This window comes from Paenibacillus allorhizosphaerae (assembly GCF_042659105.1).
In the GTDB taxonomy this organism is placed as follows: Bacteria; Bacillota; Bacilli; order Paenibacillales; family NBRC-103111; genus Paenibacillus_G; species Paenibacillus_G allorhizosphaerae.
Window position 1 is genome coordinate 57672 of the sequence record NZ_JBHSRV010000013.1, and the last position, 57671, is coordinate 115342.

The 57671-nt window shown below is 49.4% G+C and carries 49 protein-coding genes and 2 pseudogenes (2 of these 51 cut by a window edge); 18 read left to right on the top strand and 33 right to left on the bottom strand.

Annotated features, from left to right (window positions below):
* Positions 1-195 carry the 5' portion of a sensor histidine kinase gene (locus ACFQI7_RS30210; protein WP_218098945.1) on the bottom strand. Its footprint begins 906 nt before the window's first position, so the window shows 195 of its 1101 coding nt (coding positions 1-195); its start codon is at positions 193-195; the stop codon falls past the left edge of the window.
* Positions 188-883 carry a response regulator transcription factor gene (locus ACFQI7_RS30215; protein WP_218098946.1) on the bottom strand — a complete coding sequence of 232 codons (696 nt, stop codon included), beginning with the start codon at positions 881-883 and terminating at the stop codon, positions 188-190. Before ACFQI7_RS30215 ends, ACFQI7_RS30210 begins: the two co-directional genes overlap by 8 nt.
* Before the next feature lie 292 nt (positions 884-1175).
* Between ACFQI7_RS30215 and ACFQI7_RS30220 the strand changes: the two genes are divergently transcribed.
* Positions 1176-3308, top strand: coding sequence for a GMC family oxidoreductase (locus ACFQI7_RS30220; protein WP_218098948.1), 2133 nt, complete (start codon positions 1176-1178; stop codon positions 3306-3308).
* 156 nt (positions 3309-3464) lie between these two features.
* On the opposite strand, the gene ACFQI7_RS30225 is transcribed toward ACFQI7_RS30220, so the two are convergent.
* The gene (locus tag ACFQI7_RS30225; RefSeq protein ID WP_218098949.1) at positions 3465-4793 is read right to left on the bottom strand and encodes an ABC transporter substrate-binding protein; all 1329 of its coding nucleotides are present in this window, start codon (positions 4791-4793) and stop codon (positions 3465-3467) included.
* A 240-nt stretch (positions 4794-5033) separates the two neighbouring features.
* Here ACFQI7_RS30225 and ACFQI7_RS30230 point away from each other — a divergent pair, with 240 nt between their 5' ends.
* On the top strand, positions 5034-5924 hold the full coding sequence (locus ACFQI7_RS30230) for an AraC family transcriptional regulator (RefSeq protein WP_218098950.1): 891 nt from the start codon (positions 5034-5036) through the stop codon (positions 5922-5924).
* Positions 5925-6063: 139 nt separating this feature from the next.
* Here ACFQI7_RS30230 and ACFQI7_RS30235 read toward each other — a convergent pair whose 3' ends face one another.
* Complete coding sequence (locus ACFQI7_RS30235; protein WP_218098951.1) at positions 6064-6363, bottom strand: GNAT family N-acetyltransferase; 300 nt, start codon at positions 6361-6363, stop codon at positions 6064-6066.
* 194 nt (positions 6364-6557) lie between these two features.
* Between ACFQI7_RS30235 and ACFQI7_RS30240 the strand changes: the two genes are divergently transcribed.
* Positions 6558-7211: a peroxiredoxin-like family protein gene (locus ACFQI7_RS30240; RefSeq protein ID WP_218098952.1), complete on the top strand. Its 654-nt coding sequence runs from the start codon at positions 6558-6560 to the stop codon at positions 7209-7211.
* A 288-nt stretch (positions 7212-7499) separates the two neighbouring features.
* Here ACFQI7_RS30240 and ACFQI7_RS30245 read toward each other — a convergent pair whose 3' ends face one another.
* The 5 genes and pseudogenes from ACFQI7_RS30245 to ACFQI7_RS30265 all read right to left on the bottom strand — a co-directional run bounded on the left by ACFQI7_RS30245 (position 7500) and on the right by ACFQI7_RS30265 (position 13458).
* Positions 7500-8249 carry a metallophosphoesterase family protein gene (locus ACFQI7_RS30245; RefSeq protein WP_218098953.1) on the bottom strand — a complete coding sequence of 250 codons (750 nt, stop codon included), beginning with the start codon at positions 8247-8249 and terminating at the stop codon, positions 7500-7502.
* Positions 8250-8508: 259 nt separating this feature from the next.
* Entirely contained in the window at positions 8509-11475 is a 2967-nt protein-coding gene (locus tag ACFQI7_RS30250) for an OmpL47-type beta-barrel domain-containing protein (protein ID WP_230414920.1), read from the bottom strand.
* A gap of 422 nt (positions 11476-11897) precedes the next feature.
* Entirely contained in the window at positions 11898-12722 is an 825-nt protein-coding gene (locus ACFQI7_RS30255; RefSeq protein WP_218098955.1) for a sugar phosphate isomerase/epimerase family protein, read from the bottom strand.
* Positions 12723-12813: 91 nt separating this feature from the next.
* A pseudogene (locus ACFQI7_RS30260) lies at positions 12814-12963 on the bottom strand (EamA family transporter); the annotation flags it as partial.
* Between the two features lie 36 nt (positions 12964-12999).
* Positions 13000-13458 carry a hypothetical protein gene (locus tag ACFQI7_RS30265; protein ID WP_218098956.1) on the bottom strand — a complete coding sequence of 153 codons (459 nt, stop codon included), beginning with the start codon at positions 13456-13458 and terminating at the stop codon, positions 13000-13002.
* A gap of 235 nt (positions 13459-13693) precedes the next feature.
* Here ACFQI7_RS30265 and ACFQI7_RS30270 point away from each other — a divergent pair, with 235 nt between their 5' ends.
* Entirely contained in the window at positions 13694-14776 is a 1083-nt protein-coding gene (locus ACFQI7_RS30270) for a Gfo/Idh/MocA family protein (RefSeq protein ID WP_218098957.1), read from the top strand.
* Between the two features lie 344 nt (positions 14777-15120).
* Here the strand turns inward: ACFQI7_RS30270 and ACFQI7_RS30275 are convergent, their stop codons facing one another.
* From ACFQI7_RS30275 to ACFQI7_RS30285, 3 genes are all read right to left on the bottom strand, one after another.
* A complete protein-coding gene (locus tag ACFQI7_RS30275) occupies positions 15121-15636 on the bottom strand; it encodes a class I SAM-dependent methyltransferase (RefSeq protein WP_218098958.1) in 516 nt (171 codons plus the stop codon).
* A gap of 79 nt (positions 15637-15715) precedes the next feature.
* A complete protein-coding gene (gene accD / locus ACFQI7_RS30280; RefSeq protein ID WP_218098959.1) occupies positions 15716-16639 on the bottom strand; it encodes an acetyl-CoA carboxylase, carboxyltransferase subunit beta in 924 nt (307 codons plus the stop codon).
* Positions 16640-16653: 14 nt separating this feature from the next.
* Complete coding sequence (locus tag ACFQI7_RS30285) at positions 16654-17781, bottom strand: low temperature requirement protein A (RefSeq protein ID WP_218098960.1); 1128 nt, start codon at positions 17779-17781, stop codon at positions 16654-16656.
* Positions 17782-18160: 379 nt separating this feature from the next.
* Between ACFQI7_RS30285 and ACFQI7_RS30290 the strand changes: the two genes are divergently transcribed.
* A complete protein-coding gene (locus ACFQI7_RS30290; protein WP_218098961.1) occupies positions 18161-18676 on the top strand; it encodes a hypothetical protein in 516 nt (171 codons plus the stop codon).
* A 216-nt stretch (positions 18677-18892) separates the two neighbouring features.
* Here the strand turns inward: ACFQI7_RS30290 and ACFQI7_RS30295 are convergent, their stop codons facing one another.
* On the bottom strand, positions 18893-19306 hold the full coding sequence (locus ACFQI7_RS30295) for a hypothetical protein (RefSeq protein ID WP_218098963.1): 414 nt from the start codon (positions 19304-19306) through the stop codon (positions 18893-18895).
* Positions 19307-19411: 105 nt separating this feature from the next.
* Entirely contained in the window at positions 19412-19885 is a 474-nt protein-coding gene (locus ACFQI7_RS30300) for a low molecular weight protein-tyrosine-phosphatase (RefSeq protein ID WP_218098965.1), read from the bottom strand.
* 294 nt (positions 19886-20179) lie between these two features.
* On the opposite strand from ACFQI7_RS30300, the gene ACFQI7_RS30305 reads away from it, so the two are divergent.
* A complete protein-coding gene (locus ACFQI7_RS30305) occupies positions 20180-21346 on the top strand; it encodes an iron-containing alcohol dehydrogenase (RefSeq protein ID WP_218098966.1) in 1167 nt (388 codons plus the stop codon).
* A gap of 144 nt (positions 21347-21490) precedes the next feature.
* On the opposite strand, the gene ACFQI7_RS30310 is transcribed toward ACFQI7_RS30305, so the two are convergent.
* The 9 genes from ACFQI7_RS30310 to ACFQI7_RS30350 form a co-directional block, all read right to left on the bottom strand.
* Complete coding sequence (locus ACFQI7_RS30310) at positions 21491-21931, bottom strand: glutathione peroxidase (protein WP_218099038.1); 441 nt, start codon at positions 21929-21931, stop codon at positions 21491-21493.
* 21 nt (positions 21932-21952) lie between these two features.
* Positions 21953-22675: a DsbA family oxidoreductase gene (locus ACFQI7_RS30315; RefSeq protein WP_218098968.1), complete on the bottom strand. Its 723-nt coding sequence runs from the start codon at positions 22673-22675 to the stop codon at positions 21953-21955.
* Between the two features lie 435 nt (positions 22676-23110).
* On the bottom strand, positions 23111-23923 hold the full coding sequence (locus tag ACFQI7_RS30320) for a hypothetical protein (RefSeq protein ID WP_218098969.1): 813 nt from the start codon (positions 23921-23923) through the stop codon (positions 23111-23113).
* On the bottom strand, positions 23916-26402 hold the full coding sequence (locus ACFQI7_RS30325) for an FtsX-like permease family protein (protein ID WP_218098971.1): 2487 nt from the start codon (positions 26400-26402) through the stop codon (positions 23916-23918). Before ACFQI7_RS30325 ends, ACFQI7_RS30320 begins: the two co-directional genes overlap by 8 nt.
* Positions 26399-27091, bottom strand: a complete 693-nt coding sequence (locus ACFQI7_RS30330) for an ABC transporter ATP-binding protein (RefSeq protein WP_218098972.1) — start codon at positions 27089-27091, stop codon at positions 26399-26401. The genes ACFQI7_RS30325 and ACFQI7_RS30330 overlap by 4 nt, the downstream gene beginning before the upstream one ends.
* Positions 27092-27372: 281 nt before the next feature.
* Entirely contained in the window at positions 27373-28020 is a 648-nt protein-coding gene (locus ACFQI7_RS30335) for a response regulator transcription factor (protein WP_218098973.1), read from the bottom strand.
* 16 nt (positions 28021-28036) lie between these two features.
* On the bottom strand, positions 28037-30415 hold the full coding sequence (locus tag ACFQI7_RS30340) for a sensor histidine kinase (RefSeq protein WP_230414922.1): 2379 nt from the start codon (positions 30413-30415) through the stop codon (positions 28037-28039).
* A gap of 110 nt (positions 30416-30525) precedes the next feature.
* Positions 30526-31332, bottom strand: coding sequence for a LysM peptidoglycan-binding domain-containing protein (locus ACFQI7_RS30345; RefSeq protein WP_218098975.1), 807 nt, complete (start codon positions 31330-31332; stop codon positions 30526-30528).
* A 132-nt stretch (positions 31333-31464) separates the two neighbouring features.
* Positions 31465-32391 (bottom strand): helix-turn-helix domain-containing protein, encoded by a 927-nt coding sequence (locus ACFQI7_RS30350; protein ID WP_218098976.1) that lies wholly within the window; start codon positions 32389-32391, stop codon positions 31465-31467.
* 180 nt (positions 32392-32571) lie between these two features.
* On the opposite strand from ACFQI7_RS30350, the gene ACFQI7_RS30355 reads away from it, so the two are divergent.
* The 4 genes from ACFQI7_RS30355 to ACFQI7_RS30370 all read left to right on the top strand — a co-directional run bounded on the left by ACFQI7_RS30355 (position 32572) and on the right by ACFQI7_RS30370 (position 38518).
* Entirely contained in the window at positions 32572-33849 is a 1278-nt protein-coding gene (locus ACFQI7_RS30355) for an ABC transporter substrate-binding protein (protein WP_218098977.1), read from the top strand.
* Between the two features lie 188 nt (positions 33850-34037).
* Positions 34038-34988, top strand: a complete 951-nt coding sequence (locus ACFQI7_RS30360) for an AraC family transcriptional regulator (RefSeq protein WP_218098979.1) — start codon at positions 34038-34040, stop codon at positions 34986-34988.
* 419 nt (positions 34989-35407) lie between these two features.
* The gene (locus ACFQI7_RS30365) at positions 35408-37198 is read left to right on the top strand and encodes a hypothetical protein (RefSeq protein ID WP_218098980.1); all 1791 of its coding nucleotides are present in this window, start codon (positions 35408-35410) and stop codon (positions 37196-37198) included.
* A gap of 24 nt (positions 37199-37222) precedes the next feature.
* Entirely contained in the window at positions 37223-38518 is a 1296-nt protein-coding gene (locus ACFQI7_RS30370) for an ABC transporter substrate-binding protein (protein ID WP_218098981.1), read from the top strand.
* A 125-nt stretch (positions 38519-38643) separates the two neighbouring features.
* Here the strand turns inward: ACFQI7_RS30370 and ACFQI7_RS30375 are convergent.
* The 3 genes and pseudogenes from ACFQI7_RS30375 to ACFQI7_RS30385 form a co-directional block, all read right to left on the bottom strand.
* Positions 38644-38796, bottom strand: a pseudogene (locus tag ACFQI7_RS30375) (DJ-1/PfpI family protein); the annotation flags it as partial.
* Positions 38780-39451 carry a DUF2306 domain-containing protein gene (locus ACFQI7_RS30380; RefSeq protein WP_218098983.1) on the bottom strand — a complete coding sequence of 224 codons (672 nt, stop codon included), beginning with the start codon at positions 39449-39451 and terminating at the stop codon, positions 38780-38782. The pseudogene ACFQI7_RS30375 and the gene ACFQI7_RS30380, both read right to left, overlap by 17 nt.
* 52 nt (positions 39452-39503) lie before the next feature.
* Positions 39504-40538, bottom strand: a complete 1035-nt coding sequence (locus ACFQI7_RS30385) for a DJ-1/PfpI family protein (protein ID WP_218098984.1) — start codon at positions 40536-40538, stop codon at positions 39504-39506.
* Between the two features lie 207 nt (positions 40539-40745).
* Here ACFQI7_RS30385 and ACFQI7_RS30390 point away from each other — a divergent pair, with 207 nt between their 5' ends.
* From ACFQI7_RS30390 to ACFQI7_RS30410, 5 genes are all read left to right on the top strand, one after another.
* Positions 40746-41432, top strand: a complete 687-nt coding sequence (locus ACFQI7_RS30390; RefSeq protein ID WP_218098985.1) for a response regulator transcription factor — start codon at positions 40746-40748, stop codon at positions 41430-41432.
* Position 41433: 1 nt separating this feature from the next.
* The gene (locus ACFQI7_RS30395) at positions 41434-42513 is read left to right on the top strand and encodes a sensor histidine kinase (RefSeq protein ID WP_218098986.1); all 1080 of its coding nucleotides are present in this window, start codon (positions 41434-41436) and stop codon (positions 42511-42513) included.
* Positions 42514-42715: 202 nt separating this feature from the next.
* Positions 42716-42958: a spore germination protein gene (locus ACFQI7_RS30400; RefSeq protein ID WP_218098987.1), complete on the top strand. Its 243-nt coding sequence runs from the start codon at positions 42716-42718 to the stop codon at positions 42956-42958.
* 12 nt (positions 42959-42970) lie between these two features.
* Positions 42971-43213, top strand: coding sequence for a spore germination protein (locus ACFQI7_RS30405; protein ID WP_218098988.1), 243 nt, complete (start codon positions 42971-42973; stop codon positions 43211-43213).
* Positions 43214-43237: 24 nt separating this feature from the next.
* A complete protein-coding gene (locus ACFQI7_RS30410; protein ID WP_218098989.1) occupies positions 43238-43672 on the top strand; it encodes an Hsp20/alpha crystallin family protein in 435 nt (144 codons plus the stop codon).
* A 119-nt stretch (positions 43673-43791) separates the two neighbouring features.
* Here the strand turns inward: ACFQI7_RS30410 and ACFQI7_RS30415 are convergent, their stop codons facing one another.
* Both ACFQI7_RS30415 and ACFQI7_RS30420 read right to left on the bottom strand, forming a co-directional pair.
* Positions 43792-45078 carry a hypothetical protein gene (locus ACFQI7_RS30415; protein ID WP_218098990.1) on the bottom strand — a complete coding sequence of 429 codons (1287 nt, stop codon included), beginning with the start codon at positions 45076-45078 and terminating at the stop codon, positions 43792-43794.
* On the bottom strand, positions 45075-45557 hold the full coding sequence (locus ACFQI7_RS30420) for a hypothetical protein (protein WP_218098991.1): 483 nt from the start codon (positions 45555-45557) through the stop codon (positions 45075-45077). The genes ACFQI7_RS30415 and ACFQI7_RS30420 overlap by 4 nt, the downstream gene beginning before the upstream one ends.
* Between ACFQI7_RS30420 and ACFQI7_RS30425 the strand changes: the two genes are divergently transcribed.
* The gene (locus tag ACFQI7_RS30425; RefSeq protein WP_218098992.1) at positions 45528-47207 is read left to right on the top strand and encodes a helix-turn-helix domain-containing protein; all 1680 of its coding nucleotides are present in this window, start codon (positions 45528-45530) and stop codon (positions 47205-47207) included. The genes ACFQI7_RS30420 and ACFQI7_RS30425 overlap by 30 nt on opposite strands.
* Before the next feature lie 251 nt (positions 47208-47458).
* On the opposite strand, the gene ACFQI7_RS30430 is transcribed toward ACFQI7_RS30425, so the two are convergent.
* From ACFQI7_RS30430 to ACFQI7_RS30440, 3 genes are all read right to left on the bottom strand, one after another.
* Entirely contained in the window at positions 47459-48592 is a 1134-nt protein-coding gene (locus tag ACFQI7_RS30430; protein WP_230414924.1) for a Gfo/Idh/MocA family protein, read from the bottom strand.
* A 178-nt stretch (positions 48593-48770) separates the two neighbouring features.
* Complete coding sequence (locus ACFQI7_RS30435; RefSeq protein ID WP_218098993.1) at positions 48771-49880, bottom strand: alpha/beta hydrolase family protein; 1110 nt, start codon at positions 49878-49880, stop codon at positions 48771-48773.
* A gap of 16 nt (positions 49881-49896) precedes the next feature.
* Positions 49897-51171, bottom strand: coding sequence for an ABC transporter substrate-binding protein (locus tag ACFQI7_RS30440; RefSeq protein WP_218098994.1), 1275 nt, complete (start codon positions 51169-51171; stop codon positions 49897-49899).
* Positions 51172-51444: 273 nt separating this feature from the next.
* On the opposite strand from ACFQI7_RS30440, the gene ACFQI7_RS30445 reads away from it, so the two are divergent.
* The gene (locus tag ACFQI7_RS30445) at positions 51445-52302 is read left to right on the top strand and encodes an AraC family transcriptional regulator (protein ID WP_218098995.1); all 858 of its coding nucleotides are present in this window, start codon (positions 51445-51447) and stop codon (positions 52300-52302) included.
* Positions 52303-52468: 166 nt separating this feature from the next.
* On the opposite strand, the gene ACFQI7_RS30450 is transcribed toward ACFQI7_RS30445, so the two are convergent.
* On the bottom strand, positions 52469-53260 hold the full coding sequence (locus ACFQI7_RS30450; RefSeq protein WP_218098996.1) for a class I SAM-dependent methyltransferase: 792 nt from the start codon (positions 53258-53260) through the stop codon (positions 52469-52471).
* A gap of 75 nt (positions 53261-53335) precedes the next feature.
* On the bottom strand, positions 53336-55150 hold the full coding sequence (locus tag ACFQI7_RS30455; RefSeq protein WP_218098997.1) for an eCIS core domain-containing protein: 1815 nt from the start codon (positions 55148-55150) through the stop codon (positions 53336-53338).
* 49 nt (positions 55151-55199) lie between these two features.
* Between ACFQI7_RS30455 and ACFQI7_RS30460 the strand changes: the two genes are divergently transcribed.
* Positions 55200-57671, top strand: partial view of an eCIS core domain-containing protein gene (locus ACFQI7_RS30460; RefSeq protein WP_218098998.1) — the 5' portion only. Its footprint extends 915 nt past the window's final position; only the first 2472 of its 3387 coding nucleotides appear in the window; its start codon is at positions 55200-55202; its stop codon lies off the right edge, out of view.

The window sequence follows — 57671 nt, forward strand, 5'->3', positions numbered from 1 at the left end:
TAACAAAAAAAAATTAATATCCCCAACGTCTCTTATGAAATAACGGACTTTCGTCAAAGGATTTTCGAGCTTCGTCGTATGATAAAAGAGCTGAAGAATCTTATAGAGCAAGTAAGTAATGACGCCGGAACAAAGCATGCTTAGACCGAAGAGCAGAATCATTTTGAATCGGAAGCTGCGGATTAGGTTAGCCATTGAATGTGTATCCCACTCCCCAAACCGTTTTGATCAGCTTATTTTTGTTCATGTCTTCTCCAAGCTTTTTCCGCAGGGTGCGAATATGGACCATGACCGTATTGCTGCCTTCATAGTAGGCTTCGCCCCATACCTGCTGGAATATATTCTCAGAGCTGTAGACTTTGCTCGGATAGCTGGCTAGCAGATACAAAATATCAAACTCCTTCGGTGTCAGCTCGATAGGCTTGCCGTAAAGGAATACGGTCCGGTGTTCTGGATGGATGATGAGTCCGCCCGCCTCCAGAACAGGCGCGTTCGCCGGTGCCGATGCATTGAACTGCATCGAACGCCGCAACTGCGCATTCACCCGAGCAACCAGTTCCATCGGGTTGAACGGCTTGGTTACATAATCGTCCGCTCCTCTTACCAGCCCCGTAATCTTGTCGAGATCGGTCGTTTTGGCGCTTAAAAAGATGATCGGCATGTGATGCTGCTCGCGAATTTGCCTTGTTGCTTCGTAACCGTCCAGTTTGGGCATCATAATATCCAAGATCGCGAGATCTATGGAATGCATCTGAACAGCATGTACGGCTTCTTGCCCGTCGGATACTTTAATGCAGCGGTAACCCTCTTTTTCTAAATGCAGCTCGATCAGGTCAGCAATCTCCGACTCATCATCAGCTATCAGAATTGTGATCGACTTCATTCTTTCCACTCCCTGCATAACGTTGGCGTTACTATTATTTTAACAGATTTATTTCTGCTGTGCTGATTGGTACTTTTCTCCACCAATTGTCTGGCAGGAAGCCCCTGGCACGTGATAAACTAAACGTTAGAACGGTGTACGTCACGGCAATTGCAGAGTAGCAGCAGAACATGTAAGCGCTTTAAAATTCTTCGTGGAATTGAATGGAACGATCGAGACAAGTAAAGGAGAGAAGGTTTATGAGGATGCGTAATAATGATATAAGCCATATGACATTGGTTGGTGAACGTTTATGAAGCGCAGTGATCAAAAGAATTGTTCGAGTGAGGTGCATCCTATCCTGGAGGCTGTCGTCGATCGGATGATTCCGGTAGATGCATGGCCATCGGCAATTGATCTGGGAGTCTTGGAATACCTTGAACGTCGCGCCGGCGAGGATATCGCTACCTGGATGAATTTAATTGAACCCGGACTTCGGTCACTGGATGCAAAAGCAATAGCTCTCCATCACAGACCATTTTCGAAACTGTCAGCTAATGAGCAAGACAGACTGTTACGCGACATTGAACAGGGGCGTCTTCGGGACTTTCCCGTTTCGCAGCAACTTTTCTTTTCCACCCTATTGAGCCTGGTTATCGAAGGTTATTATGGAAGCCCAGGTGCTGGCGGGAATCGCGAGGGTAAGTCGTGGGACATGATTGGTTTTCGTCCGGGTCCCGTCTCCAAACTCCAAAAACCGGTCCTGGAGACCGATCTCCCTCAACGAACTTATGATCAGCTCCGGGACTTGTATGATGTTATCGTCGTCGGAGCTGGAGCAGGGGGATCGGTAGCGGCGGCGGTGTTGGCCGAATCGGGACTTCATGTTCTCGTAGTCGAACGTGGAAGCTGGCTTCGATACAGTGAGATAGGCAGCGATCATGTGCGCAATCATCGGTTTAGCAAATACGGTCATAATACTGGACCAGGATTGGAAGGCCACCCTCGCACGTTTCTCTTAGCCAATCGAGAAGAGCGGATTACAGCGCCCTTTGAGGGTAACTACCATAATAATGCGATGACAGTGGGCGGCGGAACACGCGTCTACGGAGCACAAGCATGGCGATTTCATACCGATGACTTTCGTATGGCGACTCGCTATGGGATTCCGGACGGGAGTTCACTCAGCGATTGGCCGATTAGCTACGATGAACTCGAACCATATTACGAACGGGCGGAGTGGGAAGTCGGCGTTTCTGGTGACGGTGATGCCCACCTTGGACGCGGGAGCCGACGACTCCCTTATCCAATGCCGCCGCTGCCAAGGACGCTCGAAGCCGAACGATTGGCTCAGGCGGCATCAAAATTGGGATGGGACGCGGGGCCGGTTCCTCTTCTCATCAACTCGGTCGAACGTGACGGTCGACCAGCCTGCGGACGATGCGGCCAGTGTGTCGGATTTGCTTGTCCGACCAACAGCAAGAATGGCGGCCACAATACGATGCTATTGAGGGCCATCAATACCGGCAATTGCGACCTGATTTGCGATACCATGGTTGAGCGCATAGACACCGAGGCGGGAAGGCACGCCACCGGAGTTCGCCTTGTGCAGGAGGTGGCCGGCTCGCTTCAACGTCGGCAAGTGCGAGCAGGACACGTGATGGTCGCTGCCGGAGCCATCGAAAGTGCACGCTTGCTCCTCAATTCAGCAAGCGATGCAGAACCGTACGGAATAGGTAATCGGAACGGACAAGTAGGAAGAAACCTTCAGGGGCATGTCTATACGGGTGCCTACGCCCTCTTTGATGATCCGGTTCAAGACGGTCTTGGGCCTGGGGTAAGTATTGGCACCTGTCGCTTTGCCCATGGTAACGGGGGAGAGATTATCGGGGGCGGGATGCTTGCCAACGAGTTCACGCGGTTGCCGCTTATTCATTGGAATCGGGCGCTTGCGCCGGATGCCGCACGATGGGGGATCACTGGCAAGATCATGATGCGCGAGAGTTACTTGCGCACAAGCCATGTTCAGGGACCGATCCAGGAGATCCCTACGCCCGAGTCAAGAGTGCGGCTCTCGCCTACGGTCAAAGATCGATTCGGATTGCCGGTGGCTCAACTCTCGGGAAGTGTTCATCCCGAGTCACTTCGAACCGCGGTCATGCTGGCAGAGCAAGCCGAGACTTGGCTCTGGGCTGCCGGAGCTCGTCGAGTTTGGCGAACCCGGCCAGGCGGAGGGCTCAGTGCTGGGCAGCATCAGGCAGGGACACTGCGCATGGGCGACGATCCTTCGGTATCAGTCACCGACCGCTACGGTCGCGTACACGGATATGACAATCTCTGGGTGAGTGACGGCTCCGTACACGTGACCAACGGCGGCGTTAATCCGGTGTTGACGATTCTTGCCTTGGCTTTCCGCACAGCAGAAATCTTGGTTAAACAAGGATGAAATGCTGGAACGGATACGTGAAAGTCATATTTACCCGGCTTTAGAGAGGGAGAGGAATGGTCGGTTACTCCGAAAGAATAAGAGCCCCCCATGATGGCATCGGGTTTTAAGCCCGTCTGAACCAAACGTCAGAGGCGCTCTTTTTTTGAATGTTGCCTATTTTTTTCCTGCTTTTACCGTATCGATCGACTTATCGGCAAGCTCCGTAATCGTCCGAATCGCGGTATTCACGTCACCCTGGCCTTTTCCCAGCTGATACATTATTTTTTCCAGCTCCACTGCAGCCGTACGGCTGTAAGGTGAACCTTCAAACGTAGGTGCCGGTTTGCTTTTGGCTACCGCACGCATATTCTTCCCTTTCAAAAAGTCCGCGTCTTGGCCGAACGCGTCCTTGACGGCCTGCGTTTTCGTAACCGGGAAGGAAAGCGCCTTTTTCGCCTGGTTCATTTGAAATTCGTCGCTGGTCATGTAGGCAATGGCGTCGAAAGCAGCATCTTTATGCTTGCTCATGCTTGTAATATAAGCTAAAGTTAAATTCGCTTGAGGGCCGATGCCGCGGCGGTCGCCGTATTCCGGGTAGGTCACTACGTCCCAATTGACCTCTTGCGAAATCGTCGGCATAAAGTAGGCATACATGGCAGCCAGTTTATCTTTATAAAATACATTGCTGACAGCCGAGAAGCTGTTTTCTTTGAGCGCGTTGCCCGGAATTTCATAAAACCGGGATAAGTTTCTGACGATCCTCGTCCAACGTTCATCGCTATTGTACAGCGCCTTGTCAGATTTCGGATCGACGAATCCTGCCGACAACTGGTTCATCCAGGCATAGTTGTACGTTTGCGTGACGAAGCCCCTGTATTGCTTATCGCCGTCCATTCGGGTCATCTGTTTGGCCAACTCGTAAACATCGTCCCAAGTCATTCCATCCTTCGGGTAAGGAACGCCAAACTTATCAAAAACATCTTTGTTATACAAAAGGGCCTGGACGTTCATCCTGTAAGGCAATGCGTAGAGGCCTCCCTTGGAAAGCGCCCGTACCGCCTGTACACTGCTGTCGTCAAGCCGGGACAAATCAAAATTGCTCTTTTTGATCATATCGCTTATATCATATTCGAACTTATACGGCGTGATCAGCCGGTAATGATTCAAATCGGCGTTGAGGAAAATATCGATCGACTCTCCGGCTGCCATCATCGCGTCGAGCTGCCCTTCCGGGTTCGTGTCCGGCGGATGAACGAACTTCACAGTTATATAGGGAAACTTTTTTTGAATCGGGTTTCCTATTTGTTCCATGAAAGCTTCATCGGTCTCGCTCGGACCGTTCGGGCTGTAAAACACAAGAGTAACCGGCTCCTTCGATTTTTCCGGTGCGGTCGGCGGCGATGTCACGGGTTGTGTGCCGTCCCCGCTCTTGCTCCCGTCAGCCGAACATGCGGCTAGGCAGCCGACATTCAGGACAAGCGCAATAAAGTACAGCTTCTTCAAATTAAGCATGCTCCCACCCTTTCATGAAACCCGTATTGTAAGCGCTACCTATTAAAATACATCACATATACAGTAGGGATGCGACACCATTTAATCGGACCGGTCAATTTTTAAACTATAAGAAAACCTCAAGGTTTCAAAGGACGCACAACTTTTGAGTTCTCGCTTCTCAATCTTCAGCTTGCAAAGTATGATAATAGTAGCTACTCGGATGAAATTAATCTTGTGGGGAGAGCATCTATGGACGTGAAAAGATTTCCTCTATACGAGGATTCCATCGGGGATCATCCGTATTTTCTCACTGGCAGCCAGCGCTTCTACATCGACGTTCGGAACTCTATTTATTCTTATCTGCATCATCATAACTTCGCCGAGATTTCCTACTTCTTCGAGGGGAGCGGCGTCGAATCGATTGATGGCGTCAGTCACCGGTTGCAGCCGGGAACCGTGTCCGTTGTTCTCCCGCATCAAATGCATATTATTAAATGCGATTCCGGGCGGAAGCTGCGCAAATACTGCTGCATGTTCGATACGGAGCTATTGTTCGGCAAGTGCGAAGACAAATGGTTTTCGGATATGTTGTTCGGCATCGGTACGCATACGCCTTCGTTTGTCGATTTCTTAGGCACGGAGGCCGCGCAAATGAAACTGATTTTCGAACAGCTGCTTCACGAATACGGGGAGACGAACCGTCCGGGAAGGCTTTATATGATCCGTACGAAGCTTACGGAAGCGTTATTGTTGTTCATACGTCACGGGTTGGCCTGCCGATCTTCGGACACATGGGATACGCGTTCTACAAAGGAAGCGCCGCGGCTGCTCTGGCCGCTTGTCAAATATGTGCACAGCCATTATAAAGAGAATCTCAGTCTGAAGGAGCTGTCCCATCGTTTTGATGTGAGCGTTCCTTATATCAGCCGCGTTTTCAAAACCTACGTCGGCATGGGCTTTGTTCAGTATATGCACAGGCTGCGGATCGAGCGCGCTACCAACATGCTTCTCACCACCGATATGACCATTACGGATATCGCCTTTGACGTAGGTTTCGATAATTCCCGCACGTTTGCCCGCGTCTTCCGGGAGCTGAAAGGAAAGTCCGCGAGAGAGTATCGAATGCTCGCCCAACAATAGAAAACATCGCGAACAGAACATCTAAAGTCCTTCATGACTCGATCCACTGCCAAGTGCCGCGCTTTATTCAGCGCGTTTTATCTTAATGATACAGACAAAGGTGACGTAAGCGTATCATCTCGGACTATACGACAACGATTTAAAGTCTTTTCTTCTCAAGATAGACCAGACTAAAATCAGAGGTAATCAAGCTTTCTTTGAAGGTTTTATATCCTAACTTTTCGTATAAGGCAATGTTCTTTTCGCTTTTACTTCCAGTGAACAACTCATAACGGGATTTCGGAAAAAGACCTTCTATAGCACTCATTAACATTTTGCCTATTCCTTTATTTTGATGGTCCGGATGAACCATCAGCTTTCCTATGTAGCAAGTTCCGTCTTGGTCATTTGCTCGTACGGAACCAATGATTTTTTCATCAACCAGCTCATCTGAATTCATTTTAAAAAATCAGGTGCCAATTTTACCATATACCCTTCATTCACTAAGTTCTTCCTCTAATCACTCTTTGAAATCGTTTATTGTTTGTGATGATGCGTATAATCCCGCTAACCAGCGCCGTTCTCCGCGCACAGGTAGAGGCAAGGTTAGGAGAATGTTACGATTGACATATATCAGGGAAGGAGAGATGGACAGTGGCAAAATATATAAAATTGCAAGATGAGCTGGATGCACAGGCGAAGCATGGTCTGGAGGTTCTTCCTAGGGAAGTCGTAGAGGCTTTCGTGCATTCGACCCAGGAGCTCCGGGAATCGGGCACTGCTAAAGGTTTGGCTGTTGGCGCAATGGCGCCTGACTTCACCTTGGGTAATCAAATAGGGAATAATATTACCTTGTCGGAAAAAACCGCGAAGGGTCATGTTATCCTTACCTTTTACCGCGGGGGCTGGTGCCCGTTCTGCAATTTAGAATTAAGAGCTTATCAGCGAATCATTGACAGCATTCATGAAGCCGGTGCTGAACTGTTGGCCATCAGCCCTCAAACACCGGACCATTCGTTAAGCGTCCATGAAAAGAACAAATTGAGCTTTCATGTCTTGAGTGATTTGCACAATCGGGTGGCGGAGAAGTATCAGCTCAAATTCAAGCTCCGGGACGATCTGCATGATTATCATCGATCACTCGGCGCTGCATTAAATGAACATAATGGCGACGATTCATGGGAGCTTCCTGTACCTGCCACTTTTATCATTGATAAGCAGGGGGTTATCCGTTTTGCGAGTGTGGACCCAGATTACACAAAACGGACGGAGCCTAATGAAATTTTGAACCTTCTTCATTCCTTATAACAGCCCCTGCTCTACTGTCCGTTAACAAAGCTGCCGTTCAACGCGGCAGCTTTGTCCTGGTGTTAATTATTGAGCTATCATATCCATCCCTCAAAGCGTCGGCTGCTGATTGATCTTATAGGCAGCCGGTGTAATCGCGTAATTCAGCTCTTCGAGAAACACCTTTATTATAGGATCCGCAGCCTGACCGAGCTTCTGAACAGCAGACTTAGAGGTTAACATTTCCTGACGTGACCAATCCTTATGAAACTCGCTGTCAGAATTCAGGAGAATGAAATAATTCATCGTCTAGATGCCTTTACTTCCCCGATACACAGCCGTTCTCAGTTCATTTGCATATTGCTCTGTTAGTGGCATATTCTCTTCTTGTGCTTGCCGGATCGCTAACTCAATATCATAAGGGACCCTCACCAATTGAATTGAAAAAGCACTCATTGATCGACGGCTATACCAACCTTCGAGAATAGCATAGCACGCTTGTGTAATCTCCAATGGGTTCCCTACGCTTCCAACATTAAATAAAACTTTCCCTTTAAAGTTTTGTATATATGCATTATGGATATCACCATAACCGACCACATCTGGCATCAGCTCTTCGGGTGGTATTCCAGTTTTCTCAGTATTATTAAACATAGCCAATCTATCCTCTATCGGGGCATGAGGCTGCACTCTCTTGTATACACTTTCGGCAGAGGCATGGAATAACCGGATATATCGCCCGCTCATAAAAAATTCAGTTGAAAATGGTAACGATTTTAAGTAGTTGATTTCCGACTTATCTAACTTCTGATATTGCCATAATGCATGCTCTTGTTCTACATCTGGTCTATTCGTCAACCAGTCATCCCAATTCCCTAATACTACAGATTCGCAACTATTTTTAATTTTATCTATAGCTTGCTTCGGATGTGGTCCTTTTCCAACCAAATCCCCCAAGCAGAAAATTCTTTTTATACTTCGTTCGCTGATATCTGACAATACTGCTTCCAAAGCCGGGATATTCCCATGAATATCTGAAATAATCGCGATTCTATCCATATATTCACCTCACCCTTTCACTTAATGAATAGCTCTACATTAAGTCTAAACTATCATCCATAAAATGGGAACAGGGTTGAACTAACGAAAAAAACTGAGTAAACCAGTGACAGATTCTAATAACAGAGGTATTACAAAAATAAGAACTAAACCAGTAAACATTAGTGGTTATACTCCTATATAATAAAAAACGGCAACCGGGAACAGAAACGCTGTTCCGGATGCCGCCGCCTAATAGCAGGCTTAAACTAGGAATGGATTAACGGGAAATGATTTGAAGCAAATAAGCAAGATGCTGCGTCAGCTGCACGCTGGCGGAAGCCGTCATTTTGCCCTTTGCTGCATCGTTCTCCACCGTGTCTTGAAGATCATTCAAATGCTTGATGGCTTGATCCTTATGGCCTTTCTCATACTGTTTTTCCGCATTGGACAGCTTTGCATCCAGGGAATTGGCTTCCCCGTTATTTTTGAACTGGCCGTTCTTGTCCAGTTGTGCGATTAAGGCATGCACAGCGGAGAAGCTGGTGCCGAACGTAATCTCGAAACTAAAGCTTTGCTCAGCCGTATTTCCGGCAGCATCCTCAACCAGGTATTGCACACTGTGAGTACCGAGTCCCACTTGCTTTGCCTGCAGCGATTGACCGGAGACAATCTCTTTCCCGTCCAAAAGAAGCTTCTGGGAAGCGATGCCGGACAATGCGTCAGCAGCAGCCAGCTCGAATGTAACGGCTTCATCATAGGTGATGTTGTGAACGCTTTGACCCGATTGCGTCAGACGAACGGTCGGCGCCGTTTTATCGAGACGGATGACGAGCGATTGCGTTCCTTCTTTGTTACTGGCGTGATCAACGGAATAATATTGCAGACGGCTGTCGCCTTCGGAGGAAATCGTCAGCGGAGCCGTATAGCTCGCCCATTCTCCGCCGTTCGTATTGTACAAGGTCGATGCTACGCCCGTTCCGGTATCCGTCGCGGACAATGTAACCGTCACATCCTCACGGTACCAACCGTTGCCGTTTGCCGTTCCAGACAGGGCTGCTGTTGTGACAGGGGCCGACGAATCAACAGCCGTAAAATCACCTAGACCACGAGGCTTCAACTGGTACGTTTCTTTGAAAATGGCTGCAACCCCGCGGACGTTAACGACTTGTCCCTCCTGATACGGGAACTTGTCCAACGTGAGTCCTGTACGGCCGTCAACGCGCACATGATCGGTTGCGGAGCCGGACGTCGCGTCGAATTCAAAGGAACCGGCCGGAGTGGCCGCGACTACATTATGAATAGTAACATTCGATAGCTCAATAAGCTGACCCTGATTATTTTCGTTTACGGATGCGGCGGCCTTCACTGCCGGAAGCTCGGCTGTACCGGTCTTCGCGATAGCTACAGGCGAAGCCAGCTCAAGCTCCGAGTTATAGCGGGTAAGTGAAGCGGTCACCTTCACCTTGTCTCCTTGATGGAAGCCGCTTTGGCTTTGGAATACGTAGACCCCTGCGGTTTCATCCTGAAGATAGAACGCTTGTCCGCCGAAGGCTCCGGGCTCCGTGGTTACGACGCCTTCCACAGTAACAAGGGTATTGTCTGCCTTGCTCCGCGCTTCAGCTATCGAAATCTGGTCAGGCACAGGCGGCTTGTCCTCCGGAAGCGGCTCGGCCGGTACATTCGCCAAGGTAACCGTTTCGGTTTTGAGGTTATTGCCGTTCTGTCTTAGACGCAGACTTGCCGCACCGGTGGTGTTGGGCTTTATGCGGACCATAAGATCCTTATAGGCATGGCCCAAGCCGTCGGCTGTCAGGCTGAAAGCGGAGCTGTAGCCATACGCGGTGGGCCAAGTGCCATCGGCATTTTGAATCTGGGCAACCTGGGTACCGCCGGTTAAATAAATGCCTGCGCTGAATCCGGACACCGTTCCGTAAGCAGGCAGGTTATCCGCGACGACACGGATTTGAAATTGCTGTGCGTTCGGAAGCTGAGCCTGATGCACGAAGTTGTACGCTGCAGTTGGAGCGGCTGTAGCACCGCCGTAGGAACCCGGCTTGTAAGTGGAAGAATCCCACCATTTATAGCCGGCTTCAGGCACAGCCCATGGCTCCTTCTGAGGTTCGGTGGACGCTTCCGGGGCTTCAAACGGCAGCAATGTCGTCGGCTGGTCAAGCTGAAGCCCGCTGACATCGCTCAGCTTCGTATAACTCTCCTTCTTGCTCAGCCAATGGATAAGATTAACGAGCAATGTGCCGTCATTTTGTTCTTTAAAACCGTCATACGTCGTCTTTATTTGACCGTTTTCTTCCCGCACATATTTGGGCGTTGCATCCTCAACAGGAGAAGAATCGCCGATGAATGCGGCTTTACCTAGGCCTGACTTGGAAATGGCGATATACGGACCTTCGGCGACGCCGCCTCCGGCATATACGCCCTGATCCACCGCATTAGGCCATGCTTCCTTGGTCTGCGGCAGATAAACGATTCCTTTGGCCCGTGTCGGGTCAATAATTTCGATGGTAGAGCCGGCATGCATCGCAACCGTAGAGACACCCCTCGTAATGCCGAGCGCTTGATCGGGCGCTACGACCTTGTCGGTGATGATATCGCCGAGCGCGTTATAGCGGAATCGCACGCCGAAATTTTCGTTCAGCCAATCGGAGCTTGCTACGCCTTGCATCGCGGCTGAATTTCGCTCCTCTGTGCTCATTCCTTTGGCAGGGTCATCCCAAGCACCGCGGCGATAGCCGTTCATGACCTCGGAGGCGTCCCACCGGTTTTTGTTCCGATCCGCATTATAGTGGTCGGCGATGAAGAAAATGCTGCCGCCGTTTTGAACATACTGCTTCATGGCCGCTTGTTCCGTCTGCTTGTACGGAATATTGGCTTCCCCTATAACAAATACATCGTAACCTTGCAGGTCCTCGAGGGTAATAGCGCCGGACTTCCGAAGCTCCTTCACATCGTAGCCGTTATCAGCCAAGGCATTGCCAAAATCGGAAAAGCCGCCGTCAATAACCCAATCCGCCGCTCCGGCTGTTTGTCCATGGGTATTATCGAACAAAATCTTTTTACCCGAGTTTTCGTTCACTACTCTAGCGTTGATGAAAGGAGCCGGATCGTTAGGTCCTTCGGCAAAAGCCTGCTGTCCCCCGTCCAAGAAGAAAGATTGCAGCGGAAATGCGAGGCTAAGAGCGAGTGTCGTCTTTAACAGCGTGGCCTTCCAATGCATGAATTTGCTCATCATATTCCTCCATTATTTTAATAGTAGAACTGCAATTGCATTCTATCACGAAACGATGGAAGAGTTTGATAATATTTCATGAAGTCAGGAGAATAGGACTAGACCGGGAGAAAAAACAGACACAAAGATTCAGACCGCCAAATCATGATCGACAGATTTCGCAGCTTCCATCCTATGTCATATGAAAATAAAGTAGTAGACTCGATTCGTTGATCTATGCTGGTCAGACCTCAAAAAGCGTCAAGTCCTCTGAAATAACTGTTTGACCGACTTGAATATAAAACCAGCGGCAGCCTTGGACCGGAAAAATAAAGCCCCAGACAACCGCTGGATTATTGAGCTAACGTTCCCCGTTGGCGCGGTAACTCGATCTTTCCATGGGATACGAAAATGACTAAGCACTGGATAAAATATTTTTTGGACTATAGCACGCTTATCAGCGATTTAATCGCATTGATCCGATCCCACCGAGTCTCTCCTTTGTCGGCGATGATCGAGAGCGGTACATTGCAGCCGCGATCCTTCAGAATACGCAGCATAATCCCGAGTTCCTCTGCGTCCACTCTTCCGTCAGGAAGATAGTTCGGCTTGGCATGAATCGAATGAGCCATCGAAGCACCGTGGGAAATCCCGTTTGCCTTCTCGCTAGTCTGGAAATTGCCGAAGTCAATGATGGTCGGTACGATGCTGCCGACATTACTCATGATCGAGCTCCAGCTGCTTAACGTCGCAGTCAGCGGACGGAAGTTTTCCGTTACCACCCGCACTCCCCGCTCTGTCCCGTACTGCGCCAACTGCTTGAGTGCGCTGCAGCTTCTCGCGATTGCAGCAGCATCGCCTGCCGGCTGCTCGCCGGCAACAACGCGCACCGCCGCTGCACCCGCCTTCGCAGCCACCTCAATCCAGCTGCGCAAGTAGGCGATGTCCGATTCGCGACGTATGTTATCGGGTGATGAAATATCCCCATAGTCGACTAAGAGTGTCAGGAAGCCGATGCCCGCCGACTCAAAAGAAGCTCGCAGCTCGGCCAAGTAGGAAGCGTCTGTCGAGGGGATCTGAAAATGGCACACCTCCAAGTAACTCAACCCGTTCTGCTTTGCTTCCACCGGAAGATCAGTCAGTTCCAACTCCTGCGGCTTCCATTCTTCACGAACTTCCTGACTTTTCGTCTCCTCATTCCAGATGGTCCACCGTAGCGGTCCCAGAGACTGTCTCATGCTCCACGTGCTGATTGAGAAAGAAAACATATGCACACCATCCTTTTTAAATTAATTTACTTCCAATGACTCCGTTTATGTAAACAAAACCCTTTCAGCATATAGTTGAAGGGGTTTTGGTAGTCGGGTGAGTCAGTTGAGAGACGCTAATTGCGTGCAATCGTGGTAAAACAAAAGGGGTCAACAGAATTAGGGCTACCAAGATGGAATAAGTCGTTACCACAATTTGTGAATAATCACTCGGCACACGCTTTACAAGCACAGACATTACCACCTCAATAAAGAATTTCGCGTGAACTCAGAACCCTTATATCTTCCTCTTCATTTCAAAGTAGTTTCCATCCCATAAGATAATCATTGTTTGTTCATCTTTAATAATTAAAAAGCTGCCAGGATTCGTCCAATCATTTATTTTTACAGTTGTAACCGACTTTGAGTTAATTCCAATGTCGCTTAATTGAGTTCTGTATTCTTTTAAAAAATCATCGTTCGTTATTTCAATTTCCTCATATTCAGAGTTCAAAATTGTCTCCTTGTCAAAGGATGCTTTTTCCTTCATATAAGTCGCCTTCATGCCGATAATGCGCTCATCAACAGCAGTCGATACGGGCGTAGAACCAATCCACTTCTGAACGGTCCAATCGCCATAATATGAAGGCGTTGGAGCTGTAGAAGGCGTTGCGGGCATATTGTAGTTGATCTTGCCAAAAGAGCAAATGACTAGCACTATTAAAAGTAGTGTAGAGCTATAGAATGAATTTTTCATGTATTGACCTCCATCTAATATCGGCTATATATCATAGACGATGGTAAAACTTATATGGTTTCGTAAAATCTGTCCGGGCTATTGTACCCGTTTAGCAGAAGCAACTTGTTGGAACATCTTCATCGTACAGCCACATTGCTTCCAATACACAACTCGGAAGCAAGTTGTATTGACAATTACCGTCGATCTATTATTCTTAGTTCAAATGTAAATATGAGGAGAGGGACTAGCGGCGATGGCACATACAGCTACATTTATCATTATCGGGGGTGCTGGCTTTCGGGCGCAGTATTTTTTGCGGATTGCACACGCACTGCCGGAGAGCTTCCGGATCAGCGGTTTGGTCATAAGAGACGAAGAAAAGGCGAAAGCCATGGAGCGGCAGTGGAAGGTTCCTGCCTTCAGAACGCTTGAGGATGCTCTTGCCGGGGAGAAGCCGGATTTCGCAGTGATCTCCGTCAGCCGTGGAGCCGCATCCGGTTATTTGCTGGATCTGGCGGACAAGGGAATACCGGCATTGGTCGAAACGCCGCCTGCTCCGGATATGGAAGCCATGCTCGAGCTGCATGATCAGCTTTCGAAACGAGAAGCTAGAGTACAGGTCGCGGAGCAGTATCATTTCCACCCGCTGCATACGGCAAGGCAGGCGGTGATCGAAGCTGGGCTGCTTGGCAGGGTGACGCAGGCAACCGTATCCATATCGCAAACGTATCATGCCGTAAGCCTCATGCGAAAAATGCTTGGCATCCGGTTTGAAGACGCTATTATTCGCGGAATGCGGTTCAAGTCGCCGGTTGTCGCCGGACCGGGGCGCGGAGGCCCGCCGCAAGAGGAGAAAATCATAACCGAGCCCCGTGATATGGCTTGGCTTGAGTTTGGCGAAAAGCTCGCAATATACGATTTCGCCAAGGATCAGCATCGTTCGTGGATCCGTTCCAACCATCTCGCCGTTCGCGGCGACAGGGGGGAAATATTCGATCGCCGTTTGAGTGTTCTGGCCGATTACAAGACGCCGCTTCATCTGGAGTTCAAACGGATCAACAGTGGAGAGGAAGAGAATCAAGAGGGGCATTATTTGCAAGGCTATATAGCCGGAGAACGCTGGATTTATAAAAATCCATTCGTTCCTGCAAGGCTGTACGACGACGAAATCGCGATCGCAACCTGCTTGCAGAAGATGGCCGAATATGCGGCGGGCGGACCGAGCTTTTACAGTCTGGCGGAGGCGTCACAGGATCATTATCTCGGCCTTCTTATCGAGCAGGCGATTCGGACCGGAGAAACGATCAAATCGGCGCGGCAGCCTTGGGCTGAATAAAGCAAACAGGCATATCTCCATTCAGGGGCGTATGCCTGTTTTTGCTATAATATCTGAATTGATTAGCTACCTACCCGCCCGAGTCGGGGCTATTCCAAGGCGGAGGCGAGCTCGCTGCAAGTCTTCCTTTGCGTCATGGATTGGATCTTTTGATACGTCTAAACCAACAACTTTTGTGTAATCCTTCATGGTAGCGGCTCCTTTCGAATGTAGCTCTGCATTTGGTTTTAGTAGAATTCACTACACATTGTTACCAAATGCAATCTACGTTAAGCAAATGGGACCGCCTAGTTCATTATGACTAACGTACGCTGAATGCTGATAATGACGACTCCAAAACTTATTTAATCCGCAATTACACATACAACCGGCACCGGCTTCTGATTCCCGACTATGACTTGTTTAATACCAAAACCGGCGTTCATCAGATTTTGACTCGTCCGTTCGGCAATAAACCGGAGCTTATCCGCAGCCGGTGGCTGATTAAACAAATAAACAGTGCCTTCTGGCGACATTCGTCTTCTGATAATTTCCAACTCACGGTCAGCTTTCTTCCAGAACAAATTGATGTTCACGGCAAATATCTTATTAAACTGACTTTGACCCAACTCCGCTTCGTGGAATTTGGCGGCAAGAAATTTTGCCTTCCCCGCTAATTCATGTTCAGCATTCTTTTTCCTTGCCTTGTGTATCATTTTATCTGATTGATCAATAGCGGTTATCATCCCATCGACTAACTTTCTGCTGATCAAGGAAACCGCCGATCCAGGTCCGCAACCGATTTCAAGCATGCGGTCGTATGGAGCCACCTCTAGCACATCTACTGCCCATTGGATCCGATCAGCAATGATTCCCTCCATAAGAATATCCCACCTGATTCGTCGTGAAATATGTTTGAACATGCAGACTGCCGCTATGCTTGTTGAACTATCGTATCCGTCAGCGGATTGCCGAAGCATTACCTCTTGCTACTTCTTCTATCATATTGTTGATAAATGAAGTATCTATTTTATGTATCTGTAGTATTTTTATTAAGGTTGATTTCATGTCCTTTCTATGAACCACTTTATCTATTTGACCATGCTGTAAGTTAAATTCTGCTGTTTGGAACTGTTGTGGTAATTTTTGACGCATCGTTTGTTCAATAACGATTCGACCTGCGAAACCAATAATGGTTTCGGGTTCCGCTAATATAATATCCCCAAGGCTGGCGAAGCTCGCTGTTACCCCACCTAAAGTTGGATTGGTCAATACGGAGATATAGAAGCCACCTTGCTCGCTGAATCTGGCTATGGCAGCGCTTGTTTTTGCCATTTGCATTAAACTCAAGATACTTTCCTGCATTCTGGCGCCGGATGCAGTAGAAAATACAATGAGCGGGTACTTTTTCTGAGTTGTTTTTTCAATTGCTCTAGTTATTTTTTCACCCACTACGGAACCCATGCTACCCGTAAAAAAATCAAAACTCATGATAGCGATGACGACCGGTACTCCACCAATCGTACCTTCACCTGTTATGACAGCCTCGGATAGACCCGACTTTTTTGTTTCTCGTTGTAACTTCTCCGTATACCCGTCAAATTCTAGTGGGTCTTCAGAAATCATATCACTATCATATTCGAAAAGTCGCCCTTCGTCCAAAGTAAACTGAACTCTTTCTCTCGCATTCATTGCAAAATGATACCCGCAAGTAACACAAACTTTCAGATTTTTTTCCAACTCTTTATTAAACAGAATAGCATTACATTTTTTACATTTACCCGTTAATCCTTCAGGTATCTCGCGTTTCGATTTTTCTCTGACATCACTTGGGGGTAAGGTGGCATACTTTTTAGGTTTTTTTTGAAAAATTTCTCTAAACATGGTTTCTCGTAAGTTCAAGTCGTTAATTTAGCATATACAACAAAGAACACCATCACTTCTCCAACAATGATGTAATTTGGTATAAAGAAAAACAAATCCACTGCAAAAAAAGCTCCAAGTAATCCTAATAATAACGCTAAATGAGAGATCCCCAATCTTTGATGAACATGTCTATATTTATGGAAGACCAACGAGGTTGAAAAAAAGTAAAGCAATACCGATCCAAAAATAAAGCTTAACATAAATGAATAGTTTAATTGTTCCAAAAATAGCAACTGAATCGAAGCTGCGATCATACACATGGACAAATAAATGAATAAATGACCATAAATTATCGTTTGCCCTGCAGTCTCTATTGTTTTGTTCACTTTCTTTTCGACATTGTCAAAATATTGCCACCACATAGCAATAATTAATAAAAAAGTTATTGACGCAAATAAAATAGATTGCCACGTCCAGTAGCTAGACTGCAATACCGTTAGTATACTGATTACTGCTTCGCCAAGAAGAATAAGTGTAAACAGGGAGAAGCGTTCTAATAAATGGTGAGTATTTATGGGGCTTTTCACCAAGTATTGCCGACCTATTAATGGGAGCAATATGTCTACAGCAATTCCTGCATATAAAACTACATAACGAATCCACGAGTCAAAGAATAGTGATAAAGAAGATATCACCAAACCAATCCAAAAGCGACTCCCCAAATAACGGGCAGTGATTTTTCTATGAGCTTCTTCTTTCTTTTGTACCGAAAGATATTGAATGGCAGTCATCGCTCTTAAACCAACATAGCCTACTAAGAATGGAATATAGTATTGATCAAAATTAACCGATAGGCTTGCCGTCATGATTAATACAAAAAATAATTGTAAAATCAGAAATATCCGGTGAGATACGGTATCTTGTCCAAACCGATTTACAAAGAGTGATTGCCCTACCCAAGCCCACCAGATCGGAACAAAGATTAGGACGAATTTCGTTAAGTACTCTACTGGTATTGAGCCATTGTCGACATGTAACAAGACATGGCTCGCTCTTGAAACAGCCGCTACAAAAAGTAGATCGTAAAATAGTTCCAGCCAGGTAACTTTCTTCTCAGCAAATGCTGCGCTATGTTGAAATCCCGGTGCGTGTTTATTCATCATTGTGCTCCTTTGCTTGGATGTGTTCCGTTACTTCAACGATCCGGAGCGTGTCGCGAGGCACCGCTCTATATTCCTCATATTATCATAAATGGAATTATCCCGCCCGTTGCTTCAACGCACATCAAAGAGGAGCAATACGCTTTTCTGTGATTTTATTTGAGTAATTTTGTGTCACTGCACAGCTGCTGCAACTTCTTCTTGGGCTAGCGGCAACATTTTGACTATTTTATACGTCTAGCATTAGCGGACATAGGTCTCTGGTTGGTTTTTTTTGGGAGTTACAATTTATTACACAATTTTGGTTACTTCGACAATCCCAATGTGCTACATTATCTCTGGCTTTATATAAAAAGAAACAATTGGGAGGATGATGGATGTGAACCATCGGAACAAATCGAAGGCCAAATGGTTGCGCACGATGCTGGCTGCCCTGACGCTTGCAGTGGCAGTTCCCGTATCCACGGCGTTCGCCGACGGACCCGCAGTGGAATCCAGAGCAGTGGGTAACACGGCTGGAGCCGCGCCCAACGTCACGATTATTCGCGCTAACGGGGGGAGCATAACCCCGATGGGAGCCGGCGAGTGGGATTACCTCGGTCAGCGCTCGACGGTTTCCACGCAAAACCCGACCAACTACGTTCACTCCGGCGGCGGCGATTTTAAGTTCCAGGTTATGAGCGGTCCGAGCGGCGGCGCCTGGTATCAGCTGCGGGAATACGATCCGGGCAGCAATGCGGACGAAGTCGTGACCGGCTATGAGTACTTTCTGTATCCTGGTGACACGCTGATCTATCGGGGGATCAGCAACTATGTCGACGGCGACAACAAGAAGGCAGAATTTTACGTATACGAAAGCTTCAGCGGATCCGGTTCCGTGAAGTATTGGGATTAATCCTGTTTCATCCCAGTTCCGATAGGGTAGGGGGTACCGGTAGCGGTACCCCCTTCTTGCATTTACACACTCCAGCGGCCACTGCCACCACCCGCTAATACACGGATAAAAATGTAAGAACCCTCCGCATCCGGAGAGTTCTCTAGTTTGTTAAGCCTACTTGATTGATATGATAAAAAACCGTTTTGCCTTTAAGCAAAGATTTACAAAGTTCAATCAGACTTGGTATATGTTCACGTATCCACATATGCTTTCATGGATGAATCCCCAACTCTCGAAACTTTTACTCAACCCTTTCATACGAGCGGTTACCAGCGAAAATGCATTTTCAAGAATTTGAAATTCCTCGGTGGCGATAAAATTCCGCGAAAACTGATGTAAATATGCAATACGCATCCCCAAGGCACTAACCATTTCCCGACTGGCGAAATCTATCTTGGACATGGTATCCCCCAAAATCCATTTCAAGACGGAACAATGCACTTCTTCGCATTCAATGACAACGCTTGTTACTAGTTCACCATTTAGATTCGGAACAGGGATTGAACAGGTAATTCGGAATGAGACGACCAAGCGATGGATCGCTTCCGCCTCTACTCTCACGTTACTCGTTTTAGGCAATTTGTCCAACCACATTCACTCCATTTTATGATAACAATCCGATTGTTTTACAATAACAACAAAATTACGGCATTTTGGGGGCGGCTCGAGACGCGATCATGCAGCCCTGGACCCTCAAATTAAGTTTTCTTTTTCGCCAATATAGGCAAGCAATCGTTCACAACCTTCGTTCACCAATTCGTACACCTCGGCAAAGTTGCCCGTATAATACGGATCGGGAACATCGCTTCCCTTATGCTTCGGAACGAAATCCAACAACATCTTTATTTCGCAATGAGTATCATTCGTAAAGAACTTAGATACGTTTTTCATGTTGCTGGAATCCATCGCGATGATGTATTGAAACTCGTTAAAATCTTCCTTACGAATTTGCCGTGCCCGAATTCCCGAATCATCAATACGGTATTGCTTCAAGATTTGACGCGTTCCTTTATGAGGAGGTTGGCCGACATGCCAGTCCCCGGTTCCAGCGGAGTCTACTTGGATGTTATCTGCAAGTCCCGCTTCATTAATTTTGTGACGTAAAATAGCTTCCGCCATAGGAGATCTGCATATGTTGCCCAAGCAGACGAAGAGTACCTTAATCAAGAAAATCCCCCATCCGTATAATCCCTCAAGTTCTCGGCGAATTTGTACGGGACTTGTTATGTATCGATATGTTCGCCTTCATCATATCTCATTCGCAGCCGAACTTCCACGATGCCTAAACTCAATTCGCATTTTGGACCCGCCCTCGGGTATACAAGAGACTTAAGATCGCTGAAGCGATACCCCGCGTGCTCGTTCATTGTCAATCGTTCTGTTTTACCGTAAAATAGGCTCAGCAAACGCTGCGGCTTCATCTTTTCACCGGACTTTTAAAAAAGAGGGGCAACGAGAACATTGGAAAACTACAGTTACTATTGCAATACCCGTATTGAAATGGGAATGGGCAAATCCGAGCAGCTGCCCGAGTTGTTGAAATCGCTGCAAATCGGTCGGTCGATTCTTCTGGTAAGCGATCCTGGTGTGGTCAAGGCCGGCATCGTCCAACCGATCCAGGAGCGGCTCATGGCGGCAGGGTATCGCGTGGTGTTATTCGATGCCCTCTCTCAAAATCCGCGGGACACCGAATGCCTTGCTGGAGCGAAGCTCTTTGAGGAGCAGCGCCTGGATGCGGTCGTTGCGATCGGAGGCGGGAGCGCCATGGATACAGGCAAGGCGATCGCCCTGCTCGGCCCAAACGGCGGAACTCCGATGGATTACATCGAGGGGACAAGGACCTACGCCAACATGGCTTCTATCGTTTGCGTACCGACCACAGCCGGAACGGGCTCCGAGGTTACCCGTTCTTCGGTCATCACGGAGTCCGCTACGCACCGTAAGCTTACGCTTAAGCATGCGGCTTTGCGTCCCCTCCTTGCCGTGCTCGACCCCCAGCTGACGTTTACCTTGCCAAAAGCGGTTACGGCCGCAACGGGTGTGGACGCTTTGGTTCACGCCATAGAAGGATATTCTTGCAAGGTGACCAATCCTATCTCACAGGCGCTAGGAGCAAGGGCAATGAGGACGATCGTAACCGCTCTGCCTGCGGCTTTCCGCGATGGAAATCATGAGAAGGCGCGGTACGCCATGCTGGAAGGCAGCATGCTGGCCGGCCTTTGCTTCGGCTCCAGCGATGTTGCCGCCGTCCACTGCTTGGCCGAGGCGCTTGGGGGATTGTACGATACTCCTCATGGGGTAGCGAACTCGGTATTTCTCCCCTATGTGCTGCAATTTAATGCAAAGGCGGAGAGGTCGATCCATGCGCAATTGGCCCGGCATATGAACTTTGCCCAAGATGCGGATTCGGACGACCGGGCCGTTCAGAAGTTAATTGCGGGTGTGCGCGAATTTACGCAGCAGCTGGAAATTCCTAAACTGAGGGAATTGCCCGGCATCCGCCGCGAGGATTTTTCGCGAATCGCCGAGATGGCTTTTCTCAACAACTCCACTCCCAGCAATGTACGGCCAATCGGTCGCGACGAATACTTGCGGATTATTGAACAAGCTTATAATGATGAGTTTTGAGGAAAACGTTACCGCCTCTTGATGTGCCAAAAAGGAGAAAATCTGCCCATTATGCAGGTCTTCTCCTTTTTCCGTTCCCCCGCTCCGCACTCCTTGCCGCATGTTCACAAATCTGCGACAGCGTAACGATATTGCTTCGCCGGGCTATTGAATTAATGAATCGATGCTGGATCGGATGTTTTCCAAAGCATCGGTAGGCTCGAAGCGACGAATCACTCTGCCCTGCTGGTCAATAAGAAACTTCGTGAAATTCCATTTGACCGCATCGCCGCACAGCCATTCCGGCGCTTTTTCGGTTACCATCAATTTGAGCAAAGTAGCACTCATATTGTTCTCCTCGAATCCTTGGAACGGAGCTGCTTTCTTCAAATAATCGAATAAGGGATGCGCATGGTCGCCGTTAACTTCGATCTTGGCGAACATAGGAAATTTCACGCCATAGTTGATTTGACAAAATTCGGCCGCTTCTTGATGGCTCCCGGGCTCTTGTTCGCCGAATTGATTGCATGGAAAACCGAGAATCTCCACTCCCTGCGACCGATATTGCTCATATAGCTTCTGCAAATCGTCAAACTGCGGGAGCAGCCAAGCGGGTCTTCCATCTGGTTATTGCTTGTGTGTAGGCGGGTTGCATACCCCATCCTCACATGCATTCGCCGACTCCCCAGTTTGTTCATTCAGCAAGGTGAGGGGACGCGATGCCTCCCAAGCTTTGTGCAGCCCTTGAAGAAACACTTCATTCGGCTGAGCACCCGAGACGCCGAATTTTCGATCAATCACAAAGAAAGGAACGCCGCGAATGCCGAGCTCTGCCGCCTCCTGCTCATCGGCGCGAACGTCATTCACAAACTCGTCGCCCGCCAGCATCCGAAGAACATCGCCCCGATCGAGGCCGACCTCCGCTGCGAGTCCGGCGAGCGTTTCGCGATCGCCAAGATTAAGCGAGTCGGTAAAATAAGCTTTCAGCAGCCGTTCCGTCATTGGGATGAGCATGCCTTGCGCGGCGGCATATTGCGCCAGACGATGAGCGTCGAACGTATTCGTCACCACGAGTGTATCCATATTGTACGTTAGTCCGAGCGCAGCGGCTTGTTCCGTCATATTGCGGTTCATCTCGACGGCCCGTTCACGAGGCATGCCGTATTTGTCAGCCAGCATCTGATGGACGTCAAAATCAACGCTAACCGGCGCGTTCGGATCCAGCTCAAAGCTCCGATAAACAACCTCCACCTCCGCGCGCTGAGGAAACTGCTCAAGTGCAGCCTCAAAGCGTCGTTTGCCAATATAACAGAACGGACAGGCGAAATCCGACCATATTTCCACTTTCACAATGATAGCCTCCTTTTATTAAATCGGGAATTCTCATGAATCGGTTTTCACCGTCTTCCATTCCATTCCATGTAGATTTGCTCCAGATACGTCTCCGTGAGTCGATGACGCTCTTTTGCCATTGTACGCCTATAGCGTTTATTGATCAAATTCATCAATCGACTTGGGAAAAAAGACGGGAACTCGAGAAGTATTGGAACGTCGAAACAAAGAAATATATCAAAAATTTATTGATGGAATAAGAATCCCGGACCTAAATGAGATGTATTATTGAGCGAGGACCGGATAAGCACTATTGTGTACGAAAGTTACGGAGAGTGAGTTCTTGTCGCCTGACATATGTGTCTCCCGATTTATTGAGAATCCTGTCCACGGAATCGCTAATGTTATAAAAAACCGAAATGCTCTCTTGCAGCATTTCGGTTTCCATAACAGTTACGGTACCTTCACAACATACGCTGCGGTAAATACCCGTTCATTTCTCTGGAATTGCCCCCAGATCTTATATACCCCGCTGCGCGGGAAGGTCGCCTCGAAGACCGCATCCGGCCCCGTGCTTTGCCCTTCCTCCGCATGAACATGCACGTAACGCTCCCCGTCCTCCGATAAGATCACCACATGTCCGATCGCTCCCAAATACGGCTGCAGGTCCGTCAATGGCTTATTTGTGTGTTCATCCGTTACAGTAAAGGTCAGCTTTATCGGTTTCTTGGCCTCAAGCCCCTCCGTAGTGAGGGCTACCCGTTTCCCATCCACGACCTTCACTAGCTTCTCATCCGGTACGACCGGGGCAGCCTCCATCTTCTTCCCTTCCACTTGAACCCACTCCATCTTGGTCATGGAGTCGCCGTTTTCGGGCTTGAAGTCGGCTATAACCCGGTACTCTCCGCCCGCAGGAAACGCGTTATCGATCTCGAATACGCCGCCCCCCTTATGCTCCGGGTGGATGTGGTTGAAGTAGGACAAGTCCTTGCCGATCACGATCAGATGCAGCAGCTTTTCATGATTGATCTGGAAGCGATCGACGGGGGTGCCGTCCGTTTTCTTCACCTCGAGCCTAATCCGCTTACCGATACCTGCATCCGAGTCTGCTGTGTCCGATAGGCTCCACGCTGCCTTCACGTGGTCTGCCATGAGCCGCTGATTCTGGCTCGCTGCAGGTACTTGTTCTTTATCCCATGCCGGTTTGGAACCGCAGGCGGACAACACCAAGGTAAACAACGCTATACAAAAGATCCGTTTATTCATATCGCAATGCCTCGCTTAAATGGATTTTGGCGGCTCTGGAAGCAGGTGTGAAACTGGAAATCAGGCTTATGAGAAGTCCGAACAAAACGACGAGGGAAAGAATAAGCCCCGAAACTCCGAATTGGTAGGTTAAGGAGCCCACCTCCAAAAACGTCGATGTCAGATAGATCAGCAGAATGCCGAGCCCGCAGCCGATGGCCGTTGCCGCCAGCCCCATGCCGAAGCCTTCAAGCAAGATCATGCCGATCAATTGCCCCCGTGTCACGCCTACCGCACGCATCATGGCGAGCTCCCGAATCCGCTCCATGATATTCATCATCAGTGTATTCGTAATGCCTATTCCCGAGATCAGGATGGCTAGGACTACCAGGAAATTGATGACGCTGAAGGAACCGGTGAGCGTGGCGCCAACCACCGATGCAAAGTCCTCCGGTCCGAACATTTTCTCGATCCGTACTCCGAATTGATTAAATATCGTTTCTCGCAATTGCAGCGGCGAGGTATCGGCATCCTTTCGTACTAGCGCGTTTCTTTCATACTTGAACCCAAAATGCTGACGGAAATCGTCCATCTTCATGAAGGCTCCATACCCGCTGTTTTTCATCGTCTCGACAACGGCGACGACCTTGAAGGATTTCATCCCCTGCACCGTCTCAAGCGAGAGACGCTCTCCGATGGTTCCGCCCCATATTTCATAAGAAATCTTATCCATGATGAATTCGTCGGAAGCCAGCTTCTTCACCAGCTCGCTCTGCGAAGCTCCCGAGGCGGTAAACAGCGGGAAACGATTGATCCACTCCGCACCGACGCCATATACCGGGAGCTTGCGCTTCTCCCCGCCCAAATTCCAGATTGCCGCTTGCAGCGCATACGTCTGGGCGTCGGCTACACCTGCCAGCTTCCTCAGTTCCTCCAGATCCTCCTTCTCTGCATGGTGGAACGTCACGTCCAGTTGTCCTCCGTAAGTGGCAAAGATGGCTTTTTCATAAGATTGTATCAACGCGGAGTTTAAAGAGCTCATCAGGAGAATCATGGCGATACCCATACAAAGGATAACGGAGGTCATAGACGTACGGCTGAGGTTCCTTGTAAGGTTGCGTCCCGCTACCTCGCCGATGAATCCGAATAATAGACGGTATCCCGGCTGCAGGATCTTAATAAACAGTCGAAGCAAATATGGAAAAAGGAGCGCAACACCGATCAGCAGCGGAACAATCAACAACAGATGCTTGATGAAGAATCCGGAAAGGATGAGAACGACTCCCATGATCCCCCGCCACGGCGAAAGAGAAGCTTTCTCCGCCCGCATCTCCTTCAGAACGGCGATCACGCTAACCCGACCTGCCTGACGAACCGGGTAAAGGGAAGCCAGAAGTGGCACCAGGATGCCTGTCAGTGCTGACACTCCAATCCCCTTCCAGAGCACCATGCTTCCTTTCTCATGAACACTGAACAGCATGAAAATAGCCATTTTCAGCAAATTCGCAAGCCCGTATCCGATGAGCAAGCCTACGGCCGTGCCAACCAAAGCTAGCAAAAGCACCTCCATCAAAACGAAGGCACGTACCTGCTCCGGCGTATACCCGATCGTCTTCATCGCAGCGAATTCTTTTTTACGCTCATTGATGCTTACGTATAGCGAATTAAAGATGACAAAAGCGCTCAGGGCGATACCCAGAAAGCCGGCGATATACAATGCAAGAAAAAACGTGTCCGCATCCTTGAACTGTGAATCAAAGTCCATGATGACCGGCTGCATATAAATATTGTCATAGCGTTTCGCCAATACATCGATCTGCTGCTTGACTGCGGCAGCATCCGTTCCAGGGAGTGCTTTCAACTGTACCGTCTCGATTTTTCCCGTTAAATCAAACCAGTCCTGCAAGACCGGGAGCGGTACGGCTACGGTCCACGGATGATATTTGGCCATCGACCAACTGGAGGGGCCCATTAATTCTACGGTATACTTGATGACCGCGGTAATGGGGATTTCCCTGACGCCTGTATCCGTTTCAACGGAAATCTTGTCACCTACACCCGCTTTCCATACTTTCGCCGTCCGATCCGTAATGACCGCTCCGCTCCCCTCCAGATTTCCCTGTACGACGGCAAAATTCGTAAGCGGCGTGTCAAATCGGCTGTAGCCCTTCAAATCGACTCGTTTTTGAATCGCCGTAATGCCTTCTTTCTCTATGTGGAGTTTCGCGCTTTGCGCTAAAGTCGCAATCGCGGATGCACGGTTCAATTTCTGCGCTTCATGGAACACGGTCTCCGAGAAGTAACTGTCCGTTCCGTTGATCGAATAATCCGCCTTGCCGAAGGCCGCCTTCAAATAAAGCGGGAACGCTGTCTTGGCGGTATCCACGGAGGCGATGACCCCGAACGTAGAAGCGACGCCGATGATGATGGACAGCAGCGTCAGCAGCGTTCGAAGCTTTCGGCGCATGAGGTTGCGCCATGCGATTTGCCAGAGGTTCACTTAAGCCCAGCTCCTTCCAACACCGTTTGGACGACCTCGCCGTCTCGAAGCGTGATGACGCGATCCGCCGCTTCCGCCGCATGCCGGTCATGAGTCACCATAACGATGGTGATGTGCTCCTCTCGATTCAGCCGAGATAGCAGTTGCAGCACATCCTCGCCATTCTTACGATCCAGATTGCCCGTCGGTTCGTCCGCCAGGATTAGCAGCGGCTTCATAGCGAGCGCTCTGGCGATCGCTACGCGCTGCTGCTGGCCGCCACTGAGCTGTGCGGGAAAATTCGTTGCTTTTCCCTCCAGATTCACCTCGCGCAGCAGTCTTGCCACGATCGCATCCGTCTCGGCCTTCGGCGTTTTATTCGCTGCGAGGGAGAGTGCGATATTTTCCGCCACCGTCATCATAGGAAGCAGCTGATAGTTCTGGAACACAAAACCGACTTTCTCCCGACGGAACAGCGTCCGCTCCTTCTCGTTCAGCCGGTCAAGCTGCACTCCATCCACGGCAATCGTACCCGCTGTCGGAAGATCGAGCCCTCCGAGGAGCTGCAGCAGCGTACTCTTGCCCGAGCCGCTGGGGCCCATGATGGCGATAAACTCTCCCTTCTTGATGTCAATGTTGCTGGGCTTCAAGGCAGTGAAGCCGCCTGCTTCCAAAGTGAACACTTTGGACACGTTCTTGAGCTTGATCATCGATTGATTTCCTCCTGTAAGGCAGTTTCCGCTGCCTGTTGTTTGGTATGAGACCATCATATACCCGATCCGAACCTCCGAACGCGCAAACGATGTACCTTCCCAGCGCAAATATTTGCGTTCTTCACGCAAAAACATTCCATATGCCCGCAGTCCGTGCGCTCGGTCTTTATCCCGATCGCACAGCATCGTCATTCCTGAGCCAAAGGAGACAAGGTCCACACGCTGCTCAAAGCAAAAAAAAAATGACGCCGCAAGCGACGCCATTTCTATCCCACCATTTAATATAAATCCTCCGTCGGTAAAATCCCCAGACTTTTGGCTTTTTTAATCACCTCAACACGCGAGCTGGCCTGCAGCTTCTGGAAAAGCTCCGTCAGGTTGTATTCGAGAGAACGCTGGCTGATCATCAGCGCTTGGGAGATCTCTTTGTTGCTCTTCCCCTTCGCGAGCTCCCGCAGCAGCTTATCTTCCTCCTGTGTAATGGTCGTTTCCTCCCGTCCCTTCTCCCCTTGGACGACAATCTCCTGCCGCCTGAGCTGCTTCAGCAGAAACATCGGAACGATGGCTTCCTTCCTGGCGGCGCAGCGGATCGCTTGGATGAGCTGCTCGCGAGTGGAGGTTTTGGCAATGAACCCGGACACGCCCGATTCCATCAGCAAGTTAAAATGCGGTGCGATTTCGAACCCGGAATAAATAAGGATCACCGCATCGGGAACGTAATCAAGGATTTTTCTCGTAAGATCGGCGCCATTGATATTCGGCATATAGAGGTCGAAGAGCATGACATCGAACTTCTTAAGGCGCACAAGATCGGGGACGCAATACACATCCGTTTCGATCGTTACCTTCATGCCCGGCTCGGATTCGATCAGCATCTTCGTCCCTTCCACTACCGAACGATGATCATCAACCAGTAATATTTCCATATCCCTCACCTATAAGCTAATTTTTTGGAAAAGAAACCGTTACCTGCACACCCTGCCGCGGAGCTGACCGAAACTCTATCGTCCCTTCCAGACTAAGAACCCGCTTCTCCATTCCCGCGAGCCCCATGTGCTGGAAGGAACCATCAAATGCAGATAAGTCCATACCCACGCCATCGTCGGAATAAGTAAAATGCATAAGATCCGCGCGCTCCGTCAGCGACATCGTAACCTTCTCCGCCTTCGAGTGTTTGGACGCATTGTTCAGCAGTTCTTGAACAATACGGTACATGCCCAGTATTTGTTCTTCGCTCAGGGCGTCCAGCTGCTGCCCGGCATGGAATTCAATCTCGTAATTCGCAAACATTCTTGTATATTCGAAAAGGCTTTTGAGCGATTCGACGAGCCCCATCTTAAGAAGAAAAGGAGGGCGCAGCTCGTTGCACGTAATGCGGATTTGATGGATCGCATCGAGTAGCCCCTCCTCGATTTGCCTCAGCTCCCTCTGCACCTCCGTTTCAAACCCACCGTCCGATCGCAGCGACTCCAGCCTGCGGTACCAGATGATCAGGTCCTGCAGTACGGAATCGTGCAAATCGCTCGACAAGGCGAACCGCTCCTTCTCCGACAGCTTGAACAAGAGCCGCAGCATCCACTTCGGGGTCTGGCTCGTCGTGACCAGATCCTCCAGCCGCTTCATGAGGTCTTCAATGAGGCGAAGATTATCGTAAAGCATCGTCACATAATGAACGGCGGTCTCAAGCCACTGCTCCTCAATCGGAAGGAACGCATGCTTCGCAACGAGACGCAAGTAGACGGGGTGTTTCTTCTCACCTATCGGAATCCAGGTATCCTGCGTGCTCATCGCTGCTGCCTCCTGGCCCCGGGGCACTTCCTCAATCGAAACGTCGCTTACGTGCAAAACCGCTCTGATCTCCTCCAGTAGGCGATGTTCGAGATCGGATACTTTCATGACATTCGCCAGATCATTCGATAGTCCATTCAAGCTTTGCTGCAAAAATTTATATCTTTCCTCACTCTGGATCAGCTCCCGTTCGTCGAGCTTTCGCTGGGTTATATCCTTGACGATCCCATGAATCCCGTTCAAACGGCTGGATAGGAAAATCGGCACAAACGTTATACTGGCGATCCGCTCCCTATAACGGCTTATGAGACGGCATTCAATATCCCGCGGCTTGCCTTGTTGAAGCACCTCGAGGAGAATTTCGTATACTTGCGGATGATCCTCATCGTAGATCGTTCCCAAAAAGCAGCGCCCAGTCAGCTGGGACAGCTCGACACCTGTCATATTTTCAAACGCCCGGTTCGCATTAACAAAATAAAAGCCGTTCAGTTCAATGGAGAAAACGCCATCCAAATTATTCTCGAACAAAGACTTATAGCGCTGTTCGCTCTCCTCCAGGGCGAGCTCCGAACGCTTCTTCTCCGTAATATCCAGCATGATCCCGTCCAGGCGTTCGACAACGCCTAGATGATTTTTCCATGGATGGACGATGAGCTCTCCCCACCTGGTTTCCCCCTCCACATGGATGTATCGGATCGGCTGACGGATGGAAATGCCTTCGTCCAGCTTTCTTTTAACCTCTCCCATGAGAATAGCATTATCATCGGGATGAATATGGTCGTGTAGCCGGATCGGGTTGTTCATGATTTCTTTCCGGGGGATGCCGGAAATGGTCTCGATACTATCGGAGCAAAACGAATATCGGTTAAAATCTTTATCCGTCGACCACACGGCTGCGTTGACATTATTCAAAATGTTCTCCAAGAGCTGCTCCGCCTCTTTGCGCTCGGATACGTCTCTTGCTACAGCAACCACGTATTTTACCTCTCCGTTATCGTCCAACACCGTCCTAACCCGAGCCTCGATATGAATCAAATGGCCGTCTTTGCGGATCAGCCGATATTCCAGTTGTGTCGATTGCTTGGATTCAATGACTTGCTTATAAACAAGCCTCACACGCTCTCTTTCCTCCGGGTGGATGATATCGAATGCATCCAGCCCCTCATACTCGTGCACATGAAATCCGGTTAGCGAAAAAATAGAGGGAGACACGTATTGAACAACGGCTTGATGATCCACCAGCACGATCGTATCCGAAGTGTTCTCGGCGATAATGCGATACCGTTCCTCTCGCTCAGCGTCCTCGGCATCTTCCTTAACTACCGCAGTATAGGCAATAGCCTCGCCGTTTTCATCGACAACCGGTATCCTCTGGATAGCCGCCGCAGGAGGGACGTCTCCTTGCCCGTACTTGAGCTCGAAGGCTTTGTTGCCCCATAGGAATCGCTCGTCCCGATCGGCAATATACATGGGATCCGGCAAGTTCAACAGCCATTGCTGAGCCCCCTTGATCACATCCTTACATACTCCCATGATGCTCTCCTTCTAGTAATAAATTGGAATACCCTTATTATAGCGGATCCCCCCCTATCCTACCGCGCAAAAAAATAGGGAATGCCCGCAAAAAGTGCAGGCATCCCACATTACGAAAATGCCACGGCAACCTCCACCAAATCTTGAATGCTGCCGTCGCGGGCACTGCGCGTGTACACCATCAATATGCCGGTTTGTGTAACGGGAGTTTGATCGAATTGGAGCTGTACATCGAAAATTCCGAATGCTGGAGCGCCTTGTGCAGCCGTTGCGGCCCGTTCTTGCGTAACGACATGTCCGTTCGCGTCACGAATTTGGTAATTTATCGTCGCTTCGAACGCGCGGGCGCTGCCCGTCAAATGCTGTTCGGGGACAATCCTCGTTCCGGGCAACGGTTGGAACACGACGATATTCGTAGAGGACGGAAGCGGCACGATCAAACGGAAACCGGGATAAATGACATCGGGCGATAAACCCGGGCGGCTTCGATTGGCACGAATCAATTCGCTCATCGGCACTCCAAAACGGCGGGAGATCCGGTACAGTGAGTCTCCCTGCTCTACTTCGTACACGAAGGCGGCAACGTACAACGGTTGGGCGACTGGGAGAATGTCCGACGGTTGCATCCGGTTGAGTCCGGCCAACATGTCGACGCCTACGGAGAAGCGTTCGGCGATCCGATACAGCGTATCTCCCGGCTGAACCTGATATAAAACAGAGCTTTGCTCCGCCATACCTGGCAATCTCGCCAGCAGTGCTTGGCCGGGAAAGATGCGGTTGGGATCCGTGACAGGTGGATACAATGCATTGATCTGCACCAGCGATGGTACGTTGGTGCCCAATTGTTCGGCAATCGTATACAGGGTGTCACCTGGACGAACCGTATACAGCAAGTGGGTGCCTGGTGAAATCGGCATGGAAACGCAACTCCTCTTCAAGTAGGTTTATACCCATCATATGCCGTATTCGCCCGCCAACATGATTATCTGAACTCTGGCAGCACTGATAGTAAAGTCACCAACATGTAAGGCCCCCCATCTCCAGACTTATTACACGATGGAACTCTCACAGGAATCGTCGTATCGCTTCCTGCCGTTTTTTTCAGCAAGGGATGCCGTTTCCGGTTCGGCATGGCGATCTCGGTATTCTTTCGGGGAGCATTGATTGTATTTGCGGAACGTTTTATAAAAATGCCCCATATGAGCAATTCCGACAATCTCCCCTATCCGTTCGACGCTTACATCCTCAGTCAGCAATATTCGTTCAGCCAGCTTGATTTTATTATAGTTGACGTAGTCTATGAAGGACATGCCCATCACCTTTTTGAAATAACGCGCGAAGTGATAGTAGCTGATCTTGGCAAGCCGGCTCGCCTCTTTCAAATCGACCTTGCCGGTAAGATGGCTGTCCACGTAATCCAGCGCAGGCTTCAGCCGGATGAGATCCGTATGAAAACGGGTCAACAACACCTGTTTCGTATCGCTTCGGAGCAGCGTCACCAAAATGTTCCGAATCAGCATACTGATCACCAGCTCGAAGCCGGAAGCTTTCTCCTTGTGCTCTTTGTACATTTTTTCAATGGATTCCTTGACGATCTCCTTCGCTTCCCTGTTTTCCGCGAATATGTAATTTAGCCGGCTTAAAAAAACTTGGGGCCCGGTAAACCAGAAAAGATAGGATTGCACGGACGGGTCGAAGAAAGGATGGCAGTCGAACTGCAGCACATAATACCGGACACCGTGAGAAATGAAACGATGAGGCTGCATGGATCCTACCAGAACCACGTCACCCGGCCCGAGCGCAAACATGCTCTGCTCCACATACATATCCATCTGTCCTGACAGGATGTACAGTAGCTCGGCCTGATGGTGAAAATGCCAAGGATTCTTATATTGGTCCGGCCTTTGATTGATAAATATTCTAAGCGGAAACAAAGGCTTCTCGTATACAATATGCTCTTCCTGAAGCGCTTCCATCGTTACCCCTCCGATTGCGGAAAATTTGGTGTTGGCGGCCAGCGGTTCAAACCATTCACATTAGCAAAATTGCGTAAAAATCAAGCAAAATTCCGGATTACCTATTTCCGGTAACTATCGTACCATATTATTCAAATCATGGTTAATCAAAGTATATACGGAACAGGAAAGGTGACAGCAATGAAAAAAATCTGGTTCCCTGCGCTTCTGCTGGCGGCTGCTCTATCAGGCTGCGGCGAAACGAAAACCGCAGATCGCGGAGCTACTACCGAGGCCATCCCTAAACCTTTAGAGCCCGTCACGCTGAAGCTTTACCAGCAAGGACAGTATTTTACCGATCAGGATTTTGCTACATTGATCGCGGAGCCTGTGAAGAAAAAATATCCGCATATTACCATGGAAAAGGTTACAAGCAAGGTGGATCTTCCGCAAATTGTGGCTTCCGGAGAACAGTTCGATTTTTTCGCCACCTGGAACGGTAGGATGCCTTTTTACAAGGACTTGGGAATCTACGGCGATCTTACTCCGCTGGCAAAGAAAATGGGCTTCGACCTGTCCAAATTCGATCAAGGGGCTCTCAATGCCGTCAAGGTTGTATCGGATAAAGGCGAGCTGTATGCGATGCCGTACACGAACGATTTGTACGCGCTATACTACAACAAAGATATATTCGACAAATTCGGCGTCCCGTATCCGACCGATGGTATGACATGGGAAGATGTGATCGAATTGTCGCGCAAATTGACGCGAGTGGACGCAGGCGTGCAGTACAGCGGTTTTGCACCGCAATCGCTGATCCGTCTGATGTTCCCCTTATCGTTGAATGTCGTCGACGCCAAAACGAATGCAGCGGGTGTCAACAATGATGCCTACAAGCGGGTATTCGAGCTCGGCAAGCAAATTTACTCCGTTCCCGGAAATCAATACAACAAAAACCCCGACAGCCATTTCATGAAAGAAAAAACGCTCGCGATGGAAGCCAATATCGGCGTGTTCCAGCTGCTTAAAACCGCGGAAGGACTGAACTGGGACATCGTCCAATATCCGAGCTACAAAGACAAGCCGAACCTCTACGGTTTTTATAACACGGGAGTCATCATTCCCAATAAAAACAGCAAAAATCAAGAAGATATTATGCGGGTGTATGAGGTATTTTTCTCCGACGAGGTGCAATCGGCGCTTGTAAGGAAGGTCGGTCAGCTATCCGTCCTGAAAGACCCGAAATACAACCTGATGTTCGGAGCGGATATCCCCCAGCTGCAGGGGAAACGAATCCAGAGCATCTTCAAAAGCAAGCCTGCGCCCGCGCCCGCCTATTCCATCTATTACAACCAGTCTTATGCGATCCTGAACAATAAATTCATAGAAGTGGTGACCGACAAGAAGGATGTTAACTCGGCTTTAAGAGAAGCGGAGGAAGAGATCAAGCAATCGATTGAAAGTGCAGCGAAGAAATAATAACGCCGCTTGGACTTTACCGCCATGCAAGTCGCATCGTGTTCGAAAGACCGCCCGGAATATGTATCCGAGCGGTCTTTCCTTGTATTTTTCGTTTATTTTCGGTCAAGTGCATTCGGCCCATTTTCGGATGCATATGGTATCATCACTATATCATTCCTTTTTCCAGTGGAGAGGAGCCATCGCATATGTCGGCAAACAGCGTGACGAAGATCACAAGTATACCCGGTACCCGGCGGTTTCAATTCGACTGTCTGCACTCGCCGGAGCTTCTGCCCTTCCGGTCGGTTTCCTTGTATCAGCTTGGCGATTTAAGCTGCGATGCGCGATTTGCCCTATCCGAACATGAGCAGGTGTGCTACGAAATATCTTACGTCGTCTCGGGGCGAGGCTGGTTCGCCACCAACGGCTGCCGATTCGATCTTCAGCCGGGCGACATCTATATATGCAGGCCCGGAGAGCTGCATAAAGGCGGTGCCGACCCCGCCGACCCGTTTCGCTATTTTTACTTCGGTTTCCATTTCAATGCAACGCCCCCCCAAGACAATCCTTTTCTGCACCTTCGCGAAATGATGGACACTACGCAAAGACCCGTCTGCAGGGACCGGCTTGACATCCGGACTCCGTTCATAGGCGTTCTCAAAGAGCTAAGCGGCACAAGCCATTTCTCGCAAACGATGATCGAAGCTTATGTCGAACAAATTTTGGTGCTGACGTACCGCAATTTTTTTTCCGACTGGGAGGACAACTACCCGGGGGAAGGCTTGGATAATGCGGCAAAAAGAGTCGTTTATTCCGCCATCCATTATATTGACGACCGGCTTATGCGCATCAAAGATTTGAAAGAGATATCCGATGCGTTCGGCTACAGTCTCTCGCATTTGTCCCACCTGTTTACAAAGGAAACAGGCGACAGCCTTCGCAGCTACTACGCGAAAAGAAAATGGCAGAAAGCGATCGAACTGCTGGCTGAAGGACACTACAGCATTACGGAGATCGCCGCCATCATGCAATACGACTCCATTCATACGTTCAGCCGCGCTTTTAAAAAAGCGTTCGGGCTCTCCCCCTCGCAGTATATCCGTGAATGCAAGGTGCCGGGCACGATTGAGATAAACGAAAGTCAACGAACCAAGTGATGTGACCCTCAACTTCTACTACGCATTGATCTTATGTTATCGCCGGAGTTTCTCCTTATGCAGACCTATCGACCGTCGATCGACACGTCCTTTTGTATGCTTAACCGCATCTGCACAATTTTACGGCGGAATCGGGTAAATACATAGAAACCGTCCTTTCCTATACTTTTATTAAAAAAAGCGAAAAAAGCAGGAGACTCGCTGCCAAGGAGGTTTTACAAATTAAGGTCGGCAAACTTATATTTTCATGCTCGGAGCAAAATGATTTATTCCAAGCGCTCACGAAGCAGAACGTTCATTATCCGCGTTATGAAGACCCGCTGGAAGCGCTAAGGGAATCCCCGCCTGGTTCGGGCGTGCTGCTGCTGAATGACCGGTATCCGCAACCGGGCGTTACCTTACATCGCGAGCATCTAACAATGGCGCAGCAGAAGAACCTCCGTCTATACGTAGAATTTCCTTCCGCCGTTCCGGACTTGACGTTCGGCGATCCAAAGCCTACGGAATGGGAGCGGGTCGTCGCCTCTTCAGACTTTTTTGCGCCGGAGTTGGAAAAGGATCGTATTCTCGCTCTTCACGGATGCTGGTTTCTTCCTGTGGAACGTGCACATCAACAGGCCCATCTTGTCGTTGCGCGCGTGGCCGGCTATGACAAAGCCGTATATGGTCTGCCCGAAGCAGCAAGTCCTATTTTGCTCGAGCTTCAGCCATACCATGTTCTTGTTGCTACCAGTAAGCTAAGTCATTTCATCACGGGACGCTATGGTCCGACGGAAGCTTGGAGCGCGATTTGGAATCGATTGATACGCTGGCTGGATCCGGACTGCGAATCAGAGTCATTACGATGGGAATCGGATGTCAGGATCCGGTCCGGACAGTACGATAAACTGGATTCCGATGCGGAAGCGGAAGCATTCCGGCGTTCCGTCCAATGGTTTCGGGACTATACGCTATTCACAGCCTGGGGAGGCAAGAAGGGTGTCATCGAAGGGTATGAATCGAAGATCGATCATAACGGCAAACAATTGCCCCTAACGACAGCCCGCGCCGATTGTATCAGTGAAACCGCGATGGTATTTGCTTACGAATGGGTACTTTGCCAAAACCCGGCAAGCCGGCGAACCGCATCCGATATTCTTGACTTTGTCTGGTCCTCGCCCGATTTTGTGCAAAACGATAGCGCAAGTCCGGCTTACGGTCTGGTGAATTGGTATCAGCGCGGCCCGATTTTTTATGGTGACGATAACGCCCGGGTCGTTCTTTCCAGTATGGCCGCCGGCCGGCTGCTTGGAAATGACAAATGGGATGAGAAAGTGCTTCGGTGTTTGCTGGCCAATTTGCGCACATCGAGCCCTGAAGGTTTTCGTCCGAATTGGCTCGGATACCCCGACTCATTTTCCAACGGGCGCGGCTGGCAATATTATCGGGATACGCCATTTGTCCGAATCGCTCCGCATTATCAAGCCTACTTATGGGCATGCAATCTGTGGGCCTATGCATTAACCGGTTTCGATGGCTTTCTTACTCCTACGAAGAAGGCGATTCGAATGACGATGGAGGCTTATCCGCACGGGTGGAGGTGGACGAACGGACTGACCCAGGAAATCGCGAGAATGATTCTTCCTCTAGCTTTTCTGTTGAGGATTGAGGATACCCCTGAGCACAGAAGCTGGCTGGACTCCATGTGCTCGGAACTGCTGAAGCAGATGCAGCCCTGCGGGGCCATTGCGGAAAGGATCGGCCCGCTCGAGAACGGAAGCTATCCCCCGCCGCAATCGAACGAAGCTTATGGCACGCGCGAGGCTTCCCTGCTGCAGGCAAACGGAGATCCGGTCTGCGATCTTTTGTACACGACCAATTTTGCTTTTCTCGGATTGCACGAAGCGGCGGCGGCGACAGGAGATGCGAGATTATTGGAAGCCGAGAATCGAATGGCGGATTTTTTGTGCCGGATTCAAGTGAACTCTTCCAAACATCCTTACTTGAATGGGGCCTGGATGCGAAGCTTCGATTACAACCGGTGGGAATATTGGGGGAGTTCCGCGGATGCAGGCTGGGCCGCATGGTGTGCCGAAACGGGGTGGACGAACACGTGGATATCGTCGGTATTCGCGATGAGACAGCAGGGCGATCAGCTTTTTGATTTGTCCGCATCGGAACGATGGAAATCGCTGATGCAGCGGCTGCTGAAGGAAATGGAAGTGATGTAACCACTCATTACAGGAGGGATGTCCATGAGAAAAACGGTACCGACCCTATTGACGATGCTTTTAATCGTGAGCGGCTGCAGCGGACAGACTGGGAATGTGAGCAATACGCAGGCGGAAAAGGAGGTTGTCGACAGCAAGCCGGTTACGCTTAAGCTGTATAACTACGGAGCGCTCAATGAAGAGATGTATCAGCGCTTATTCGTCGAGCCGGTCAAAAAGAAATACCCCCACATCACCCTGGAGAAAATCGAACGGGCGAAGGTTCCGCCGGAGCAAATTGCCGTGAATGGCTTAGAGCTGGATATTATTACGGGATGGGGCAGTCTCCTGGATCAGTTCGCCGATCATAAATTGCTCGCCGATATGACGCCTGTTATCAAGAAGCACAACATCGATCTGAACCGCATCGATACGGCTAACCTGGAGGGAGTGAAGCTGCAGTCCGGAACGATTTCTCCGGGAGGTTTGTACGCTTTACCGTTCGGGTACAATTTTTACGCTCTATTTTATAACAAAAACATATTCGATAAGTTTGGCGTCGCCTATCCTCCGGACGGCATGACCTGGGATGATGCGGTTGCGCTCGGAAGAAAATTAACGCGCAATGTAGACGGGATTCAATATAAGGGCCTTGATCCTGAAGGGGTGGAGAAGGTATCCAACTCCTTGTCCTTGCCGTACGTGGACCCGGTAACGATGAAAGCGTCGCTCAACAATGACGGCTGGAAGAAAGTGTTCCAGCTGCTCAAGACCATTAACGATATCCCGGGAAACGAATTCAAGATCACGAATCACTCCGGTACGGTGAACCGCTTTATGAAAGACAAGAATGTAGCGATGCTTGCGGCTCCCGAGGTGCTGAACAGTCTGGTGAATCTTGATTTTGATTGGGATTTGGCGGAATATCCGTTCTTCCAGGAAAGGCCTCACACGTCGGGCATGCTCCAAACCTTCGTGCTGCAGCTCGGCTCGAACAGCAAGCAGCCCGATGCTGCGATGCAGGTGATCCAACTCGCACTTTCGGACGAGGTACAGATGACGCTCAGCAAATCGGGTAATATGCTGAGTGTTCTCAAAGATCAAACCATTCAAAAAAGCTTCGGGATGGAGCACCCCCTGCTGAAAAACAAACATATCGAGGCCATTTTGAAAACGAAGGCCGCACCCTACGTGATTCAGACACGCTTCACCACCAAGACCCGCAACATTCTGGAGCTGAAATATCGCGACTTCGCCGAAGGAAAAAAAGATGTGAACACCGCCTTGCGGGAGGCTCAGGAAGAAGCGGAGGCGTACATTGCTTCAGAGAAAAAGAATTGAATCTGCTTTGTTACATCAAACGATTAGGAGCAGGCTGCCGCAGCGCCTGCTCCAATTGAAGTCAATACATCGCCCTTCTCCGTTATCTCGGTTGTTCTTCTTCAGATGCTTCCTGAATCGTCTTAATCACGCTCAACCACATAAAAGGCCACGTCAAGTCCCGAAGTCACGCCTCCCCCGCTCACGAAGCGAGGACCATATTCAACGACCGCAAGCAGCAATGAACCTCCGCATACGGTAGCCACAGTGACTTCCTTATTGTCAAACGCTTGTTTCATCCGTTAAGCCTGTCTCCTTGCCATAATATATTCGTAATGGCATCGTTCTAATGATGATGTCAGGAATGACCAGCAGCAGTACAATGGAGCCGTATACGCCAATAGTATAGCTTGTAACGTAAATGAGGCCGAATCCCTGATGAAAAAGGAAGGTGATGAGATGAATCAACATGTTCGTAAAACAAAAGGCGTAACTTCGGATCATCCAGTTCCGGTGCCTGATGATTCGTTTCTTTTTGACTTGTACGAGCGCGATAATGGTTATAAGCGGCCATATCATATTTAGTGCGTTGAACCCCATACTGCTTATTTTTCCTCCGGTGGCGTAAGGCGCCATGTATCCGGAAGTCAGCACAACAAGAAGTACGGACACGAAATAAACGTAGCCGTTTATGCGATGGAACTTGCGGCTTTTTTCAAAGATTCGATTAGAAAAATTGAGCAGCCCCGCCGCCATGGCGATGCAGGCAAATGCAACATGAACGTACATCACATTTAGCCAGACCGGGAGATTAAGCTCGCGCTTGAGTCCGGTTTTATGGCTTAAAAATCCCTCCGCCCCGGGATCGATCATATAATTTTTCATCAAGGCATAAAGGATAAATAGAATGCTGATCGAGGCCAAAAGTCCGTATAGTGGTTTCCATTTCTTCATGTGATCCAAAACCCCCGCGGCTCCATTTTGATTATCACTGCATAATTCAGGTTCAGGAAACCCGCTTGCCTGTTAATTTGGATGCCGGCAGCATGCCGGCCTTGGCGATTCCGGTCATGTGATCTCCGCCCACGGCAACTTCAAATTTTAGATTTAAGCGCATTGGTTTCGTGATTCGCATCAACCAGGTAAGCTTGTCGTCCTGTAACACGGGATTCATAAATTCGACCGTTTCCCCTCCTTGTGTTGCCGTACCTTGGATCATACCATCAATTGTCGATATGGAGAGCTTAACCTGCAGTTTTCCAACCGGCGTAGCGATTGTCGTATCCCAATCCCCTTCGAAGTCAGATACCTGTGTGATTTTGTTAACCGGAGTGCCATAAGTCATTGGCGCTTTGTTCCCCGCGATGTTCGTTTCGTCGCCTGTCCATGCATTTTGAGTGTCAGGCGCCATTCCTGTTCCCCTCCAAACCGTCCCCCTCCGTTCATATTCGAACAACCGTTCTACTGCGTGTGCGATACGCGGTCCAAGCTCACGTTCTACCAGATACAGCGCTACATCGAGTCCCGAAGTTACGCCGCCGCCGGTAACCAGGTTGCCGTCATCCACTACGCGTGCCGAGACGGGAATGGCCCCGGTTGCTCCAAGTAAATTCATGCCTAGATGATGTGTTACCGCAGGTCTTCCTTCCAAGAGCCCTCCCATGGCTAGCAACAGCGAGCCGCCACATACCGTGGCGACGACGATGTCTTTTTGCCCGAGTGCCTGCCCAATCATACCCGTCAACTCTGTATTCATTGCTCGGCCCAGGATTGCCGGAATCGAACCCGGGCCATCCCCTTCAACGTCACCCGATGCGCCAGGCACGAGAATGATGCCCGCACGTTCCGGATTCAATCTGCCGCTTGCTTCAATGTTTAACCCGTTGATGCCGCTAGTCACGGACCTCGGCCCATCGGCGGTGACGAACTCTACGCTTAACGCGTTTTCAGCATTCATAGCAGCGGCGCAAAAAACCTCGTAAGGTGCAATGGCATCCAGAAGGTCGAAGCCATCAAAAAGCACGATTTGAACCGTTAACATTTATAAATCCTCTCCTTCTCGTATCCAGAGTCAGTTCATTCGTTTAACATTTGCTTTCCGTGTTCGCAAGAAACATTTTAACAAACGAATATCTCAAACGAAGTTGTAAAAAGGTCACAAAACAATCAACAATTCATCACAAATCAGGTAGATACGTTAGTTTCTTGCGGAAATAATGATAAACTAAAATTCAAAGGTGGGATATTCATGAACGAAGTAAATACAATACTGGTTGTAGACGATGACCAAAGTATCGTCGAACTATTGAGGGACTTTTTGGAGTACGAAAACTTTCGTGTTATAACCGCTTGTGATACCACTGAAGCGTGGGCCGTGTTTGAGCAGAGTTCCATTGACTGTATTGTTCTTGACATCATGATGCCGGGACAAAACGGATTTGAATTATGTCGCCGGATTCGGGCGGAGAGTAACGTTCCTATCCTTTTCTTGAGCGCACGCAGCGATGATGTGGACAAAATTCGAGGGCTGACGCTCGGCGGCGATGATTATATCGTCAAAACGGCTTCGCCCGGCGAGATCGTTGCCCGCGTAAAGGCTGTTCTACGTCGCATCGGCACGCAGAAAACAAGCACGGTCAAGCTGTTGGACTATGGCCGCATCAAGCTCGATTTGTCCACAAGAGAAGTGTTCGTCGATAAAAGGAACGTCTCTCTCACGCCGAAGGAATATGAGCTGCTGCGGTTGTTTGCGGAGCACCCGAGACAAGTAATTACCTATGACCAATTGCTCGCGAAGTTCTGGGATGGCGTTGGCGATAAGCATACGATTCGTGTCCATCTGAGCCGTCTTCGAGAGAAGATCGAGCTCGATCCGGATCAGCCGCAATATTTGACCAACGTATGGGGCGTTGGTTATCGCTTCGAGGGCGTGTAGCATGAGGAAGCTTCGTATTCGTACCTATGCGTTGCTCAGCTTAGTGCTCCTTCTGCTGCTGCCATGGGTTTTCTTTGTGGCGGCACACTTCACCATGACCCAATCGTTGCATATTGGAGAGGACGGGCCGAATTCGTATACGGTTCCTATGATGGCTGCGTTCGCAGGGCTGCTGCTCGCTTTCTTAATTGTAGGCATTTGCATGCGAAGGCTCCTTCTCATGCCCCTTGAGAGAATGAGCCAGGCAGCTCGGCAAATTGCTGCAGGCGATTGGGACGTTCAACTGCCCCCGTCGACCATCAGAGAGATCGCCGAGGTTCGGGATGGGTTTGAAGTCATGGTGAATGGACTGGAAAACTCGCACCGGAAGCAGGAGGAGCTGGAGGAGGAGCGACGATTCGTTATCGCTGCCGTCGCGCATGACTTGCGGACACCTTTATTTGCCTTGCGCGGTTATTTGGACGGGCTCGAGCACGGCATTGCACGAACACCGGATCAAATCGCAAAGTATGTGGCCGTTTGCAAGGAGAAATCGGCTCAATTGGACCGATTGGTTGAGGATCTCTTCACCTTCACGAAGATGGAGTATTTGGAAACGAAGCTAAGCGAGGACACCGCTGACTTTAACGATATTGTTCAGAAGTCGATCGATAGCCTGGAGCTGCAAGCGCAGCAGAAGCACATCTCGATCGTCGCCCTTTATGTGCCGGATGACTGTCTGATTAGAGCGGATTTGCACTTATTAGAGCGAGCGATGAGCAATTTGTTGGATAATGCGGTAAGGCACACTCCTGCTCATGGCCGAATTCTCGTTCAATGCCGCCGGGAAGGAGATCGAGCATCGTTCACGATCCAAGATTCAGGGCCGGGCTTTGTACCGGAGGAGCTCAAACGTATCTTTGAACCTCTATATCGGGGAGAGCAGTCGAGAAATCGTGCGACGGGAGGAGCCGGGTTGGGGCTGACCATATCACAGCGAATCATTCGCCAGCATGGAGGCGAGCTTGCCGCAGGTAACCACCCGAGCGGAGGCGCACTCCTCTCAGGCTGGATTCCTGCCGCTAACCGAGATGAAGACTGAACCCAAAATAACCGAAAAATGCAAAGGAAGGCTGCCGACATTGCGGCTTCGCGTTTCTTGGGGTCTCCGCGCCCCAGCTGCCCTCTGTGCAAGACCGAAATTCGTTCCCTGCATCCGCTGCCGGACCTTGCCGTGAAAAAAATAAATCTCTGGGCAACTACCCGCATATACTATGACTGAATCCATATTGGGGGTGCAGACGTTGGCTACGATCATTAACATCTTCGCCATGAAAATCAACAGTATTTCCAATAACGGATCCGTCAACATTGGAGACTCATTCCATAACAGCCATACGGCCAACTCCAAGTATACGGGCACCAATTCTTCGTATGGCGATCAAGCGCCGCCTTCGGCGCAGATGAAAAACGTTTATATCGATCCTGACCTGCATGATCAAGATGCAGTGGGGAACGTGGATTCGGCCAATGCCATCCAAACCTAGAAGGAGGACTTTATGCCATTTGTTATAAACATCGTTAACATCAAAACGAACGGCGTCACTCAAAACGGAAATCTCGATATCGGTCCTGCAGTCCAAAACAGCCATACGGCCAATTCGAAGTTCATCGGCAATAACTCCTCGCTGGGGGACTTCTCCCCGCCATTCTCCATCATGGCTAACAACATGCTTGATACGGATGTCAGCGATCAGGATCAAATTGCCAATCCTTCCGCTCCGGTGGCCAACCAGTTCTAATGAATTCCTACGGGAGTGTTCAGTATGGACATGAATAAGCTTAAAGAATGGATGGACTTTGCGAACCAATGCAACAACGGCGGCTTCTGGGAAAATTTCATGGACGAAAGAGCTCTGGTATCGACTTCCCGGACGCCCGAAAGCCCTTGGACTCCGCTAGCCGATATGGTTCAAACCGGCGATGCGACGCTCCTTATCGTCGAACTCCCCGGCGTCCGGAGGGAAGAGCTCGATCTAACCATCACCGGCGATTCGTTGCTCATCAAAGGGGTCAAGAACCATCGGGTCAGAATCGAAGAGTTTCTCTTGTGCGAACGGCATGTGGGTGCTTTCGAGCGCGCGATCCGGCTCCCTTACCCGGTAGAGGCCGGCGCCGTTTCCGCAAAAATGGCCGAAGGGCTGCTCTTCGTCCGGTTACCGCTTCCGTCCAGCAAACAGTCCAAAATATCGATCGAATGAGCGGTCATCCTTGCCTTCGCCAGGCTAGCACTCCCGGGCGATGCATTTCGTATTCAGAAATTGCCCGGCGCAAAGCGACCGTCCCCGTTCCCTCATCATACGTGCCGTTATGCTCGCGACTACATGCCATGCAGCGGTGTAAAAGCGGCGGCGGCTACGCGCATATCTCCGTTCGCATTGAACACGACTGTAACCTTCGTATTCGTATCGCTTTTCGCCTGATCCGCGCTGCCGCTATCGCTGTCCCCCCAATGGACCGAAACGATATCCGCATCGTCGGCGAAGGAAGGACCGCCCTTTTGTGAACTGAGCATCGTAATTCCGAGCCGTTTCACGACCCCCGCGTCCGTACTTCCGCCCGTGCAGGTGATAACGAGCGTCGACACGCATTTGCTTCCCGTATCCGCGTCCGAGCCGCCGGCCGTCGTGACGACGAGAAGCGAAAATCCGAGCTGCCGCTGGTCTGTGTACGCAGCGCCGTTCAGCTGCTGCACATCGAACGTCACTTTCGCTTTCCCGGCACCGGCCGACACTGCCTGTACTTGTCCCGGCGGGAGCGCGGGGAACGTTTTGCGAAACCGTCTTCCTGCCGCAAACCGTGCGAGTCTCGCATCCATCGTGGGAAAATTCGGGCTGTGGAACACCGTTTCGTCCAGATCGATCGTAATGTACGGGCTGTGAGGGATCGTGTCCGGGTCGAAAGCGGCGTCGCAGCTGATGATTCCCTTCAGCAAATCTTTGAAGCCGTTGCTGTTTCGGATCGAGATGCGGTTCGGAATGTTGAACAGGACGATGCTCGATTTGCGCGGCGTGCCGACCGAAACCATATGCGTGTTTTCGATAGAGATGACGTTGCCTTCGTGATTCGCCAGATTCAAATCCGCAGCCACATAGTTGAATACGATCGGATAGCCGCCCCCACCCTCGCCGCCGAACCGGACGCCGTCGATGAACAGCCCATGCTCGCCTCCCGTCTCGTAGTTGTCGATCCAGCGCGGGTCGGCATCCGTCTGCGCTTTCAGCGGGACGTAGATCCCTCCATTTATATTCAGATGGCTGTCGTTATATATGGCCGGGCCGTTATATCCGCTGTGCGTCATCCAGCAGTTGTCGAGCAGCGTCATATCGCAGTGACTTTTAATGACAAGGTCGGTTTTCCAACTGATGCAGTTGCGCACGGTGAGGACGGTGCTGCGACTGGCCGCGAAGCTGATCGTGTCAAGGCCGGTTTTGCACATATGGAAAATGACGTTGTTCAGCTCCATCATCGATACATCGACGTCGGCGGTACTGATCTCGAGCGCGGTCGAGTAACCGACAAAGGTCAAGTTCCGGGCTTCGAAACGATTCCCTTGGCCCGTTCCGACAAAATATTTGATCGATTGGTCGGCCGGATTAGCCTTCAAGATCGCCTGCCTTCGGCGATCAGGTCTATTCCTTTGTACACATTAATCGGCGCGCTCGTCGCGTACATCGCCGACCTGAATACGACCGCCGTTTTCGTCTCGTAATAGACGCTTCCGCCGACCGTATTTTCGCCCTTCTTTAACGTTTTGGCGTAGTCGAGCGCCCGCTGAATCCGCCCTGTGTCATCCGCCTCGCCTGGCAGACGCGGAAAATCGTCGACGACGACGCCGTAGGAACCGCGCAAAGTCCGCATATCGTCGTCGTTTTCGGCAAAGCTTACCGTTCGGTATGTTCCGCCTGTAAAGGTTGTGCCGTCCCCGACCCACACGAGGGACGACGCACCGGTTAACGTTCCGACAATATGGTACGCTCCTGCCGGGAAATACATCTCCCTCTTCCCATCAAGCGCGGCCTGGTTGATCGCTGCCTGCACCGCGGCCGTATCGATATGGACGTGTTTTCGCCGGCGGGTATTCATTTTGGCTTTTTGCAGACGCTTTCGCAGGTGAACAGCTTCGCTTATTGGCAGCATCTGAGTCTGCTGGACCGCGAACTCCACAATATGTTCCGCATGTACGCCAAACTGCGCTACAGCCTGCTTCCGTATTTGTACACTGCTGCGCACGCCGCATCCCGGAGCGGAATGCCCGTTTTGCGGCCGATGCCGCTCTGCTTCCCGGGCGATCCGCATTCCGCTTCACTCATACGCCAGTACATGCTTGGCGACGCGTTACTGGTGGCCGCCTTTACGGACATCGTCTATTTGCCGGTCGGGGAGTGGATCGACTATTGGACGGGGGAGCGGCATGCAGGCCCGAAAACATTTGAATGCACGATTCCCGACTTCGCCGGCGGGCCGCTGTTCGTCCGCGCAGGCGCTATTATTCCGACATGGCCGGAAGGGAACCAGGCCGACCGGCAAATACCTGTGGACATAGGGCTCCACTTTTACGTCTATGAGGCAAGCGATTTTACGCTGTATGAAGACGACGGACGATCGTTCGATTATGTGGAAGGAAAATGCTCGCTGACCCGCATCCGCTGCTGGGCCGACAGAAGTCAAGCCGACATCGCGATCGCCGCCCGCACGGGCAGGTTCGAAGGGATGCCGGAGCAGCGCATCTATAATCTGTATGTGCATGCAGAAGAGAAGCCGTTCATCATCCGGCTTGACGGAGTCGTCCTACCCGAGCTGAACCGGTGCCCCGCCTATCCATCGGAAGGCTGGTACTTTGATCGCGTCTCCTGGCAAATCCACCTATGCGTCGAAGAAGACCGCTCTGCCGCCCAATCGGTTCGCATTGAAATCCGGTTTGACGCAACGCAGCGGCGGGACGGTATCCAGACACTTCGGAATGCGGAGCGTAAGTCAAAAAGGCGAAGTGCCGATTCAGCTAATCAAGCCGGGCAAACAGACGCGGCCGTCCAGGGGACTTGCCCGCCCATCGCACCTTACAACCTGGAACACAAGCTGGAAATCGGCCTTTTGTCGGGAGATGCTCCTTCCTTGTTCGATGCTTTTGAGCGGTTTTGGAGCGAAAGGGTGGAACGCAACCAGCCGCAGAGCGAGGTGCGAGAACGTCTGCTCAGCCTTGTCGGACTGTTCGTCCGGATCGGGGAACGGCTCGGCTGGCGTCTTACGGAAGTCGCGGGCGAGCACTACGTCCGCTTCATGAAATTGCCTGAGCTCGCTTCGCTTGATGAAGCCCGGCTGCTAGTCAGAACGGTCATTCAGCAATTCCTCGACCACAAGCAGCAAGTCAAAGGAGCACGCGCTCCCGACTTGATCAAGCAGGCCATTGCCTTGATCGAAGGCGAAATGGAGCAAGAGCTGACGCTGAAATATGCCGCGGAACGGCTGCACGTCAATTCGTCCCACTTGAGCCGCTTGTTTAAACGCGAGATGGGCATCGTCTTCTCGGATTACGTATTGAATCATAAAATGCAACTGGCGAAACATATGCTGCTGGACAACCAGAAAATCGGCAGCGTGGCGGATGCGCTCGGCTACAAAGATTCGAGCCATTTTATTCGCGTATTCCGCAATTATTGGGGCTTGACTCCCGGCGAGCTGAAGGGAGGCCCGCCAAGAGGCGGCCGTGCTTCTTCCGACAGCAATAGAGCCTGACGACCGGTCTTTCCGGCAGTCAGGCTCTTTATTATTCTGCGGGCTGTTATGAAGAGCCCGTTTATTATATTCATGACCCCTTCTGACCCGAGAATTTATTCAGATGGAGTTTTCGTTGGACGGGGTTACAACCACTTTACCAAAATAATCCACAAATGCTATCGATCAAGCTTACCCGCCTCCGAACGACAGCGGAACCCACAGCATCATTGAAGAACGTGCCAGACCAGCAATTATTAAATTGTCAGCTGCTAAAATCTAACCAGTTCAGCCACCTTAACCGCTTGACCCGTCTTCATCGAATGATTTCCCGCGATCCCTGTTAGTATCGACATTGCTCCGTCCATGTGGGAAGCTGCGCGATTGAAACGATCATATTCGGGCACACCGAATAAATCATTTAACAGTACAGGGTCTCCTCCGCCATGTCCGCCCGTTTTTTGTTCCACCTGGACTTCATATGGTGCGCCGAACATCGGATGAACAATGATGCTTTTTCCTTTAATCGCTCCTTCCAGCGCTTGATCGCCGCCTGAATTCACGTAAGACGATTCGACAACGTTCATTTCAATGCGGCCTTTGCTGCCGTTAAATACTACGCGGAACCCCTCCCAAGGAGCATAAGCATGAAGCGAATAAGTTAAAATGGCGCCGTTACGGTATTTAACCATAACGCCCAACGTATCCTCAATGCTGATACCGTCCCCAAACACACTTTGATCACGGTAGTAGCCGTCCTCTTTCTCCGCATCCAGGTACATCGACTTCAGTTTCCCCTTGTCCAGATGCAGTGCAAACGGATCATTCTTTGCGTATTCGCTGCCGTATGCTCGGGAGTAGAATTCGGTAACGCCGCGTTTTTCTGCGTTTTCCCTGCCGTAGAACATCAAATCGCCAAGTGCATATACCGTTTCCGGCTTTGTATTCAACCAGAAATTGACGAGGTCGAAATGGTGCGTTGATTTATGCACGAGCAACCCCCCGCTGTTGCGCTTGTCGCGGTGCCAACGGCGGAAGTAGTCGGCTCCATGGTCCGTATTTAGAAGCCACTCAAAATGTACGGCATGCACGTTGCCGATAGCCCCGTCATCAATCAGCTCGCGGATTTTTGTATTATGAGACGAGTAGCGGTAATTGAACGTTACACGCAGATGACGGCCCGTTCTTTTGACGGCATCCAAAATATTCTGGCATTTCACTTCGTCTACCGTCGAGCCTGTCAGCAGGTTCGGTTCTGTCTTCTTGCCCAAGCCGTACACGTCCTCCAGGACAGAATTTCCTTGACCGTTCGCCAACCCGATTGATCCGTAAAGAGCTGCTGCCGCTCCGGTAACTCCGAGGGTAGCGAGTAAATGTCTTCTCGTGATCAGACGCTTTTCGGACATGAATCGTCACTCCTTTAGCTTATTAGGATGTTACGTGCCGGGCTCTGTCCAAACACTCACCGATTAGCTGCAGATGAGCGATAGGGGGAGGGTCTGCTGTCATTTCCGCCTCTTCGGCTTGCAATGATTTTCCCAGCAGCTTCGCGTGCTCCTCTTTTTGGGGTATAAGTGTCTTTTTTCATGGCGATTGTAAGAAACGATCCCCCCCTTGTATATTGAACCCTGCACTAGAGGTTAGATGCTGGCGAATGAACGGCCATACGCGTTCCTTGTAATATCGGTGCCCGCCGTTACCTTCATACAGCTCACAACGATCGGTTAGCTTGCAATCTATCGCTTCGTAAATGTTCCTCGCATGCGCAAAAGCCTCGCGGGTATGCTCAATCGGAAAATCCTGATCGAGAATTCCGTGAACGAACAATAGCGGCCGGGGTGCGATTAAACCTGAAATATCATGCATGTCTCCGAGCTTCATAATGCCGGGGATAAAATTGCAGTGACAATGCGGTACCTTCATAACGGATCCGAGATAAGTACAGAAGCATGAACTCGGCACGCAAACCGAAATACGTTCATCTAATGCGGCCGTAAAGAACGATACCGTACCGCCTCCCGAATTGCCGGTAATGACAATACGGCTGGTATCGATATCCGGGTGTGCGGAGGCGTAATCGATCAATCTTCCCATATCGTGCACCCGTTCTCCGATCAGCGTCCTTCCATACATGAAGGCGCGCTTCTGCAGCTCGTCGCAAGAACCCGCTTTCTTCGTGGAAAACTCCTCCTCCCTGGACATTTCCCAAAACCCCCGAACGTCCATGGCGATTACGGCATATCCTTCCGAAACCGCCTGTAGCGCAACGTCGCGTTCTCCTGCCTCAGCTTGCTGACGCTCACTGTCGCTTGAATAATTGCCCACATACGTTTCCTTTCCTCGTTTGCCATGGCCGTGAGGCGTCAGCACGAGCGGGAAAGGACCGGTGCTGTTCTCAGGGATCAGCAAATAGAATGGAATTTCTACCCCGAGCTCGGTAGTGATATACGTTTTCTCCCTGTGATAGCCTGGAAATCGAACCGTTTCCGTCGTTCTTGAGGATAACGGCAGATCGCGGGTATGCTCCTTGAGAGAGGCGAGCCCCGTCAATTCTGCGAGACGTTCGCGAAACGATTGCTGCCAGCGCTTCCAATCACCGCTGTCCAAAGCGCGCGTATAATCGAATTCCCGGGCCGTGTTCTCCCGCAAGTTGCGCATGTAGCTGTCTGTCGCGAATAATATCGATTCGGTCATATCGATCTCTCCATTCTTATTTTTGCGCGGCAATGTTGCTGTTGATCTTCTCCTCCAGCTCCCGGATCGTTGTGTTAAGATCCTTGCCGTTGATGTATTCATACATGGCATCCGTCAATGCGGTGCTATTGGCCCCGAATTCGAACCGGGAGAATACGGGAGACGCGATGATCTTGCTCTTGGTGATGGCCTCCATATGCTTGCCCTTCAGAAACGGCATATCCATCCCGAGCTGTTGTTTGATACCGTTATCTTTCAATATCGTTAAACGGCCCATCGTCCTCGTATTTTTCAACTGCACTTCATCGGATGTAAACACTTTCAACGCGAGCATGGCCGCATCCTTATGCTTGCTTGTTTTTGTAATCGAGAATACGTGGCTGTCCACAATCGTTGCGACATTCGGAGCTTCCTTGTAGCTTGGGTATTGCGCGATATCCCAATCCAGCCCTTGCTTCATGGCATCCTCCAACCCGAGATCCAATATGTTGACGGTAGCCAGCATAGCCACCGTTTTATCCTTCATGAATCGGTCATAAGAGTTGGTGGTTTTGGGGCGATCATTATTCGGAATGGTGTATACCGTGCGAACCAAATCGAATGCTTTCCGCCAGGCTTCGGTGTCTACGGACGGCTTATCCGTTCTTCCGTCGACTAGAAGCGCAGCCAGCGGTCGGGCCACTCTGGAGACCGTCTGCACATCCAGACCGGCATAGGTCATATTCCCATCTGAACGGGATAGCAGCTTGGCCAGCTCAATGGCATCCTCCCATAGCATGCCGTCCTTCGGATATGCAACGCCAAACCGGTCAAACAATGTCTTATTATAATATAAGGCAGTAAATTGCTGGCTAAAGGGCAGCGCAACAATGCCCCCTTCCTTGGAGATCGATTGGATGGATTGCATAACCGGCGGATCGAAGCGCTGCAAATCGATATCATGCTTCTTGATCAGCGGCGACATATCCATGAGCAGATCACTCAAATAATAGGTGGGCAATATGCCGTTGAACGCGAAGATGATATCGGGAGTCTCGCCGGACATAATCAACGAGTCGAGTGTGACGCCTTTTCCGGGTCTTTGGATTTCCAATGAAATATGCGGATATTTTTTCTTCAACGGCTCAAGCCATATATCGTTCACCTGCTGGTCGTTGAAGGCTTGCTGCATAAATACCCGTAAGGTAACCGGCGTCGTATCGGCAGCCTTTTCAACCACCTTATCGGCAGCTTGTTCGTCAGTCCCCTTAGCTCCGCTGCATCCCGCCATCGTCATCATGCTTGCGATCATGCATAAGCCAACACCCGTTAAGGCCCATTTTCGTCCACAAAGCATATTCATTGAGTATAGTCCCCCCTTACCCAAATGTACCGCTTTTCCTTCCCTCAAAATTCGAGATTACGGAAACCGTTCCGCTATCCCGACTTTCGTTTATCCCACAACCCGAGTATAGTATATATTAGCCATGGTTTCTGCCTCTATTATTGCCTTTTTAATAAAAAAGCGGTTTACTTTGCTCTAACTTCTTGATACAGTTTAAACGGAGTGAGGAGGAGGCTATACATGGAATCGACAACCGATTTGAGGTATCAGACATTCCCGCTGGCAGGAATAGAGTTTTACCCTGAGGAAAATGTCGTTAGCTCTGAGGAAATGCGCCGCCCTCATTATCATGAAATGTACGAAATCTACTATTTGATTTCGGGGGAGCGCAATTATTTAATCGGCAACAAGACATACAAAATTACGCCTGGGGATCTGGTGTTTATCCGTCCTTATGAAATACATAGAGCGACAAATACTTCGGTGCTTTATCATGAAAGAATTGTGGTGCATTTTAGCAAAGAGTTTCTGGGCGAGAATGGCAGTTGGGTGGATGACGAGCATTCGCCTTTTACTACACATACCTCTGTCATCTCCTTGCCTTTGACTGTTCAGAAAAGAGTCGAGGAATTGCTGTACCGAATTAATAGCGAGTACCGCAAAAAAGAAAAGGGGTTCGATACGCTCATTAAAGCGGCTTTGATTGAATTGCTGGTTACCAGTTTGCGGCTAAACAGGGATACAATGAACAAATCCTCTCATTACGTCACCCCGATGCACCAAAAAATTTCAAGCATGATCCGATTTATAAACGAAAATTATGAAAGCCCGCTAATGCTTTCATCGCTAGCCAAGCAGTTCCATATAAGCCCCTTCTATTTGAGCAGATTGTTTAAGAAAACGACCGGATTTACGTTCATCGAGTACTTGTCGACGGTTAGGATAAAGGCGGCGCAAAAGCTATTGCGGGAAACCAAATGGAAGGTAAGCTTCATAGCGGAGAAGGTCGGATTCCAAGATCTGGCGCACTTTGGGAAAATATTCAAGAAGACATCCAACTACACACCGCTTCAATATCGCAAAATGTGTAAAAAATGATGCCCTGCCGAACGATCCGGATTTCCCGGCTAAATCGTTCATTCGATTTTCTCCTGTAGGCATAATACAACAAGGCTGCCGGTTCGTTCTCGCGGCAGCCTCTTGAGTGGTTATTGGGTCGTCGTTCCCCTTTAGTTTAAAGCCTAGATACAATCAGACAGTAATATCATTTCGAAGCAAATATCGACAGCCATTGTGGAAGAGCAGCCAAGGGATTATGTTTCCATTGATACAACTTATCCAGTTCTTCTTTTGACATTTGTTCTCTTTCGCCACTTACTTCAAACCAGTATGTATTGTATTCGGCGAACATTTCTTCGATATGCTTAATGTTTAGACCTGATGAAGCAATCGCATTAATTATATCCTGCATGCGCCATGCATAAGTGGGTATTTCTCCAAAAGGACCTATTGAATCGTAAGGCTTTCTTACAATTAAATTCTTCGTATCATTTTCGAATGGACGCGTAAAAGGGTGCACCTCGTACATTATATAAACACCATTGTTTTTAAGGATTCTACAAATATTTTGGTACATGGCATTTAAATCATTAATCCATACATGAACACCGTTTGAGGTGTAAACAAAATCGTATTCATTGCTTTTTATATGGCTTAAATCCATTGTATCATCGCAAATGAATTGAATATCCCAACCGTGTTTATCCGCTATTGCAGCACTATTTTCCAATTGCCGTTCCGAAATATCGACGGATGTTACGATTGCCCCCATCAAATGAAATGCAAAAACAGCATGGTTATCACCACTTGAAGGTACACAAATTCGCTTGCCCTGTAAATTAGGGAATACCTCTTTAATCATTGAATAAGTCGTATGATGAAATTCTGATTCTGGGTGTGCTATTAACCTTAAAATCCTTTCATCTGAACGATATTTTGCGAAGTCTGTATTGGACCATTCATTCCAGGCATCTTTTACTCTCGTGTTTTTACCCATTTCAAAAAGCTCCCATCTTCTTCTTCACGTATCTAGAGAAGGGTTCTCATGACTGCCGTTTCACGATATTATGTCTTAATCAGGCAAACCTTTTGACCTTTTGTTAATTTTATTTAAGACATCCTTACCAATAGACCCATCTGGCTTATGTATAGGCGTTATTTGAAGTCTAGCACCACGCATTCTTTCTAAAAATTCTACTTGATTGTAATTTAAGGTGTTTTGAACACCCGTTGAGGGTTCCCATGTCCAGAAATCTTTTATTTGATCAATATGATTTACAACTTCTTCTAATTCTGCTCGTTGTTGATGCTCATCAAAATAATCTTCTCCTGATTCCTGCGCCTGTTCTTGATCGAAATCGTCGCTTAATTTGATCAAAGCCTTAATACGAGACTCTTTATCGTAAAAGTGATCGTTGATTTTGAGTTCAGGCATACCACCCGAATCCATTCTATCCGTTACAGCATCAAAGTTGGGTCCATTATATTCTTCGTTTTCGGCACTGTGCCACGTTCCTTCAGAATCTTTCCTCACATGAATGTTATCTTCCTGCAACCCTCTAGCACGCACTTCAAACTTATGGTACGATGAATCACCATAGTTTACTGCTCGACCATCCGTACCATCTATTTTATTGAATGCAGGTGTGGGAAACGTATAGAACCCTGAACCAAGTTGTCCACCGGGTGTGTTTAAACCAAATTTACTAGTGTCGGGACCATCGCCAATCAAACCATCTGTGTTTGCTTTTTTTGCGTTATGATAGCCAATTACTTCCGACCCATTGATTTCGCTATTCAGTTCTCCCAATGTAAGCTTAGAACCTTCGACTCCAGTTGCATTAGCAAGCTGATTAAGTTTTTTATTTGTTTTGCTCGCATTTACTAGATCTCGATGAGGCAAATGAGATAAAATATTTTGGATAATACTGCTATCGAATTGATCAATAGAGCTAGCCTGTAGAGCTTCTTTGATTTCTTGCCATTGAGTTGCAGTAAATAGGTTTTTTTCAATCTGCAAAGCCTCTAAATCAGAAAAATTTGTAACACCCGCAATTTGAGGGTTATCGGGAAGGTATGTTTGAGCTAGATTTTTGGCATCAGCAAAGGTTCGTTGAATTGGGGCTGGACCGTCCATATCACTATTTTTGGAGGTCAATGTTGAAGAACGGTTTAAAGAAGTTGATTGAGGTGCAGGGGTACTCTGTTTGTTTAGTTGGCGTTGAACCGCCGTTCCATTCTTTGCTTTTTCACCCATGAGATTGGCTTCATTCTCCAGCCCTCTGTCATCATTAATAAGATCTCCTGTCTTCATCTGAAGCGTCGGCTTAACTCTCCCTTGCCGTTGCTGGATGATGTGCCAGCCTTCATGGGGGAGATGCTTTTCTTGACCTGGAGCAATATGAATATCATTTCCTTGGGCATAAGCTAAGGCATCAACCTGAGATGGCTTTTTCGAATTATAATGCACACGCACGTCCGAAAGATCCATGCCTGACATCTCCTCAAGGCCTTCCTTTAATGAGTCCGGCATACCTGTATTATTTTCCTGTATTGGTGATGTAGAGGCCACAGTACTTTCTACTTGAGGCTCATTCATTCGTTGAAGAAGCTGCAGTACTGCCCGGTTTCCCATAGTTCTTTGTAATTGCATAATCTCCGCCCTGCCTAATGATCTCCCGCTCGCAGGATGCCACTGCAATGCAGGTTGAGGACTGGAGGAAACTTGGTCTTTTATCGTAGACTTGGATGATACCTTTTGTTCATATTGATTATATTGAGGCATATGAAACCCCTCCGATAATATGAAAAGTAGAAACTTATAACTACAATGCTGCCCTATATCGTCAATTATATCATTAACCATATGAATTGTAAGATATTTCATAATAAGGGATGCCCCCCACCACTTAATCCGGTTGGTTACAACAACTCTTTTGCAAATCAAAAGAATCGCATTTTTCAAATATTGGTATATAATCAAAGAAAAGAAAAACAGAACCAGAAGAAAGAATGGTGTGATCTATACGCATACGGAGCATCAACAGACCCCTAGCGATAAGGCAGAGACCAAAGCTGCCTCTGCATCAGTCGAAAAAGGGTTGCGGCTTGAGCAGCCTTCTCCTCATTTCAACTTCACTCAATGGATGCAACTGCAAAAAACGATCGGTAACAGAGCCGTCACGCAGTTGATGAAAACTCAGCTGTTTTCATCAATGGCGCCAGAATCCCGGACAGAAGAGCAGCCGGATCACGCTAATGACGCTACACCACCGATCCAATTGAAAGACAACCAAACCGGCATACCGGACGATTTGAAGGACGGGCTGGAAACTCTGTCAGGCATCGATTTATCCGGTGTCCGCGTGCATTACAACTCGCCGAAACCTTCACAAGTCCAGGCTCTGGCCTATGCGCAAGGGACCGATATTCACCTGGGCCCCGGACAAGAGCAGCATTTACCGCATGAGGGGTGGCACGTGGTCCAACAACTCCGGGGCGGAGTCCAGCCAACCTCTAAGCTGGCAAACGGAATTTTATTGAATGACGAAGAAGGGTTGGAAAATGAAGCCGACACCATGGGCGCCCAGGCCTTGCACTTGAAGTCTGCGGGAGCTCCTCTGACCTTGGCAGCACATCCCCCCGCGTCCACGCTCATTCAACGCAGTTCAAAGGAAAACAAGATGGACTTTACTGACGATGAGTATGAGGAAGATTGGGAAGCGGAAGAAGATACAAATGTTGAATTTGACGAGGACCTTAGTTTTACGCCGGTTCGGTTTTCTGTGGAAGAATTGGTTATGTTGATGAATATTTTTGATGAAGCGTTTGAAGAAATGATTAGCGAGCATGAGCTGAAAGAGGCTGTGAGCGTTCTGGATGTCGTCGTGTCGCTCACTCATTTCGTCGAAATGCACGAAGTAGAGGAAAGTCCGTACACGGCCATGACCGGCCATGCCTTTTTTAACCTTGCGCAAAATATTGTCGGCAGCTCTGAACCGTATGCCAAGCTCAAGAGTCTGATCAACAAAATTCGTCGGGCCGGCGCCTCTGACAAAAGCTTGATCGAACTGCTTCTTGCCAAATCGTACAAGGAATTTTCAGCACAATTCGACACTATTGCACAAAGGGCCAAGTTCGACACATTGAACCTTAGCAACTCCGACAAAGCCAAGACCAAAAGCGAAGCGAGTATGGATGATGATGTCGATGATGAGTTCGAGCTGGACTTGGAGCAGGAAAGTCCTGCGCAACAAGTTAAACGCGTATTGTGGATGATGGTGCAGCTGTGGAACCTGGAATCTGCCCGTCGTCTAAGCGGGGGCGTGTGGAATACCATCAATGCGGTTCTTGCCCTGGGCTCGGCATCGCCGGATATCCTTAAGGTCTTTGGCGATGAAAATGTAATGAGCCATTCCGGCGCTTCAGGCAAGTCTCTCGATCCAAGTCCGGGCAAATATAAGCGGTATCAGAAGTCCATGAGTATTCTTAACCGTCTCTTGACAACCCCAACGAACAATCCGGCCCTCCAAGCCGCGAAGGATGAGATCGCTTTATATTGCCATACGATGCGTCAGCATGCGAATTACGCCAATGCTTCCAAAGTCTGGAAAAAGGCGAACTCTCAAAAGAATAAAATGCCACTGAACTTGAGCGAACGGTTCGCCGAGAACAAGGATATCCATGCGTTGTTGGAGCATGAAGCATCCATAAGGCTGCGCACATTATTCAACAATTTCATGCGCAACCAATACACCGGATTACCGCAAGCTCGGCCAAGAGATGAACAAAGCTACGATGCGATTAACGACTCCTTTTTGCTATGGCTCATTAATCAAGCCGCTTCAGACGGTCATAATTCGGCGCTCGACGACCTGTATAAAAATGCGCAGCAATCGGAAGAATTGAACGAACTGCACCTCGATGAAGATTCTCCATACGATTACTATCAGGGCTTTGCCGGTTTATTTGCAGACAATCGAGGGACCTCCGGATCAACAAGCTGGCATCATGTATCCAATCTTCGTCAAGCTTACCGCGAGCTTGCCGATCTAGAAATCGTGAAAAATATGCGCATCCATTCATCGAGGCATTCGCAACATGTCGATTTGTTCTTTAAAAAATATGAAACCTCTATTCCAGAGCTAGCGTCTATTTTAAGCTTATTCAGCAACCATGCGGAAGGATTGCGTGTGATACAGCACATACTCAAATCGCGTGATCTCTCAGAGTTCAACAAGCGTTTGGAATTGGTCAACCAGCCGTTAACCGAATATCAGAACTACTTCAACACTACAATGGCTAAATTGAATACCGAAGCTACAAAGAATCGAAAATCATTGCAATGGGAAATTTCTAATAATTTTGAAAAATTAACAGAATCCGGGGTCTTGGGCATAGGGGAAATT

What these genes read in the sequence shown, in the direction of transcription:
- ACFQI7_RS30335 (WP_218098973.1), bottom strand. Translation starts at nt 28,020, where the DNA reads ATGGAAATATTACTGGTTGATGATCATCGTTCGGTAGTGGAAGGGACG.
- ACFQI7_RS30350 (WP_218098976.1), bottom strand. Translation starts at nt 32,391, where the DNA reads ATGGAAGCGCTTCAGGAAGAGCATATTGTATACGAGAAGCCTTTGTTT.
- ACFQI7_RS30365 (WP_218098980.1), top strand. Translation starts at nt 35,408, where the DNA reads ATGGCGCAGCAGAAGAACCTCCGTCTATACGTAGAATTTCCTTCCGCC.
- ACFQI7_RS30395 (WP_218098986.1), top strand. Translation starts at nt 41,434, where the DNA reads ATGAGGAAGCTTCGTATTCGTACCTATGCGTTGCTCAGCTTAGTGCTC.
- ACFQI7_RS30385 (WP_218098984.1), bottom strand. Translation starts at nt 40,538, where the DNA reads ATGTTAACGGTTCAAATCGTGCTTTTTGATGGCTTCGACCTTCTGGAT.
- ACFQI7_RS30440 (WP_218098994.1), bottom strand. Translation starts at nt 51,171, where the DNA reads ATGATCGCAAGCATGATGACGATGGCGGGATGCAGCGGAGCTAAGGGG.
- ACFQI7_RS30420 (WP_218098991.1), bottom strand. Translation starts at nt 45,557, where the DNA reads ATGAATACCCGCCGGCGAAAACACGTCCATATCGATACGGCCGCGGTG.
- ACFQI7_RS30275 (WP_218098958.1), bottom strand. Translation starts at nt 15,636, where the DNA reads ATGGAGGGAATCATTGCTGATCGGATCCAATGGGCAGTAGATGTGCTA.
- ACFQI7_RS30425 (WP_218098992.1), top strand. Translation starts at nt 45,528, where the DNA reads ATGGACGTGTTTTCGCCGGCGGGTATTCATTTTGGCTTTTTGCAGACG.
- ACFQI7_RS30355 (WP_218098977.1), top strand. Translation starts at nt 32,572, where the DNA reads ATGAAAAAAATCTGGTTCCCTGCGCTTCTGCTGGCGGCTGCTCTATCA.
- ACFQI7_RS30380 (WP_218098983.1), bottom strand. Translation starts at nt 39,451, where the DNA reads ATGAAGAAATGGAAACCACTATACGGACTTTTGGCCTCGATCAGCATT.
- accD (WP_218098959.1), bottom strand. Translation starts at nt 16,639, where the DNA reads ATGTTTAGAGAAATTTTTCAAAAAAAACCTAAAAAGTATGCCACCTTA.
- ACFQI7_RS30390 (WP_218098985.1), top strand. Translation starts at nt 40,746, where the DNA reads ATGAACGAAGTAAATACAATACTGGTTGTAGACGATGACCAAAGTATC.
- ACFQI7_RS30320 (WP_218098969.1), bottom strand. Translation starts at nt 23,923, where the DNA reads ATGAATAAACGGATCTTTTGTATAGCGTTGTTTACCTTGGTGTTGTCC.
- ACFQI7_RS30230 (WP_218098950.1), top strand. Translation starts at nt 5,034, where the DNA reads ATGGACGTGAAAAGATTTCCTCTATACGAGGATTCCATCGGGGATCAT.
- ACFQI7_RS30445 (WP_218098995.1), top strand. Translation starts at nt 51,445, where the DNA reads ATGGAATCGACAACCGATTTGAGGTATCAGACATTCCCGCTGGCAGGA.
- ACFQI7_RS30340 (WP_230414922.1), bottom strand. Translation starts at nt 30,415, where the DNA reads ATGGGAGTATGTAAGGATGTGATCAAGGGGGCTCAGCAATGGCTGTTG.
- ACFQI7_RS30215 (WP_218098946.1), bottom strand. Translation starts at nt 883, where the DNA reads ATGAAGTCGATCACAATTCTGATAGCTGATGATGAGTCGGAGATTGCT.
- ACFQI7_RS30270 (WP_218098957.1), top strand. Translation starts at nt 13,694, where the DNA reads ATGGCACATACAGCTACATTTATCATTATCGGGGGTGCTGGCTTTCGG.
- ACFQI7_RS30455 (WP_218098997.1), bottom strand. Translation starts at nt 55,150, where the DNA reads ATGAAATATCTTACAATTCATATGGTTAATGATATAATTGACGATATA.
- ACFQI7_RS30430 (WP_230414924.1), bottom strand. Translation starts at nt 48,592, where the DNA reads ATGTCCGAAAAGCGTCTGATCACGAGAAGACATTTACTCGCTACCCTC.
- ACFQI7_RS30410 (WP_218098989.1), top strand. Translation starts at nt 43,238, where the DNA reads ATGGACATGAATAAGCTTAAAGAATGGATGGACTTTGCGAACCAATGC.
- ACFQI7_RS30435 (WP_218098993.1), bottom strand. Translation starts at nt 49,880, where the DNA reads ATGACCGAATCGATATTATTCGCGACAGACAGCTACATGCGCAACTTG.
- ACFQI7_RS30265 (WP_218098956.1), bottom strand. Translation starts at nt 13,458, where the DNA reads ATGAAAAATTCATTCTATAGCTCTACACTACTTTTAATAGTGCTAGTC.
- ACFQI7_RS30285 (WP_218098960.1), bottom strand. Translation starts at nt 17,781, where the DNA reads ATGAATAAACACGCACCGGGATTTCAACATAGCGCAGCATTTGCTGAG.
- ACFQI7_RS30370 (WP_218098981.1), top strand. Translation starts at nt 37,223, where the DNA reads ATGAGAAAAACGGTACCGACCCTATTGACGATGCTTTTAATCGTGAGC.
- ACFQI7_RS30220 (WP_218098948.1), top strand. Translation starts at nt 1,176, where the DNA reads ATGAAGCGCAGTGATCAAAAGAATTGTTCGAGTGAGGTGCATCCTATC.
- ACFQI7_RS30405 (WP_218098988.1), top strand. Translation starts at nt 42,971, where the DNA reads ATGCCATTTGTTATAAACATCGTTAACATCAAAACGAACGGCGTCACT.
- ACFQI7_RS30255 (WP_218098955.1), bottom strand. Translation starts at nt 12,722, where the DNA reads ATGTTTTCTTTCTCAATCAGCACGTGGAGCATGAGACAGTCTCTGGGA.
- ACFQI7_RS30450 (WP_218098996.1), bottom strand. Translation starts at nt 53,260, where the DNA reads ATGGGTAAAAACACGAGAGTAAAAGATGCCTGGAATGAATGGTCCAAT.
- ACFQI7_RS30345 (WP_218098975.1), bottom strand. Translation starts at nt 31,332, where the DNA reads ATGCCGATTTCACCAGGCACCCACTTGCTGTATACGGTTCGTCCAGGT.
- ACFQI7_RS30330 (WP_218098972.1), bottom strand. Translation starts at nt 27,091, where the DNA reads ATGATCAAGCTCAAGAACGTGTCCAAAGTGTTCACTTTGGAAGCAGGC.
- ACFQI7_RS30360 (WP_218098979.1), top strand. Translation starts at nt 34,038, where the DNA reads ATGTCGGCAAACAGCGTGACGAAGATCACAAGTATACCCGGTACCCGG.
- ACFQI7_RS30235 (WP_218098951.1), bottom strand. Translation starts at nt 6,363, where the DNA reads ATGAATTCAGATGAGCTGGTTGATGAAAAAATCATTGGTTCCGTACGA.
- ACFQI7_RS30250 (WP_230414920.1), bottom strand. Translation starts at nt 11,475, where the DNA reads ATGAGCAAATTCATGCATTGGAAGGCCACGCTGTTAAAGACGACACTC.
- ACFQI7_RS30245 (WP_218098953.1), bottom strand. Translation starts at nt 8,249, where the DNA reads ATGGATAGAATCGCGATTATTTCAGATATTCATGGGAATATCCCGGCT.